The 57,671-nt window shown below is 68.8% G+C and carries 40 protein-coding genes (1 of these 40 running past the window's edge); 14 read left to right on the top strand and 26 right to left on the bottom strand.

The genetic code is table 11. The annotated features are described in order from the left end of the window. Positions 1-586, top strand: partial view of a LysR family transcriptional regulator gene (locus BM013_RS30415; RefSeq protein WP_093132071.1) — the 3' portion only. The gene continues 341 nt to the left of window position 1, outside the view; 586 of the gene's 927 nt are visible here — the last part of the coding sequence; its start codon lies off the left edge, out of view; it ends in the stop codon at positions 584-586. Positions 587-1,028: 442 nt separating this feature from the next. Here the strand turns inward: BM013_RS30415 and BM013_RS30410 are convergent, their stop codons facing one another. Then, positions 1,029-1,619 (bottom strand): NADPH-dependent FMN reductase, encoded by a 591-nt coding sequence (locus BM013_RS30410; RefSeq protein WP_093132070.1) that lies wholly within the window; start codon positions 1,617-1,619, stop codon positions 1,029-1,031. A gap of 22 nt (positions 1,620-1,641) precedes the next feature. Continuing rightward, positions 1,642-2,547 carry a glutathione-dependent disulfide-bond oxidoreductase gene (gene yghU, locus BM013_RS30405; RefSeq protein ID WP_093132068.1) on the bottom strand — a complete coding sequence of 302 codons (906 nt, stop codon included), beginning with the start codon at positions 2,545-2,547 and terminating at the stop codon, positions 1,642-1,644. Between the two features lie 28 nt (positions 2,548-2,575). Between yghU and BM013_RS30400 the strand changes: the two genes are divergently transcribed. Beyond that, positions 2,576-3,208, top strand: a complete 633-nt coding sequence (locus BM013_RS30400) for a glutathione S-transferase family protein (RefSeq protein ID WP_093132066.1) — start codon at positions 2,576-2,578, stop codon at positions 3,206-3,208. A gap of 34 nt (positions 3,209-3,242) precedes the next feature. Here BM013_RS30400 and BM013_RS30395 read toward each other — a convergent pair whose 3' ends face one another. Continuing rightward, positions 3,243-4,421: an acetyl-CoA C-acetyltransferase gene (locus tag BM013_RS30395; protein ID WP_093132064.1), complete on the bottom strand. Its 1,179-nt coding sequence runs from the start codon at positions 4,419-4,421 to the stop codon at positions 3,243-3,245. 52 nt (positions 4,422-4,473) lie between these two features. Beyond that, positions 4,474-6,261, bottom strand: coding sequence for a class I poly(R)-hydroxyalkanoic acid synthase (phaC, locus tag BM013_RS30390; RefSeq protein ID WP_093132062.1), 1,788 nt, complete (start codon positions 6,259-6,261; stop codon positions 4,474-4,476). A gap of 124 nt (positions 6,262-6,385) precedes the next feature. Here phaC and BM013_RS30385 point away from each other — a divergent pair, with 124 nt between their 5' ends. Next, positions 6,386-6,724 carry a hypothetical protein gene (locus tag BM013_RS30385; protein WP_093132265.1) on the top strand — a complete coding sequence of 113 codons (339 nt, stop codon included), beginning with the start codon at positions 6,386-6,388 and terminating at the stop codon, positions 6,722-6,724. On the opposite strand, the gene pgeF is transcribed toward BM013_RS30385, so the two are convergent. From pgeF to BM013_RS30370, 3 genes are read right to left on the bottom strand one after another with little or no spacing between them, the layout of a single operon-like run. Further along, positions 6,656-7,429 carry a peptidoglycan editing factor PgeF gene (gene pgeF / locus BM013_RS30380; protein WP_093132060.1) on the bottom strand — a complete coding sequence of 258 codons (774 nt, stop codon included), beginning with the start codon at positions 7,427-7,429 and terminating at the stop codon, positions 6,656-6,658. The genes BM013_RS30385 and pgeF overlap by 69 nt on opposite strands. Before the next feature lie 14 nt (positions 7,430-7,443). After that, positions 7,444-8,082 (bottom strand): maleylacetoacetate isomerase, encoded by a 639-nt coding sequence (gene maiA, locus BM013_RS30375; protein WP_093132058.1) that lies wholly within the window; start codon positions 8,080-8,082, stop codon positions 7,444-7,446. Positions 8,083-8,116: 34 nt separating this feature from the next. Continuing rightward, the gene (locus BM013_RS30370) at positions 8,117-9,034 is read right to left on the bottom strand and encodes a hypothetical protein (RefSeq protein ID WP_093132056.1); all 918 of its coding nucleotides are present in this window, start codon (positions 9,032-9,034) and stop codon (positions 8,117-8,119) included. A gap of 101 nt (positions 9,035-9,135) precedes the next feature. Here BM013_RS30370 and BM013_RS30365 point away from each other — a divergent pair, with 101 nt between their 5' ends. From BM013_RS30365 to BM013_RS30350, 4 genes are all read left to right on the top strand, one after another. Next, entirely contained in the window at positions 9,136-9,837 is a 702-nt protein-coding gene (locus tag BM013_RS30365) for a fumarylacetoacetate hydrolase family protein (protein WP_093132054.1), read from the top strand. Between the two features lie 17 nt (positions 9,838-9,854). After that, complete coding sequence (locus tag BM013_RS30360) at positions 9,855-10,406, top strand: NUDIX hydrolase (protein WP_093052657.1); 552 nt, start codon at positions 9,855-9,857, stop codon at positions 10,404-10,406. A gap of 14 nt (positions 10,407-10,420) precedes the next feature. Beyond that, positions 10,421-10,915 (top strand): CreA family protein, encoded by a 495-nt coding sequence (locus BM013_RS30355; RefSeq protein WP_093132263.1) that lies wholly within the window; start codon positions 10,421-10,423, stop codon positions 10,913-10,915. Positions 10,916-11,094: 179 nt separating this feature from the next. After that, a complete protein-coding gene (locus BM013_RS30350; RefSeq protein WP_093132052.1) occupies positions 11,095-11,598 on the top strand; it encodes a murein hydrolase activator EnvC family protein in 504 nt (167 codons plus the stop codon). A 74-nt stretch (positions 11,599-11,672) separates the two neighbouring features. On the opposite strand, the gene BM013_RS30345 is transcribed toward BM013_RS30350, so the two are convergent. The 11 genes from BM013_RS30345 to BM013_RS41420 all read right to left on the bottom strand — a co-directional run bounded on the left by BM013_RS30345 (position 11,673) and on the right by BM013_RS41420 (position 34,205). Beyond that, positions 11,673-13,586 (bottom strand): hypothetical protein, encoded by a 1,914-nt coding sequence (locus BM013_RS30345; RefSeq protein ID WP_143098415.1) that lies wholly within the window; start codon positions 13,584-13,586, stop codon positions 11,673-11,675. A 148-nt stretch (positions 13,587-13,734) separates the two neighbouring features. Further along, positions 13,735-15,375: a phospholipase D family protein gene (locus BM013_RS30340; protein ID WP_093132261.1), complete on the bottom strand. Its 1,641-nt coding sequence runs from the start codon at positions 15,373-15,375 to the stop codon at positions 13,735-13,737. A gap of 115 nt (positions 15,376-15,490) precedes the next feature. After that, on the bottom strand, positions 15,491-15,721 hold the full coding sequence (locus BM013_RS30335) for a hypothetical protein (RefSeq protein WP_093132048.1): 231 nt from the start codon (positions 15,719-15,721) through the stop codon (positions 15,491-15,493). A 71-nt stretch (positions 15,722-15,792) separates the two neighbouring features. Beyond that, complete coding sequence (locus BM013_RS30330; protein ID WP_093132047.1) at positions 15,793-16,419, bottom strand: RNA polymerase sigma factor; 627 nt, start codon at positions 16,417-16,419, stop codon at positions 15,793-15,795. Positions 16,420-16,431: 12 nt separating this feature from the next. Further along, positions 16,432-28,932, bottom strand: coding sequence for a filamentous haemagglutinin family protein (locus tag BM013_RS30325; RefSeq protein ID WP_093132045.1), 12,501 nt, complete (start codon positions 28,930-28,932; stop codon positions 16,432-16,434). Positions 28,933-29,074: 142 nt separating this feature from the next. After that, positions 29,075-30,160: a FecR family protein gene (locus BM013_RS30320; RefSeq protein ID WP_093132043.1), complete on the bottom strand. Its 1,086-nt coding sequence runs from the start codon at positions 30,158-30,160 to the stop codon at positions 29,075-29,077. A 30-nt stretch (positions 30,161-30,190) separates the two neighbouring features. Next, positions 30,191-30,727 (bottom strand): RNA polymerase sigma factor, encoded by a 537-nt coding sequence (locus BM013_RS30315; protein WP_093132041.1) that lies wholly within the window; start codon positions 30,725-30,727, stop codon positions 30,191-30,193. Positions 30,728-30,730: 3 nt separating this feature from the next. Next, positions 30,731-31,390, bottom strand: a complete 660-nt coding sequence (locus tag BM013_RS30310; RefSeq protein ID WP_093132039.1) for a secretin and TonB N-terminal domain-containing protein — start codon at positions 31,388-31,390, stop codon at positions 30,731-30,733. A 167-nt stretch (positions 31,391-31,557) separates the two neighbouring features. Beyond that, positions 31,558-32,964: a trypsin-like peptidase domain-containing protein gene (locus BM013_RS30305; protein WP_093132037.1), complete on the bottom strand. Its 1,407-nt coding sequence runs from the start codon at positions 32,962-32,964 to the stop codon at positions 31,558-31,560. A 3-nt stretch (positions 32,965-32,967) separates the two neighbouring features. Further along, positions 32,968-33,432, bottom strand: a complete 465-nt coding sequence (locus BM013_RS30300) for an energy transducer TonB (RefSeq protein WP_093132035.1) — start codon at positions 33,430-33,432, stop codon at positions 32,968-32,970. A gap of 20 nt (positions 33,433-33,452) precedes the next feature. Next, positions 33,453-34,205, bottom strand: a complete 753-nt coding sequence (locus BM013_RS41420) for a S1 family peptidase (RefSeq protein ID WP_177225619.1) — start codon at positions 34,203-34,205, stop codon at positions 33,453-33,455. Positions 34,206-34,349: 144 nt separating this feature from the next. Here BM013_RS41420 and alkB point away from each other — a divergent pair, with 144 nt between their 5' ends. Next, positions 34,350-34,997, top strand: a complete 648-nt coding sequence (gene alkB, locus BM013_RS30290) for a DNA oxidative demethylase AlkB (protein WP_093132031.1) — start codon at positions 34,350-34,352, stop codon at positions 34,995-34,997. Positions 34,998-35,002: 5 nt separating this feature from the next. After that, entirely contained in the window at positions 35,003-36,853 is a 1,851-nt protein-coding gene (locus BM013_RS30285; protein ID WP_093132029.1) for an ABC transporter ATP-binding protein, read from the top strand. Positions 36,854-36,905: 52 nt separating this feature from the next. Here the strand turns inward: BM013_RS30285 and BM013_RS30280 are convergent, their stop codons facing one another. Further along, a complete protein-coding gene (locus tag BM013_RS30280; RefSeq protein WP_256221778.1) occupies positions 36,906-38,021 on the bottom strand; it encodes a LacI family DNA-binding transcriptional regulator in 1,116 nt (371 codons plus the stop codon). Positions 38,022-38,156: 135 nt separating this feature from the next. On the opposite strand from BM013_RS30280, the gene BM013_RS30275 reads away from it, so the two are divergent. From BM013_RS30275 to BM013_RS30255, 5 genes are read left to right on the top strand one after another with little or no spacing between them, the layout of a single operon-like run. Beyond that, positions 38,157-39,176 carry a TRAP transporter substrate-binding protein gene (locus BM013_RS30275; RefSeq protein WP_093132025.1) on the top strand — a complete coding sequence of 340 codons (1,020 nt, stop codon included), beginning with the start codon at positions 38,157-38,159 and terminating at the stop codon, positions 39,174-39,176. A gap of 6 nt (positions 39,177-39,182) precedes the next feature. Beyond that, complete coding sequence (locus BM013_RS30270; protein WP_093132023.1) at positions 39,183-41,078, top strand: TRAP transporter large permease; 1,896 nt, start codon at positions 39,183-39,185, stop codon at positions 41,076-41,078. A gap of 37 nt (positions 41,079-41,115) precedes the next feature. After that, positions 41,116-41,655: a VOC family protein gene (locus BM013_RS30265; protein ID WP_093132021.1), complete on the top strand. Its 540-nt coding sequence runs from the start codon at positions 41,116-41,118 to the stop codon at positions 41,653-41,655. A 5-nt stretch (positions 41,656-41,660) separates the two neighbouring features. Further along, the gene (locus BM013_RS30260; protein ID WP_093132259.1) at positions 41,661-42,929 is read left to right on the top strand and encodes a ribulose-bisphosphate carboxylase large subunit family protein; all 1,269 of its coding nucleotides are present in this window, start codon (positions 41,661-41,663) and stop codon (positions 42,927-42,929) included. Beyond that, positions 42,926-44,257 (top strand): four-carbon acid sugar kinase family protein, encoded by a 1,332-nt coding sequence (locus tag BM013_RS30255; RefSeq protein ID WP_093132019.1) that lies wholly within the window; start codon positions 42,926-42,928, stop codon positions 44,255-44,257. Before BM013_RS30260 ends, BM013_RS30255 begins: the two co-directional genes overlap by 4 nt. Positions 44,258-44,278: 21 nt before the next feature. Here the strand turns inward: BM013_RS30255 and BM013_RS30250 are convergent, their stop codons facing one another. The 7 genes from BM013_RS30250 to BM013_RS30225 form a co-directional block, all read right to left on the bottom strand. After that, positions 44,279-44,710: a hypothetical protein gene (locus tag BM013_RS30250; protein WP_093132017.1), complete on the bottom strand. Its 432-nt coding sequence runs from the start codon at positions 44,708-44,710 to the stop codon at positions 44,279-44,281. Between the two features lie 172 nt (positions 44,711-44,882). Then, the gene (locus BM013_RS30245) at positions 44,883-45,608 is read right to left on the bottom strand and encodes a CC0125/CC1285 family lipoprotein (RefSeq protein WP_143098414.1); all 726 of its coding nucleotides are present in this window, start codon (positions 45,606-45,608) and stop codon (positions 44,883-44,885) included. A 25-nt stretch (positions 45,609-45,633) separates the two neighbouring features. Then, positions 45,634-47,349 carry a ShlB/FhaC/HecB family hemolysin secretion/activation protein gene (locus BM013_RS30240; RefSeq protein ID WP_093132013.1) on the bottom strand — a complete coding sequence of 572 codons (1,716 nt, stop codon included), beginning with the start codon at positions 47,347-47,349 and terminating at the stop codon, positions 45,634-45,636. A 111-nt stretch (positions 47,350-47,460) separates the two neighbouring features. Beyond that, entirely contained in the window at positions 47,461-47,925 is a 465-nt protein-coding gene (locus tag BM013_RS30235; protein WP_143072461.1) for a hypothetical protein, read from the bottom strand. 221 nt (positions 47,926-48,146) lie between these two features. Further along, the gene (locus tag BM013_RS40850; protein ID WP_143072460.1) at positions 48,147-48,506 is read right to left on the bottom strand and encodes a hypothetical protein; all 360 of its coding nucleotides are present in this window, start codon (positions 48,504-48,506) and stop codon (positions 48,147-48,149) included. A 6-nt stretch (positions 48,507-48,512) separates the two neighbouring features. Then, on the bottom strand, positions 48,513-52,379 hold the full coding sequence (locus BM013_RS30230) for a hemagglutinin repeat-containing protein (RefSeq protein WP_093132009.1): 3,867 nt from the start codon (positions 52,377-52,379) through the stop codon (positions 48,513-48,515). A gap of 3 nt (positions 52,380-52,382) precedes the next feature. Next, on the bottom strand, positions 52,383-57,656 hold the full coding sequence (locus BM013_RS30225; RefSeq protein ID WP_093132007.1) for a two-partner secretion domain-containing protein: 5,274 nt from the start codon (positions 57,654-57,656) through the stop codon (positions 52,383-52,385). Positions 57,657-57,671: the final 15 nt, after the last annotated feature.

The raw sequence follows: 57,671 nt of genomic DNA, 5'->3' as shown, positions 1-57,671 counted from the left end.
CTTCCTGGCGCACAACCCGCGCATCAACGTCGACCTTCAGGAAAAACCGAATGCTCAGATTCCGCGCGGCGTGCTCGACGGGCGCGCCGACATCGGCATCGTCGCGGGCCGGGTCGACACGCTGGGGCTGGAGTCGATCCACTTCAGCACCGACCGGCTGGTGCTGGTCACGGCGCGCGGGCACCGCTTCGCGAAGCGCCGCAAGATCTCGTTCGCCGAGACGCTCGACGAAGACGCCATCGGCATGCAGCAAGGCAGCACGCTGCAGGCCTTCCTGGCGCAGATCACCGACAACCTGGGCAAGCGGCAGAAGCTGCGCATCCAGCTCGGCAGCTTCGACGCCATGTGCCGGATGATCGGTAGCGGCGTGGGCATCGGGGTGGTGCCGGAGTCGGCGGCGCGGCGCAACCAGGAGAGCATGCAGCTCGCGCTGATCGAGCTCGGCGACGCGTGGTGCGTGCGCGAGCGCTACCTGCTGGTGCGCAACCGGGCGGCGCTGCCGGTCTATGCGCAGGCGCTGGTCGACACCTTGTGCCGGCACTACGCCGGGCAGCAGGCCCAAGAGCAGGCCGAACAGCCCAAGTAGGCGGTATCACCCGAAAACAGGCACTTGCGGCCGTTTGGTGAACAACTCCCTGTCCATCCCCATTTTCCGTGGACAACTTTGGGGGTAACTCATAAGGAGCCTTGTAAAACACATATAAGTTGTTGTTCCATAAGGGTATTCCTTAGTTTGCTCAATTTTTGAGCGGTGAACAACCTTGGCAGCCTAAACGGTGCCGTCAAGCCCGAAAGCGCGTACGAGGAGTACTTTTTCACGATATACGGCCGCCAAAAAGCGCGGTCGGCTCAGCCACTTGGACTTGAATCGTGGAAAACCCCATGTCGTCCCCATTTTCAGTGCACAACTTTGGGGATAACTCATGAGGAGCCTTGTAAAAGCAACGCAAGTCGTTGTTTTATAAAGGTATTAATCACATTGCCCAAAAATTGGGCGGTGAACAACGCGCCGACGCTGGTACTTTCGGTCAATAAGGCGGCGCCTTGCGCGCGCGCTGCGCCCGCGCCGCCTCGGTCCACCAGGCCAGGTCGTCCGCGAAGCGCCCGAACGAGCGCTCCAGCGATTCGCCGGCCGCACCCGTGGGCTTGCCGGCCGCGTCCAGCGTCTGCGAGATCGGGCCGACCGCCAGCGTGCTCGACACCACGACCATGCCCATCTCCGACAGGATCGAATGCCACACCGTGCCCGATCGCACGCCCGAGAAGCGCCCCGTCGAATAGCTCGCCACCGCCGCGGGCCGCCAGAACCACTCTTCGAGGAAGTGGTCGGTGAGGTTCTTCAGGCCCGGCTGCGGGCCCCAGTTGTATTCGCCGGTGACGAAGACGAAGGCGTCGGCGCTGCGGATCTTCTCGGCCAGCGCTTCCATGGCCGCGGGCGCGGTGCCCTTGGGGTATTCCTTGTACATGCGGTCGAGCATGGGCAGGTCGACCTCCTTCGCGTCCACCAGCTGCGCGTTGTCGCCGCGCGCGCGCGACGCGCTGACGATGTAGTCCGCCAGGCGCACGCCCATGCGGTCGGAGCGGTAGGAGCCGTAGAAGACCAGGATGTTGTCGCTCATGGGTGGGCTCCTTGTGGATGGCTCAGCTCGGCGTGCCGAGCTTGTCCTGCGTGCGCGTGTCGAAGTCGCCGGCGTCGTGCCGCTCGTGCAGCTGGCTGTCGGGCTGGCCCCACGCGCGGTTGACCATGCGGCCGCGCTGCACGGCGGGGCGCTGCGCGATCTCGTCGGTCCAGCGCAGCACGTTCTTGTACTCGCCCACCTGCAGGAACTCGCCCGCCTCGTACAGCTGGCCCTTGGCGAGCGTGCCGTACCAGGGCCACACGGCCATGTCGGCGATGGTGTATTCGTTGCCCGCCAGGTAGCGGCTCTGCGCCAGCCGGCGGTCGAGCACGTCGAGCTGGCGCTTCACTTCCATGGCAAAGCGGTCGATGGCGTATTCGATCTTCGTGGGCGCGTAGGCATAGAAATGCCCGAAGCCGCCGCCCAGATACGGGGCACTGCCCATCTGCCAGAACAGCCACGACAGGCATTCGGCGCGCGCCGCGCGCTCGGCCGGCAGGAAGGCGCCGCCGAACTTCTCGGCCAGGTACTGCAGGATCGCGCCCGACTCGAACACGCGCACCGGCGTGGCCTCGCCGCGGTCCAGGAGCGCGGGGATCTTGGAGTTCGGGTTGACCGCCACGAAGCCGCTGCCGAACTGGTCGCCCTCGTTGATGCGGATCAGCCAGGCGTCGTACTCGGCGCCGGTGTGGCCCAGCGCGAGCAATTCCTCGAGCATGACCGTCACTTTCACGCCGTTGGGCGTGGCGAGCGAATAGAGTTGCAGCGGGTGCTTCCCTACCGGCAGGTCTTTCTCCTGGGTGGCACCCGCGATCGGGCGATTGATGTTCGCGAAGCGGCCGCCGCTTTCCTTGTTCCAGGACCAGACGGTGGGCGGCGTGTAAGCGGCTACGGCGGCCGTGCTGGCCGTGGAGGTCGTGCCATTCATGCAATGTGTTCCAGGAGTTGAACAGACGATGACGATTCTCTACGACTGCGCCACCGCACCGAGTCCGCGGCGCGCGCGCATCCTGCTTGCCGAAAAGGGCATTGCCCACGACACCGTGCAGGTCGACCTCGCCCGTGGTGAGCAATTGGGCGCCGCCTACCGCGAGATCAATCCGCAGTGCACGGTGCCCGCGCTGCGCACCGGGGAAGGCGCGCTGCTCACCGACAACGCCGCCATCGCGGCCTACCTGGAGGCCCGCTACCCGGAGCCGGCGCTGATGGGCCGCACGCCGCAGGACAAGGCGGAGATCGCCAGCTGGAACTGGCGCATCGAATTCGAGGGCTTGCTGGCCATTGCGGAGACGCTGCGCAACGGCTCGCCGGCCATGGCCGGCCGGGCGTTGCCGGGCCCTGTGAATTACGCGCAGATTCCCGAGCTGGCACAGCGCGGCCAGGCGCGCGTGCAGCATTTCTTCGAGACCTTGAATGCGCGGCTGGCCGGCCGCGACTTCGTTGCCGCCGACCAGTTCAGCCTGGCCGACATCACCGCCGTGGTGGCGGTGGACTTCGCCCGCGTGGTGCGGGTCAAGCCCGGGGAACAGCACCCCGAGCTGCTGCGCTGGCGCGCCGCGATGGCGCTGCGCCCGTCGATGTCGCGCTGAGCGGCAACACCCACAGGGCGCAAGCGCCCTGTGATCAGCGTTCGATGGTCAGCGCCACGCCCATGCCGCCGCCGATGCACAGCGAGGCAATGCCCTTCTTGGCGTTCTGGCGCTGCATTTCGTGCAGCAGCGTCACCAGGATGCGGCAGCCCGACGCGCCGATGGGGTGGCCGATGGCGATGGCGCCGCCGTTCACGTTCACCTTGTTGACGTCCCAGCCCATTTCGCGGTTCACGGCGCAGGCCTGTGCTGCGAAGGCTTCGTTGATTTCCAGCAGGTCGAGGTCGGCGGCCTTCCAGCCGGCGCGCTGCAGCGCCTTGGTCGACGCGGGCACCGGGCCCATGCCCATGATGGCGGGGTCGAGGCCGGCGGTGGCATAGCTGGCGATGCGGCCCAGCGGCTTCAGGCCGAGCGCGGCGGCCTTCTTGGCGGTCATGACCATCACGGCGGCGGCGCCGTCGTTCAGGCCCGAGGCATTGCCCGCGGTCACGCCGCCGGCCTTGTCGAAGGCGGGGCGCAGGCCGGCCAGCACTTCGGCGCTGGTCTTGCGGTTGATGAACTCGTCCTGGTCGAAGACGACCGGGTCGCCCTTCTTCTGCGGAATGCTCACGCCGACGATCTCGTCCTTGAACTTGCCGGCGTCCTGCGCGGCGGCGGCCTTGGTCTGGCTGCCCAGTGCCAGCTCGTCCTGCGCGGCGCGGTCGATGCCGAACTTCTTGGCCACGTTCTCGGCGGTGATGCCCATGTGGTACTGGTTGTAGACGTCCCACAGGCCGTCCACGATCATGGTGTCGACCATCTTCCAGTCGCCCATGCGCTGGCCGTTGCGCGAGTTGGGCAGCACGTGCGGCGCCATGCTCATGTTCTCTTGCCCGCCGGCAATGACGATCTCGCTGTCGCCCGTGGCCACGGCCTGGGCCGCCAGCATCACGGCCTTCAGGCCCGAGCCGCACACGGCGTTGATGGTGAGCGCCGGCGTTTCCTTGGTACCGCCGCCCTTCAGCCATGCCTGGCGCGCGGGGTTCTGGCCGGCGCCGGCCGCGAGCACCTGGCCCATGATGGCCTCGCCGACCTGGTCGGCGCTGAGGTTGGCACGCGCAATCACTTCCTTGATGACGATGGCGCCCAGCTCGGTGGCCGCAATGCCGGCGAGCGCGCCGCCGAACTTGCCAACCGCCGTGCGTGCTGCCGAAACGATGACGATGTCTTCCATGAGGATCTCCGTTGAAGTGATTTGAAATCGAGGTGTTCTGGGTGTCCGCAGCTCAGGCTCTCGCCTTGACGTAGCGGCCCGGCGCCGGCTCGATGGCCTTGTAGGCCTTGCCGTTGCCGTAGCCCTTGGGCGCGGGGATCTGCTTGCCCGCATTGCCCTTGAGCCATTGTGCCCAGTCGGTCCACCAGCTGCCCGGATGCTCCTGCGCGCCGCCCAGCCATTCGGGCTGGGTCTTGGGGAACTTGCCGTCGTCGCGGATCCAGTGGCTGCGCTTTTTCTTGGCGGGCGGGTTGATCACGCCGGCGATGTGGCCCGACGCGCCCATCACGAAGCGCTTCTTGCCCGGCAGCAGCTGCGTGGACGCATAGGCCCCGCCGATCGGCACGATGTGGTCTTCGCGCGAGCCGTAGATGTAGGCCGGGATGTCGATGCTGCCCAGGTCGACCTTCTCGCCGCACACGGTGAGCGCGTTGGGCTTGGCCAGCTTGTTCTCGTGGTACGTGTTGCGCAGATACCAGGCGTAGAACGGGCCCGGCAGGTTGGTGGCGTCGCTGTTCCAGTACAGCAGGTCGAACGGCGGCGGGGTTTCGCCCTTGAGGTAGTTGCCCACCACGTAGTTCCACACGAGGTCGTTGGGCCGCAGGAAGCTGAAGGTCGAGGCCAGGTCGCCGCCGGGCAGCAGGCCGCCCTTGCCGAGCTGCATCTCGCGGTAGGCCACCATCGGCTCGTCCACGAAGATGTCGAGGATGCCGGTGTCGCTGAAGTCCAGGAAGGTGGTCAGCAGCGTGACCGACGCGGCCGGCTTCTCGCCGCGCGCCGCGAGCACGGCCAGCGCGGTGCTGAGGATCGTGCCGCCCACGCAGAAGCCGAGCGTGTTGATCTGCTTGCTGCCCGTGACGTCTTGCACCGTGTGGATCGCCTTGATGGCGGCGTTCTCGATGTAGTCGTCCCAGGTGGCCTGCGCCATCGACTCGTCGGGGTTGCGCCAGCTCACCACGAACACGCGGTGGCCCTGCTCGTTCGCGTAGCGGATGAGCGAGTTCTCGGGCTGCAGGTCGAGGATGTAGAACTTGTTGATGCACGGCGGCACCAGCAGGAACGGCCGCTCGTACACCCTGGCCGTGAGCGGCTTGTATTCGAGCAGCTGGAAATAGTCGTTCTCGAACACCACGGCGCCCTCGGTGGTGGCCACGTTGCGGCCCACCTCGAAAGCGCTCTCGTCGGTCATGCTGAGGTGGCCCTGCTTCACGTCGTGCAGCAGGTTCTGGATGCCCCGGGCAATGCTCTCGCCCTGCGTGTCGATGGCCTTCTTCTGCGCATCGACGTTGAACGCGAGCGAGTTGCTCGGCGAAGAAGCGGCCATCCATTGCTCGACGGCAAAGCGCAGGCGGGACCGGGTCTTCTCGTCGGCGTCGATGGACTCGGCCATGCGGAGCATGGTGCGGCCGTTCAGCAGGTACACGGCCGCGGAGAAGGCCGACACCGGGTTGCTGCCCCAGGCGTCGCCGGCAAAGCGCTTGTCGCCTTCAGGCCTGGCGTTGAAGCCCTGGCCCCAGAGTTCGGTGGCGTCGGCCAGGTACTGCTGCTGGATGGCCTGCAGCTTTTCGGGGGCGATGGAGAACTTGGGCAGCTCGGGCATCTTCATGCCGTTGGCGAGCCCGGGCATCGAGGGCATCTGAGGCATCTGCGGCATTTGCCACAGCGGCGTGCCGCCCGGGCTGAAGGCCGAAGCCCCTTGCGCGGCGGACTGCTGGAAAGATTCCAGCGCCTTGCTCCATCCCTCGGTCAGTGCCTGCTGGAAGGGCGCGAACGCATCGGCCCCCGTGGGTTGCTTCATCATGTCTCCTGGTCCTCGCCTGAATCGATCCGGATGGCTTGCGTGTTTTGAGTATCCTGCATTCACAAGGCACTCACAACGCTTGCCCCCGCGGACCCGCCCGTTCACTTACCAACTGAAACTTCTCGTGTTTATCCATCTGATCGTCATCGGTTGGCTGTATGTCGTCGTGATGATGGCCGTTGCCGAAGCCACCAACACCACGGGCACGGTGCTGGGCGCCATCTTCACATTTCTTTTGTACGGATTGGGGCCGGTGGCACTGGTGGTTTACCTGATGGGGGCACCGGGGCGCCGCCGCGCGATGAAGCAGCGCGAGGCCGAGGCACAGGAGGCGGCACGGCAGGCTGCGGCGCAGGCAGCGAAGGCGCCGCAGAAGCCGAAGACAGACGCCGCCTCAGACCTTCCAGACCAGGGAAGCGAAACGCCCGCTGACGCCGTCACGCCGGTGCGAAAAGAACCGTGAGGGGTTGGCAACGGTGCACCAGCCGTCGCTGCCGTCGTTGCCGTAGACCGCCGAGATGCCCGCCGCGCGCAAACGTTGGCGCGCCAATGCGGGCAGGTCGGCCAGCCACTTGCCCGGGGCGGGCGCGGGCTGGAAGCACGAAGCGGCTTCGGCCGCATGCGCCTCGAAGGCGGCCTTGACCTCGGGGCCGACCTCGAAGGCCCTGGGTCCGATGCACGGCCCCACCCACGCGATGACCCTGGCCGCACCGTCCGGGCCGGAGCCGAAGGCCCTGGCGGTCTGCTCGAGCACCCCGCCCGCCAGCCCGCGCCAGCCGGCATGGGCGGCGGCCACGCGGTGGCCGGCTTCGTCGGTGAAGAGCACGGGCAGGCAATCGGCCACCATGATCGTGCAGGCCAGGCCGGTGGCCGTGGCGGTGCAGGCATCTGCCGCGGTGCCGTCGCGCACCACCGGCACCGCGTCCTGTGCGGCGTCGAGCGCCACCACGCCGGTGCCGTGCACCTGCTGAAGAAAGACGGGCCGCGCGCCGATGGCCGCGCGCAGCCGCTCTCGGTTCTGTGCCACGTGCGCGGCGTCGTCGCCCACGTGGTCGCCGAGGTTCAGGCTTTCATAGCGCCCTTGCGAAACACCGCCGTCGCGCGTGGTGCACACGGCCCGCACGTTCGGCGGCGCGGGCCACTCGGGCACGAGCCAGCGCGCGTTCATGCGGCTCATGCGGCTCAGGCTTCCGCGTCGGGCGACTGCGAAGGCTGCGCGCGCTGGAAGGCGTCGAGGTCCATGCAGGCCTCGAAGGCGGCCATGCTGCGCGGCAGGCCGCTGAAGTCGCAGTCGAAGCGGCGGCCGTTGAAGATCTGCGGCACCAGGCAGCAGTCGGCCAGGGTCGGCGTGTTGCCGTAGCAGAACTTGCCCGTGGGGTGCTGCGCCAGCTGGCGCTCGAAGGCCAGCATGCCGTCGCGCACCCAGTGGCGGTACCAGGCGTTCTTGGCTTCGTCGTCGAGCTTCAGGTCCTTCACGAGGTACTTGAGCACGCGCAGGTTGTTCAGCGGGTGGATCTCGCAGGCGATCGATTGCGCCAGCGCGCGCACGTGGGCGCGGCCCACGGGGTCGCTCGGCAGCAGTGCGGGCTCGGGGTGCGTCTCGTCGAGGTACTCCATGATGGCCAGCGATTGCGAGAAGCGTTCGCCCTCGTCTTCGAGCAGCGGCACCAGCATGTCGGCCGAGATGGCGGAGTAAGGACCGGTGCGGTGTTCGCCGCGCGCGATGTGCACGGGGATGTACTCGTAGTCGAGGCCCTTCAGGTTGAGCGCGATGCGCACGCGGAACGAGGAGGACGAGCGGAAATAGTTATGCAGCTTCATGATTTTCCAAGCATAGCGTTCCTTGGCTTCAGCTTCAGGCGCGGGGTGAAGCCTGCAGCACGCAGCGGAAGTCGTGCAGCGAGGCCGCGGTTGAAACGCCGGCGCGCCATTCGTCCAGGATGCGGCGCGCGGCCGCCTCCTCGCGCGACGCGATGCCCAGGCGCCAGGGGCCCAGCGCGGCGGGTGGCTCGCCGGGGCCGTGGTTGTGCCCGCCGTCCGCATGGGGCCGGCCTTCGGAGCAGGCGCGGCAGAGCACCTCCATGCTGGCGGTCCAGTTCTCGGCCGTGGCGCCGGCGGCCTTGAAGCGCTCGACGAGCGCCTCGATTTCTTCCTGCGTGGCGTCGTCGATCGAGACCTCGTAGGTCGCGTACTCGGACGGCGCGATCAGCTCGAGCGCGTCGAACACCGGCACCTCGCGCTCGCCGCGCAGGCGGTAGCCGTTGGCCGCGCCGTCGTGCAGCACGAGGTCGCCGTAGCGGTGGCCGCAGGCCGGCGTGGGCACGTTGCGCAGGATGGCGCGCGCCGGGTCGATGCGGTCGGCCCAGACCACCTCGGTGCCGCCGTCGCCGTGCACGCGGATGGGCGTGAGGCCCACGAAGTGGTCGACCGGCCCTTCGCCGTCCGCAATGCCGATGCCGTACTGGCGCCAGGCGCGGCGCGCCGTGGCCCAGTCGCCCAGCGCGGTGGCGGCGATGCCGAGGTTCCAGATCGCCCCCTCGTTGCCGGGCTCGCATTGCACCGCGCGGGCATTGGCCTGCAGCGAGGCGGCCCATTCGCCGCGGTACTTGTGGATGAGGCCGGCGTTGTACCAGGGCGCGGCCCAGTGCGGATGCACGGCGCTGGCCTGGGCGTAGGCCTGGAGCGCGCCGTCCTGGTCGCCGTCGTCGTCGCGCTGGCGACCGAGTTCGTTGAGGACATTGGCCTTGCCGGCTTTGCCGATTCGGATGGGCATGGTGGAAACGATGAGATGCGCGGGGCGTCTATTGTGAGCCTGCCGCCTCTGGCACACTGCCGGCTTCCCGCTCAGGTTTCGCTCAAAAAGGACACGTCGCAATGGCTTCCGAGTTCGTCTTCGCCCCGCCCGCCCCCGTTTCGGTTCCCGTGGCCGGCCAGCCCGCCCGCTTCCCGGTGCACCGCATCTATTGCGTGGGCCGCAACTACGAAGAGCACGCCAAGGAAATGGGTTTCACCGGCCGCGAGCCGCCCTTCTTCTTCATGAAGCCGGCCGACGCGCTGGTGGTGGTCGATGCGGGCCAGACCGGCACCATGGCCTACCCCTCGCTCACCAAGAACCTGCACCACGAGATCGAACTGGTGGTGGCCATCGGCACCGGCGGCAAGAACATCCTGGCGGCCGACGCGCACAAGCACATCTACGGCTACGCCGTCGGCCTGGACATGACGCGCCGCGACCTGCAGAACGAAATGAAGAAGCAGGGCCGCCCCTGGGACATCGGCAAGAGCTTCGAGCAGAGCGCGCCCATCGGCCCGATCGTGCCGGTGGCGCAGGCCGGCGACGCCGAGAAGGCCGAGATCTCGGTGCAGGTGAACGGCACCGACCGCCAGCGCAGCAACGTGAGCAAGCTGATCTGGAACGTGGCCGAGACCATCGAGCACCTGTCGGCCGCCTGGGAACTGCAGCCCGGCGACCTGATCTTCACGGGCACGCCGGAAGGCGTGGCCGCGGTGGTGGCCGGCGACACGCTCGTGGGCGAAGTCGCGGGCCTGCCCCAACTGACCGTCAAGGTCGTCTGAAGACGGCGGCCGGCTTCATGCTTTTGCGCGTTCCCATCAAGCACTGCAAGAACTGCGGCACCGCGGTGGTCTACCGCGTGCCGGACGACGGCGACACCAAGCAGCGCGCCGTCTGCCCGGCCTGCCACACCATCCACTACGAGAACCCGCTGAACGTGGTGGGCACGATCCCGGTCCTGGGCGACAAGGTGTTGCTGTGCAAGCGCAACATCGAGCCGCGCTGGGGCAAGTGGACGCTGCCCGCCGGCTTCATGGAACTCGAGGAAACCACCGCCCAGGGCGCGGCCCGCGAGACCGACGAGGAGGCCGGCGCCAACTACGTGATGGAGGGGCTGTTTTCCGTCATCAGCGTGGTGCGCGTGGGCCAGGTGCACCTGTTCTACCGCGCCCGGCTGCTGGACGACAAGTTCGACCCCGGCCACGAGACCATCGAGGCGAAGCTCTTCACCGAGGAAGAAATTCCCTGGGACGAGATCGCCTTTCGCACGGTGCGCGAGACGCTCGAGCACTACTTCGAAGACCGGCGCCGCGGCAGTTTCGACCGCGTGCACACGATCGACATCGTTTGAACACGCACCTGCGCATGACACTTCGCCCCGCCCTCCACACCGCCCTTCTTCATACCGCACTCGGCCTCGGGCTCGCGATGGCCGCCTCGGCGCACGCGGAAGTCGTGGGCGACGTCGACACCGCCTTCAAGCTCATCGGCCCCGACCACAAGATCGTGGTCGAGGCCTACGACGACCCCAAGGTGACGGGCGTGACCTGCTACGTGTCGCGCGCCAAGACCGGCGGCATCAAGGGCGCGGTGGGCCTGGCCGAAGACAAGGCCGAGGCCTCCATCGCCTGCCGCCAGGTCGGCCCGGTGACGGTCACGCAGCCGCTGCCCAAGCGCGAGGAGGTCTACAGCGAGCGGCTGTCGATTCTCTTCAAGCGCCTGCGCGTGGTGCGCATGGTGGACCCCAAGCGCAACACGCTGGTCTACCTGACCTACTCCGACCTGCTGATCGACGGCTCGCCCAAGAACAGCATCACCGCGGTGGCGATCGACCGCGGCACGCCGATTCCGCTCAAGTAACCCACAAGAACAGGGGCTCACCGGGCGCACCGGCGCCGATGGCCCCTGCACAGCCGGTTGCTCTTTCGTGGGGCACCGTCGCGGCAGTTTGCTAGCATCGCCCGCGTGCTCTCCTTCGGGAGCCGAGGCGAGCCAGATCGCCGGAACCCTCCGCAACGAATCCGTTCCAACACAGCGCCATGCATCTTCAGACTCTTGTTTTCCGTACCGCCGCCTTGGCGCTGGTTGCCGCGAGCCTCGCGGCCTGTACCACCACCGACCTCACGCCGCGCCCCGCGCCCGTGGTCACGCCGCCCGTGCAGAAGCCGGCCGCGCTGTTCGTGCGCCCCGCCACCGGCGCGACGCTGGCGCGCTTCGACGGCGTGCGCAACAAGGGCATCGACATCGCCGGCAACCTGGGCGATCCGATCGTGTCCTCGGCCGACGGCCGCGTGGTGTACGTGGGCGGCGAACTGCCGGCCTACGGCAACATGATCATCGTCAAGCACAACGAGACCTACCTCACCGCCTACGCGCACCTGCAGACCATCCTCGTGAAGGAGAACCAGGTGGTTCGCCAGGGCGAGAAGATCGGCGAGATGGGCAAGAGCAACACCGACCGCGTGAAGCTGCGCTTCGAGATCCGCAAGAACGGCAACGCCGTGAACCCCGAGCCCTATCTCAACGGCCTCTTGCAACAGTGACGCGGCAATGACGCTGCAGTGACGGGCAACGCCCCGCGCCCATGAAAAAAGCCCCTCGCGGGGCTTTTCTGCTTTCAGGGCAGGACCGCGTAGGTGTCTCGCAGCACCAGGGCGCGCCAGTTGGCGTCTCGCGTGCCGACGAACATGTTCTTGAAGAGCGGCGCGTTCGGCACCGAGAGGTTGAAGGTCTTCGACGCGGCACCCGCTGCCGACGGCGCCACGTCGGACTGGTCCTTTGCGCTGACGCTCGAGCTGACGAACAGGTTCAGGAAGAACTCCGCGGAGAAACCGGGGTTCAGGCCCGTCGCGCTGACGGCGAAGTCGCCCCCGCCCGCATAGGAAGCCAGGCTGGGCGTGGTCGTGAAGCTCGGGTAGGTGGCGGCCGTCGCCTCGGCCAGCGTCATCGGCCGGGCGTGGAAGCGGTGCTTGTAGATGATGTCGAAGGTGCTGAACTTGGCCACCGTGGTGCCGTCGCTTTCGTAGGCGGTGAAGGTGTACTCGGGCGTGGCGGGAATCGCGGCAATGTCCGCATCGCTCAGGTTGGCGCTCGGCAGGCCGTTGCAGTTCGAAGCCAGGTAGTAATAGTTGTTGCCCGGCGTGGCTTCCAGCGGCCAGAAGCCGCCGGTCGAGGGACGCAGGTGGCGCAGGCCGCCGGCCGGCAGCCCCGGGCCCGTGACCACGACCGACGCCACGTTGCTGCTGTTGCCCGTGTTCAGGTCTTCGATGTTGAACTCCAGCGCGGTGCTCACGCAGCCCGACGTCTTGTCCTTGCTCGCCTGGATCTGCGGGTTCAGGTCGAACACGCGGCCGTCGCCGCGCAGGCGCCACACGCCGTCGGTGCCCTTCACGATCTGCATGCCCTGGTTGTTGCTGAACGCCACGCCGTTCTTGTCGCGGTGCGTGAACTCGACGAAGGCGCGCGGGCTCGTGTTGTTCGCGTCGATGGTGTAGTTGATGCGGTTGATCACCACGTCCGCGAAGCTCGCGCCCACCAGGTTGGTGTCCGTCACCGCTTGGTTGGCGAACTGCGCGGCGGTGAGGTCGGAAGACCTGAAGCCATAGGTCCCGGTGACGGGGTTGCCGCTGTCGGTCATCAGCGGCAGCAGCTCGCCCGCCGCCGGCAGGCCGTTCGCGAACTTGCCTACGTAGTCGCTCAGCACCTTGCGGATCAGCGTGATGTCGTCCGCCGCCGTGCCCATGCCGGTGCCGCTCATCGGCGTGCTGCCGGCGTCCTGCGCGGCCTTCACGGCCAGGTCGTCGGTGATCTGCTGCTGCGTGACGATGTTGGTGATGGTGGCCACGTTGCTCACCGGGTCCACGCTCACGCGCAGCACGTCGAGCGCCTTGTCCAGCGCGCTGGACAGCGGCGTGAACGCCGTGCGCAGCAGGTCGATGCTGGAATCCACGCCCAGCGCCAGCAGCACCGGCAGCAGCTTGGCCTTCAGCGCGTCGGACTCGGCCTTGAGCTCGTCGGGCGTGAGCGAGGCGAACTCGCCGCCGTCGAAGTACTGCGCGGCCAGGCGCCCGGCGATGTTGGCCACCACCAGGTCGGTCAGCGGCGTGATGTTGATGGTGCCGTTGGCATCCGCGGCGGTGGCGGCCGAGTGGATCACCACGTGCTGGCCGCCCACCGTGCCTTCGGCGCGAAAGACGAAGGGCGCGGTCATGCCGGTCACGTCGATCTGGTAGGCGCCGCCTTCCAGCGGCACGGTCTTGGTCGTGCCCTTGGCGTCCTTGACGGTGACGGTACCCGACAGCGGCAAACCGGAGGCCGCGGTACCCGAAAACGTAACAGCCGTGGCCGCCTGCGGCTCGCTGACCGGCGGGTTGCTGCTGCCCGTGGCCGGGAACCCGGCGAACCCGCCACCACCGCCGCCCCCGCCCCCACCGCACGCGGCGAGCGAGACCAGCAGCGCCACGGCGCACGCTGACCGTGTCGTCTTGAAGAACGGGCCGGAGGTTGCCGGAGTCGCGAAGTCTGTTTTCATGGATGGCTCTGGAAGTTCTGGGGTATTGAGGGAGAAAACAAAAGAATCAACTCGTAACACGAGCGATGCGATTCTTCTGTGGGCTCCGTCCCCTCGCCATCCCCTGTTTTGAGGATGCGGGCCGCCGGCGCTTGCGGCTGCGCCTTTGCTAGAGCAGGCTCTCGGGCACCAGCGGTGCCAGCAGGTCGAGCCGCCAGCGGGCCCAGAAATCCGTCTCGGGCTCCTGGTGCAGGATGGTGTCGGCCGCGTCGCCCGAGGCCGGGCTGACCCATTCGATGGCCCCGGTGGGCCCCAGCTGCAGCTGGTAGGCCCCGTCCAGCCGGATGAAGCCGATCAGGCTGGTGAGCTGCTGCGCGATCTGCGGGCTGAAGATGAAGATGCCGATCTCGGTGTTGTGCAGCATCGAGCGCGGGTCGAAGTTCATCGAGCCGATGAACACCGTCTTGCGGTCGATCACCGCCGACTTGCCGTGCAGCCGCCCGCTGGCCGAGCCGTACATGCCGAAGCGCTTGGTCTGCTCCACCCGCTTGGGGCTCAGCTCGTACAGCTCCACGCCCAGGCGCAGCATCTCGGCGCGGTAGCGGCGGTAGCCGATGTGCACCAGCGACTCGTCGGTGGCCGCCAGCGAGTTGGTGACGATGCTGTAGGCCACGCCGTTGCCGCGCACGAGCTTGATGGTCTCCATGCCGCCGCGCCCCGGAATCAGGTAGGGCGTGGTCTGCATGATCTCGTTCTCGGCGCCGCGCAGGTAGCGGCGCACGTTGTAGAGCACGCTGTCGCGCGACTCGTCGGCGGGCAGGCCGCGCGCCTCCTCGCTGGGCGCCAGCGCCTTGGCCGGCGCGTCGGCATAGGCCTCGGCGCGCGCCCACACCAGCTTCAGCGCGCCGGCGTCCAGGTCCTTGGCCAGCGGGTTGTTGCCCAGCAGGTCGGTGGAGTCGGGCTCCTCCGGGTGCAGCTCCTCGGGGCCGGTGGTCAGCCGGTCGAAGCGCTCGCGCAGTTGCTGCGGCGTCTCGCCGGTGGCGGGCACCAGCGAGTCGATGGGGTACACGTACGGGCTGTTCCAGTACATGTCGAACAGCGAGGACAGCCGCGGCACCACCGCGCCGGCCACCAGCGTGTCGATGTCGATGAAGTTCGAGCCCCCGTCGCGCAGGAAGTACTCGTTGGCCATGTTGCGCCCGCCCATCACGCCGATGCTGTCGTCCACCACGTAGAGCTTGTTGTGCATGCGGCGGTGCACGCGGTCGAAGTCCAGGATCGACCAGGCCCAGCGCGTGCCGAAGCGGTCGCGCCCGGCAGGGAACGGATTGAACAGGCGCACCTCCACGTTCGGGTGCGAGGCGAAGCTGGTGAACAGCGGATCGGCGCCGGCCGTGTACAGGTCGTCCACCAGCAGCCGCACGCGCACGCCCCGGTCGGCCGCGTCGCGCAGCGCGCGCAACAGGTAGCGGCCGGTCTCGTCGTTCTGCACGAGGTAGTACTGCACGTCGATGGAGCGCTGCGCGCGCCGCGCGAGCTCGATGCGCGCGTGCAGCGAGAACTGCGGCATGGGCAGCAGGCGGAACCCGCTGAGCGGCTGGGCGCCCGCCTCGACGGGCGGGGCCGCCGCCTTCACGAGGCGCCCGAGCGTGGTGTCGGCGCCGTCCGCAATGACCGTGGACGGCGTGCGCTGCACGTTGCCGGGCAAGCCGGCGCACCCCGCCAGGAACAGGGCGGCCAGGCCGAGCAGCAGCCAGGCCAGGCAGCGGGCGAGCGGTCGGTCGGCAGCCCGGCTGCGGGAGTTCGGCATGGAGCGGAGGGTGGAGTGGCGCGGGAGCACACGTGGTCGTGCGTTCATGCGCGGATCTGAAAGCTCGCGGTTTCTACCACGAGCCCGCTGCGGCTGCTGCACCGCCGCAAGAGACTCAGTGCGTGCGCTCCGGCCCCCATTGCCGCACGAAATGGTCGGCCCGGCGCGTGGCCCGTTCCACCGCGGCGTCCCACGACAGCTGCTGGGTGATCACGAGGGCGCAACGCGGAATGCCGCGCAGGCTCAGCTCGCAGATGCCGGCATAGGTGCCGCTGGGCGTGCGCATGAGCTCGATCCAACCCGTCCAGCCTTCTGGAACGCTGAGAACGAGTCGGGTGCTGTCCATGATGGATACACCATACCCCTTTTGTTACGCGGTTCCAAGAATCTAAACCCTAAGCACTACTTATGGCCGGGTCAGGCGGTGACGCAACGGCCGGCCGACAGCGGCGGCAAGGACGAAAGAGGCGAAAGAGGCGAACGAGACGACAGGCGCGGCCGATGCGGCAGGTGCAGCAGCGCCTGGCGCAGCGTGGTGTCGACCCGCCGCAGCGACAGCCCGTGGCGCACCGCCACCTCGTGGCGGGACAGCTCGTGCACCCGCAGCGCCACGAAGATGTCCTGGTGCCGGTGCGGCAGCCCCTGCATGGCGCGCTCCACCGCCTTCAGGTCGGAGCGCGCCTCGGCGATCAGCTCGGGCCCGGGCGACTGGTCCGCCAGGTGCTCCAGCGTTTCCTGCGCGTCGCCCGCGTACTGCCAGGGCCGCTCGGCGCGCATCCGGTCCAGGGCCGCGTTGCAGGCCACGCGGTAGATGTAGGCCACCGGGCTGTGCACCGCGTCGGCGAGGCCGGTGCCGGCCAGCCGCAGCCAGGCATCGTGCAGGCTCTCGGTGGCCGCGTCGGCGCAGCCCAGGTGCCGCGCGAGCCGGCGGTGCAGCAGCACGTAGTTGGCCGCCAGCAGCGCCTGGAAATCCGGCGGCGGCGCGCGGTCGGTCCCTGCCTCCGCCTCGGTCTGCGAGCGGGGCACGCACATGAGCGTGGTCATGGCGCTGGCGGCCTAGCGTCCGCGCGGCAGGCCGCGGCGCTCGCTCTCGTTGAGCCGCGCGATCTGCGCGTCGGTCAGCGCGCCGTGGCCCACCACCTGGATGAAGCCCGACGGGTCGTAGCTGGCCTGCTCCGCCGGCTTGCGCCGCACCTCGCCGCCTTCCGTGGCACCGCTCGCGGGCTCGTTGCCGAAGCCCAGCACGCGCACGCTGAACACCGACGGCAGCGCCTGGCGCTGCGCCGAGCGCTCGCGCTGCAGCACGTCCTGGGCGGCGGTCGCGGCCTGCGCCGCGGCGGCGCTGGCGTTGGCCAGCGCACCCACGTTCACCGCCGCCACCACCGGCAGCCCGGTGCTCTTGCCCTGCACCGCGATGTTGTCGGCGTTCACCACCTGCAGCGCCGCCAGGTTCACGTTGCCCGACACCCGGATGCCCGCCTCGCCCGCGTCGATGGTGCCCAAGGGCGCGATCAGGTCGATGTCGCCGGCCGGCACTTCGGCAATCGGCGCCAGCGTCGCAATGCCCGCGCCCGTGCTCGGCACGTTCGACGACAAGGTCACGTTGCCCCACTGGTCGTACTCGCGCTTGGGCGGCGTGTAGACCACGGTGGTCTTGGAGCCCCGGCCGGCGTTGATGTCGCCCTCGGCCGACCAGCCCAGGATGCCGCCGCCGAAGGTGGTCATGATGCGGCTTTGCCCCAGCAGGATGCTGCCCAGCGCGTACATCGCGATGTCGCCCTTGCCCTGCGTGATGACCCCCGGCGTGATGCCGCCCTTGGCCACCGGCGCGTCGCCCTCGATGCCGAACACCTGCGCACCGCCCGGCGTCAGCATCTGGATGCCGCCACCGAACAGCGTGTTGACGCCGGCCGGGCCGTACATGGTGATGCCGCCGCGGTAGCTGAGCTTGCCGCCCGCGGCATCGGCCTCGGGGAACAACGCCGCGATGGCATTGCGCCCGCGCAGGTAGCTGCCGAAGCGCACGCCGTCGGCGTCGGTGTACTCGCGCCCGCCGGCCTTCAGCTCGGCGAAATACACCTGGCGCGCGAACACGCGCTGCTGCGCGGCCGGCAGCGCGTCGAAGAAGGCCTGCGCCTCGTCCGCCGTGCCGCCGAAGCCCAGGCCGTTGTCCTTGTCGGAAAGCCATGCGAGCAGCTCGGCCTCGTAGGTCTTCACCACCTTGCCGGGCTGGCCCGCCAGCGGCGTGCCGGTTTCCGCGCGGTTGGCCGCGCCGAGGTAGCGCGCCAGGAAGCCGGCGTAGTCCGCGCCCTGCGCACCGGCGCCCGCCGTCATCGCGATGCTCGCGCCGGGGCGCTTGTCGCCCGGCGTCACCGGCCCCAGGCTGGCGATGGCGGCACGGTCTTCCATCACGATGTTGCGGCCCGCGTTCACCTCCAGCGTGCCGGGGCCCGCCACGTAGAAGCTGCTGTAGAGAATGTCGCGCCCGGCCACCACGCGCGACACGTCCTGCGCATGCCCATGGACCGCCAGGTTGCCGCTGGAGGTGGCCGCGACGTCCTGGCTCACCGACATGGGCTGCCCGAGCACGGTGCCCGCGCTCACGATGTCGCGCCCGGCCATCACCCAGCTCGGCGCCGCTGCCTCGTACCAGGTGCGGCCGTCTTCGCGCGCCAGGATCTCGCCGCTGCGCAGGCCCACGACGTCGCCGGTCATTGCATAGAAACGCGACGGCGTGCGTGGCGCGTCGCCGGCCGTGCCCGCGTAGGTTTCGGGCGCGAACACGAACAGGCGCATCGGATCGGTGCGCGCCGTCATGCCCAGCCCTTCGGTGCCGAAGTTGCTGGTCACGCGCGTGTTGCCGTTGTCGCCGCCGAAGCCGGCAAAGGCCGGGTGCAGCGGGCCGGGCATGGCCGCCGGGTCCGCGCCCGACTGGTTGATGGCGTAGCTGCCCATGTAGAGCGAATCGCCCGCCAGCAGCTCCAGCTGGCCGCTGCGCGACGGCGCCAGCAGCAGCGACGTGCGCGACGCGGCGTCGTTGACACCGTTGCTCGCCGAGTTGGCCGCCGCGCCGCTGTAGATGCTGCCGCCCGCGGCCACCGCGCGCAGGATCGCCGGATAGACGAAGCGGTAGTCGGTGGCCGCCGCGTTGACGCTGGCGGTCAGCGACTGCTCGGTCGATTCGCTCATCTGCGTGCTCGGCGTCAGGCTGCCGCCGGCCGAGAACAGGTCGATGGCGGTGCGGTCGGTCCACAGCGAGAACCAGCTCAGGCCGCCACCGCCGTAGGAGGCGGAGGCCGTGCTGAAGGGCGAGCTGTTCTGCAGCTTCACGCGGCCCGGGTCGGCCGCCGCGCCCACCACCAGGTCGCCCAGCGTGTCGATGCGCATCGCCGAGTCGCCCGGAATCAGCACCAGCCCGCCGGTCGATTCGGCCCGGTTCGCGCTGAAGGGGTCGAAGGCGCGCGGGTCCTTCAGGTCGCGCCCGCCCAGGATCATGCCGCCGACCGACGCCGCGCTCAGCTGCGTGGCGCCGCGCAGGTTGACCAGCGCGCCCTGCAGGTCGTGGTTGGGCACGACGCTGCTGTTGGCGTTGCCGCGCGCCAGCTGCGAGCTGTTGACGCCGCCGCCGATGCGCATGTCGATGTCGCCGCCGCCGGTGAGCACGAGGCTGCCGTCGTCGGCCACGCGGCCGGTGCTGCCGACCGCCACCACCAGGCCCTGGCTGCGCGCCGTGCCCTTGCGCTCGAGCATGCCGGCATTGCCGCCGGCCTGCACCTGCACATTGCCGCCGCCGAGCGTGCCGAAGCCGGTGAAGCCCACCAGCGACGGCTTCACGTCCGTGCCGAAGATGCCTGCCGGGTCCCGCGCGTAGCTGCCGAAGTTGATCCACCACGCCGTGGGCATGGCCGCGCTGCCGTCGCCCTGGCGCCAGAGCCAGTTGCCCACGCCCACGCTGGCCTTCTGCACCTCGTCCTGCGAGGGCGCGGTCAGCATGTCGCTCGTGAGGTTGCCGCCCGCGCGCACCGTGAGGTTGCCGCCGGCCTCGGGGAACCAGGCCTGGTAGACGCGGCCACCCGCGGCATCACCGGCCACCAGCGATTCGTAGGCCGCGCCGCCCACGCCCAGCACGCTGTTCGCGCCCGTGGCGTTGCCGCGCGCCTGGTTGAAGCGGGCGTCGACGCCCGCGGACTGCGTGCCGGCGGTGTAGATGCCGTACAGCGAACGCACGTCGATGTCGCCCGAGGCGATCAGGTCGAGGTCGCCGGTGCCGGTGCGCACCACGCTCAGGCCCTGGCCGTGCACGGCGAGCACATCCTTGGCCGGACCGGTCGACACGCAAAGGCCTTCGAAGAGCTCGCACAGCGACAGGTACTCGTCGGGAACCGGTGTTCCCGGGGGCTCGCCGAAGATGTTGTCCGGTCCCCAGACCACCGCGGCGCCCTTGGCGACCACGGCGCCGTAGTGGGTGTCGGCCACGCGCAGGCTGCCGGTGCGGGGCATCGCGATGCGGGTGTCGGCGGCGTCCGTGTCGGCGCCGGCCACCAGCCGCATCGACCACGACTCGCTGCCCGCGGCCAGCATCGGTGCCAGCGCCCAGTTGCGCCCGCGCGTGCCGTCGCCGGCCGGGCGCAGTTCGATGAAGCCGACGCCCTCGTCCAGCACCACCTTGGTGGTCGACGGAATCAGCGCGCCGCGCCGCAGGTCCAGCGGGCCGCGCAGCAGCACGGTGTTGCGAACGAAGTCGTTCTCGTAGGCCACCGGCAGCGGCACGCCCTTGGGCCACAGCATGGCGCGCAGCGCGGTGCCCGCGGGCAGCGGCGTGCCGGCGCCCAGTTGCGTACCCGCGTCCAGCGTGACGGCCTCTTTCAGCAAGGTGCCGCGCGCATGCAGCAGGGTGCCCGACGCGTCGCGCACGTCGGCGGCCAGCACGGTGCCCGCGGCCAGGGTGAGCGGCTGCGCCAGTGTCGCGGCGCCCGGCAGGCGCACGGCCGCGCCCAGCGTGAGTTCCTGGATCGGCAGGTCGTAGTTCAGCGTGCTGCCCGACGGGAACGCCGTGCCCTCGGCCAGGTGAACGCCGCCGATCGGCAGCACCAGGTCGCCGTTGTAGGGCTGCACGCCCGGCACCAGCGCCCAGCCGTTTTCGTCGGGCGTGACCGGCGGCGGCGCAAAGCCGTCGTTGATGCTGCCGTAGATCTCCATGTTGCCGGCGGCGCGCAGCACCAGGCTGCCCGCTTCGCCGGAGCCGTACACGCCGGTCTTCTGCGTGCGCGGGTTCAGGCTGGCATAGCGGTAGCCCGACAGGTCGAGGTCGCCCTGCACCACCAGGTCCTTGCCGGTCACGATTTCCACGCCGGGGCGCAGGTGCAGCGCGTCGGCATAGGTGGCGTTGTTCAGGCCGGCGAGCTTGCCGTGCAGCAGCGCGCCGTTGGCGAGCGCGGCGTCCATGAACAGCGTGCTCTGCGCGTGCTTGTGGTCCAGGTAGTTCTGCGTGACCTCGCGGTACGGGCGGCCGCTCACCGAGTCCAGCCCGTCCTTGATGACGGCCAGCGGGTCGCTGTCGTCGTAGCGCCAGACGGCGTTGAGCGCGATGGAGCGTGCGCCTTCGATGTTCAGGCTGCCGCTGGCGTCCACCTTGATGTCGCCGCTGGTCTCGCCGGTGCGCGCCGCGTTCAGTTCGAGCGTGCCGCGCTGCTGGCCGTCGTGCTGGCCGGGCTGCGTGCCTACCGCGGCGTCGGTGCCGTGGCGCAGGTCGATGCGCGCGCCGCTGGCCAGCGTCAGCATGCCGTCGCCGCCGCTGAGCTCGACGATGGCGCGGTTGGGCGCGTCGATGATCTGGCCGCGGCTGTCCACGCGCAGCACCGTGCCGTGCGCGTCGAGCACCGCGCCGCCACCGAGGGTCAGGCCGTTCCTGCCCGCGAGGCGGATGCTGCCCACGCGCTCGCCGCTGGCGTCGACGGTGCCCAGCACCGTGAGGCTGCCGTTGTCGAGCGACACGTTCACCTCGCCCGCCTTCAGGCCGTTGCCGATGGCAAGGTCGCCCTGCTTGAGCTGGAAGCTGCGGTTGCCGAACACCGCGCCGTCGTTCAGGCGCTGGTTGAGGCCCGCGAACTGGTCGCTCAGCGTGCCGCTGTCGCCCAGGCGCTGCGCGCGGATGTCCACGCTGCCCGCCTTGAACGGCACCAGCGTGCCGCCGGCGTCGTAGTGGCCGCTGCTGGCGCCGAGGATGCGGCCCTGCAGATCGACGACCCCAGCGGATGCACCCAGCGCCACGGCCTTGAGCGTGCCGGCCCGGTTCTCCTGCGCCGAGAGGTCGATGGTCGCGCCGGCCGCCTGGCGGATGCTGCCGGCCTGGCTTTCAAGGCTGACGTCGCCGCCCCAGCTGAACTTGTCGACGTCGTTGAAGGCCAGCTTGCGGCCGCTGACGTCGATGAGCGCGCCGTCGGCCAGCGTGATGTCGTCCTGCGCCGTCAGCGTGAGCTTGCCGCTGGGCAGCACGACCGCAGTGGCCAGCACGATGTTGCCGGCGTTGAACGCGAGTTCCGCGCCCAGCGCCTGGATGCCCTTGCCCACCGCGTCGCCGTACCGGTTGCCCTCGGGCGCGCCGATGCGCAGCGTGCCGCCGGCGGTGATGCGGTTGACCGCGCCGGCCTCGCCGGTGATCAGCGGTGTCGAGATTTCCAGGTTGCCGCCGCTGTAGGCGTAGCCCTTGCCGTCTTCGTAGGCGCCCTGGTTCTGGTAGACCGACAGGCTGCCCTTGCGGCTGCTGGTGAGGCGCTCGCTGGCGCCCAGCTTCACGGTGGAAAAGCCCAGCGCCAGGCGCGCGTCGTCGTCCTGCCCGTTGCTCACGGTGTGCGGCATGTCGCCGAGCTCGATGCGCTCGGCCTCGATGTTCAGCATGCCGCTGCCGGTGCCCGCACCACCGCCGGTGCCCTCGCCACCGCTCGCCACCGCGCCGGGCGCCTGCATGGCGCCGCTCCAGACCAGGTTGCGCGTGCGAATGGTCGCCACGTCGCCGGCGCCGCCCGCGCCGTAGATGGCCGGCGTGCCGAGCACCAGCGTGTCCAGCCGCGACTTGCCCGTGGCCGGGTCGATGGTGTCGAGCGTGACGCTGCCGTAGAAGTTGATGGCGTCGCGCGCCGTGAGCGTGAGCGACTCGAGCGCCGGCGCACCGGTGCTGGTGTCGCCGTTCAGCAGGCGCTGCAGCACGTCCTGGTTCAGCGTGAGGCCGCTGGCGAGCACGCCGCGCGACTGGGCATCGGCCAGCGACTGCGCCGAGCCGGCGTTCACCGCGCCCACCGCCAGCGCGAGATGGCGCGTGCCGTAGCGCGCCGCTTCGTTCAACTCGAACGCACCGTTGGTGGCTGCCGTGATGGTGCCTTCCGAATAGAAGGTGCTGTTCGCGCCGCACGACGCGCTGTTGCACACGCCCAGCCGGATGGAGCCCTTGCCCGCCGCGGCGGGTGCCAGCACGTCGAGCCGGCCGTTCGACACGGCCAGCACGTTCGACGTGTCGGGCTGGTAGACGAAGCCCGTGGACGCGTCGTAGACCGTCGCGCCCTGCCCCAGCGTGGAAATGCCGGCGCCGGCCTCGACCACCAGGTCGCGGCGGCCCGCCAGAAAGACCTCGGGGGCCTTCAGCAAGGCGCCCGAACGCAGCGTCACGTCGCTCACCACCTCGCTGAAGCCGACGTAGCGTCCCTGCTGGCCGTAGATCACGACGGGCCGCGCGCCGACCACCAGCCGGTCGGCGTGCAGGTCATCGAGCGTGTCCGCGCGCACCGAAGCGCCGTTGAAGCCCTCGGTGCGCGATTGCCCCGCGCCCAGCACTTCGATGAAGCTGCCCAGCACCACGGCCGTGCCGCCGCGCCCACCCTGGGCGGCCTGGAAGCGCGCGAGGCCGTCGAAATTCAACGACACCTCGCCGTGCCCGTTGCCCAGCACGAAGGCCAGCGTGCCGGCATCGGCCGCCAGCACCCCGCGCGGCACGCCCAGGCGCGCGGCGTCGGCGCGCACGAAGTCGGCATAGCCGGTCTCGTTGTACTGCGCGTAGGTGCGCAGCGTGTCGGCCGAGGTCACGATCACCTGCGTGGGCAGGCTGTCGCGCAGGCCGGTGCCGGCCACCGACAGTTGCCCGGTGCTGGCCCAGGAGCCGTTGCGCATCGCCAGCGCCTGCCCCGCGGGGCCCACGCTCTTGGCCACGCCGTTGAGTTCCACGCGGAAGGCGCCCGGCAGCAACGCGTAGGTCGACGGCATCAGCGTGTAGGTGCCCGCGGGCAGGCCGGGCACACCGGCGCCGATGGTGATCTGGCGGCCCACGCCCGCCTGCGAAGCCCCCGCCGGACCGCCGGCCGGCGCGGCCAGCGGCTGCACGCCGGGCACGATGGCGTACACCGGGTTGGTGGACAGCGAGGGCAGCGACGACAGCGAGAAACGGCCGTCCGCGCCGATCTGCATCAGCGGATGGAAGCGCGCGTCGGTCGAGCCGCCGCGGCCCGCGACGAAGCCCGCGCCGGTGAGCTCGCCGCCGCCCGACAGGTCGAGCAGCGCGCCGGCCTGCACGTCCACGTGGTCGGCGCCCAGGCGGATGCCCGCGCCGCCGCCGTCGCCCACGGGCCGCAGGGAGCGCCCGTCGTACCGGTAGTCGATGCCATCGGTCGTGCCGCCGTAGGGCATGACCAGCCCGGCGCCGCTGACCGAGGTGATGCTGCCCGGCAGCAGCGCCACGCGCAGCGCGCCCTGCTCGACATCGGTGCCCAGGCGGATGTTGCCCAGCGGCGCGCGCAGCACGCCGCCCTGCTCGATCACGGCGGCGCTGAATTCGAGCGTGCCGAAGGCCGAGGACGGAACGGCCGCCGGCGCGTCGCCGCGGCGCTCGATGCGCAGCGGGCTGTCGGGGTCGAACACGGTGCGCAGCGCCACCGGGTCCATGCGGTAGCCCGCGTACACCATCGCGCTGGCGCCGGTCTCGGGGTAGAGCTGCGCCGCGGCCAACGTGAGGCCGCCGTGCGTCCACAGCCGCGAGCGCGTGTCGTTGTCGTTGGCCAGCAGGAAGCGGATGTCGCCCTCGCTCGCCAGCTCGACCTTCTCGAAGCCGCGCCGCTCCACGTGCACCGGCGTGAATTCGCTCTGCATCGCATAGCGGCCCTCGGTGCCGAAGGACAGGCTGTTGCCCAGGTCGAGCAACTGGCCGGCCTGCACCGAGAACACGGCCTGCGAGTCCAGCGGGGTCATGCCGTGCATCATGCGCGGGCGCAGGATGCCGGTGGTCGCGTAGTACGCCCCCGTGCCCGACAGCTTGACGTAGGGCGCGGCGAGCTGCACACGCGCTGTTGCGCTCGACGACTCCGCCAGCGACAGCGAGCTGGAGAACAGCGTGAGGCTCTGGCCCATGCGCAGCGACACGTCGCCGTCGAACGAGAGCTGGCCGTTGGCCAGCAGCGTGAGGTTGTCGAAGCCGCCGGCACTCAGCCGGTCGGCCGAGAGCGTGGCCTTGCCGTAGCGCAGCGCCGCATCGGCCTGGCCGGGGGCGACGCCGTCGCTCAGCGCCGATGCCTGCGATGTCGACTGCGACACCACCAGCTCGCGCGGCACGATGGCCTCCTGCTGCGCGCGGCCGAGGCCGGCGGCGCGGTACAGCGGCGATTCGAGCGCGATGTCCAGCGAGCCCCCTGCCGCGCCGCCGCCGCCGGCCGCCGCGCGCAGCGAACCGTCGATGTGCAGGCCGAGGTACGAGCTCAGCGAAATGCGCCCGCCGTCGGTGGCGATGTTCGTGCGGCCCAGGCCCGGCACGTCCAGCGCCGCCTGCGCGCCCGAGGCGTCGATCTTCGCGCCGGGGCGCACGACCAGGAAGGCGTCGGCCGAAGTGGCCGTGGCCCCGTCGTGGTCGATCGCGCCGCCCAGCACGATGCGGCCGCCCGCGTCCACGAGGCCGTAGGTGCGCCCGTGCACGTCGGTGGCCGTGTGCGCGCGGCCCGACACGTCGAGCACGGCGTTGTCGCCGATCCAGATCGAGCGCGTGTGCACCTTGCCGTCGGCGTCGGGGGTGACCTCGGCCACGTCGACGAAGCCGTACTGCTGCTGGCGCACGTCGATGCTGCCGCCGTGCGCGTTGAGCGTGCCGTCGACGGTGATCTGGCCGGCCCCGCGCAGCGCGATGGCCTGCCCCGGATCGACCTCGATGCGCGCCCCGCGCCCGATGACCAGCGTGCTGGCTGCCGGGTCGATCTCGGTGAGCAGGCTGCGCCAGGCCTGCAGGCTCAGGCTCGCGCCCTTGCGCTGCTGCAGCACGGCGTTCACCGGGTCTTCCTGGTAGAGCGGCGGGGTCCACAGCTCGAGCGCCCGCGCCGGGGCGCTGCCGCTGGCCACGCGGCGCGCGTCGTCCCTGAAGCGGTACACCGGCATGGTCACGTCGACCTGCGTGCCCTCGGCCACGGCGAGGCCTTCGCTGCCGGTGATCTCGTAGGCGGAGAAGCCCTTGTCGAAGAAGTTGCCGCCCAGCACCAGCGTGCCGGCCGCAGCCGCGTCAGCGGCTTCGGCGCCCGCCGGCTGGTCGGAGACCAGCACCTTGCCGGCCTGCACCGCCAGCGTGCCGCCGCCCGCGACGCCGTGGCCGCGCAGCTGCGCGCCGGGGTCGAGCCGAATGACGCCCGCGGGCGTGGTGGCTGCCAGCGTCACGCTGCCGCCCTTGCCGCCTTGCGTCTTGCCGCCCATGCGCATGACCGCGCCCGACGACACATCGACGGCGCTGCCGCTGTGCAGCGCCACCTCGCCGGTGACGCGGATCGACACGCTGCCGCCGTTGGCATACGCCAGGCCCGGCGCGGCCGGGTCGAGCTCCAGGTTGCTCCACAGGCCGCTCGCGTCCAGCGTCGCGCCTTCGGCCAGCGTCACATGGCCCACGGGCTTTTCGGAATTCACGAAGGTGTCGAGCCACCCGCCGGGGCCCGGCTGCGCGAGCACGTTGCCCAGCGCGATGCTGCCGCCGTGGGCGCTCAGGTTGGCCTTCACCGCGACGTCGTTGCCGTACAGCGTGACGTTGCCGCCCGCGGCCACCTGCAGGTCGGCGTTGAGTTCGATCCGCCCGGTGGCGGCGATGCGCACGGCGCCCAGCGCCAGGCTGTTGAGCTGCGCCGTGTCGAGCACCAGCCGGTCCTTGCGCTCGGCGGGCAGCGCGGTGTCGAGGTCGAGTCCCGCCGCGATGCGCTCGCCGGCCTCGGTGATCTCCTTGAGTTCCACCTGGTCGACCGTGGCGCTCAGCAGGTGGTCGAGCCCGCCCGTGCGCCGGTCGAACATCGGCACGTGCGCGCCGACGATGAGCTGGCCGCGTTGCGACGCCGCGTTGTGCGACTGGTCGTAGCCGTCCAGCCCCGCCTGGTGCGCCTGCGTCTGCCGCGTGCCCTGGAAGGCTTCGGCCGTGATGCCGCCTTCGAGCACCGCGGTGTGCGTGGCGATGACCAGCTCGCCCGCGTCGCGCCCGACGGTGTAGCCGTCTTCCAGCCGCTTCTGCGGGCCGATGAGCGGGTTGTAGAAGTACCCCGTGGACTTGTCGCCCCAGCGCTTGTGCGCGTCCTCGAAGCCGCGGTAGAGCCCGTCGTAGCGCTGGTCGCCCGGTGCCTTGGAAACCTCGTACAGCCGCCCGTCCGCGCCCTTGAGCCAGGTCTGGCGGATGAAGCCGGTCTGCACGTTCAGCGTGCCGCCCGACAGGTTGATGTTCGAGCCCGCCTGCGTGACCACGTCCTGCCCGCCGAAGCTCACGGTGCCGCCCTGCGCCATCCATTCGCCGGCGGTGTGGCCCTCGGTACCCAGGTAGCCGCCCACCTCCAGCAGGCCGCCGGCCGTGTACCAGCGGTCGCTGGCATAGCCGTTGGTGCCCTTGGGCACGAAGACCAGGCTGCGCCGGTCGATCCACACGTCGTTGTTGTTCAGGGCCTTGCCGTCGCGGTTGAGCGGCGCGTCGCGCTGCTCGTTGCCCTGGACGTTGACCTTGACGTTGTTGCTCTCCATGGCCAGGTTCACGCCCACGGCCCCCGAGACGTCGATCTGCGCGCGGTCGCGCACCAGCGTGCGCCGGGCCGCGGTGACCGCGATCTGCCCGCCCGTGGCCAGCGTCAGCGAGTCGCCCTGGAAGTCGACCGTGCCGCCGCTCGCGATCTCGATGCGCGACTGGTCGCGGCGGTCGGCCACCGCCACGACGTCCTGGTTGCCGGCGGCCAGCGCGGGCCCGCGCAGGCCGTCGCGCTGGCTGTCCAGCGCGGTGGTCTTGCCGTCGTCCTCGATCGCCACCGCGGTGGTCGCGCCCTGGCCGAGCGTGACCTTGCCCTGCGCCCCGAGGGCGCCCAGATGCACAGTGCCGCGGTTGTTGACCGTGGAGGTGGCGAGCACCACGCCGGCTTGCTGCACGTCGCGCCCGGCCATCGTCACGTCGCCTTCGCGCGCGACGATCAGCCCGGTGTTCACGGCCTTGCCCGCCAGGCTGTCGGTGTTGAACTGCGGCGTGACCTCGTTGCCGCGCGTGGTGGAGGCCTGGTTGCCGCCGGTGCCGGCTCCCTTCTTGATGACGAAGCTGTCGCCCGCCGCGAGCGCCGCCTGGCCCCGGGGCGTGGCGATGTCGCCGGCGTTGTGCACTTCCTGGCCGACCAGCAGCACATAGCCGCCGCCGTCGGTGGAGACTGCCGGCGCGCGCGTGGCGATCCGCGCGCCCGCCTGCACCTCGACCTTGCCCTGCGCATCGGTGAAGCTGGGCGCGGTGCCCGCGCTGTAGATGCCGCTGGCGTTGAACTGCGCGTCGGAGATGTGCGCCGCGGCGGCCACCAGGTTGCGCGTGTCGACCTGGCTGGTGCCGCTGAACACCACGCCGTTGCGGTTGGCCACGAGCACCGTGCCGTCGGCCTTGATCTGCCCGCGGATCTGCGAAGGCCGCGCCTGGGGGTCGTTCACGCGGTTGAGCACGGCCCAGTCCGCCTGCTGCCTGAAATCGACCGTCGTGTTCTTGCCGACGTTGAAGCTCTCCCAGTTCAGGATGGCCTTGTCGCCCGTCTGCTGCACGGTGACGACGGTGCGGCCGTCGACGTTCTTCTGCGAATCGCGGTCGAGCGGGCGCGCATTGAGCCAACCCGCGGTGAGCGAGTTGCTGTCGACCTTCAGGCCGCCTTCGGCGAGGCCGTCGGGCACCGAGGAGGGATCGTTCTGTGCCGCCGCGCGCGCCGCGGCCTGCGCCGCCTGCTGCGCCGCAATACCGCGCGCCGCCAGGTTCAGGTTGCCGATCGACTGCTGCAGCTGCTCGTTGGCGCGCTGCTGCTGGCCCGCCGTGCTCGTGAGGCTGGACGCGGGCATGCCGTTGGGCAGCAGGCCGGTGGCCGTGGCGGTGGCCTGCGCCGCGCCCTTGGCGTTGAACCACGCGGGGCTGAAGGCGCGCTGCGCGTGGGCCGGCGTGGCCAGCGTCGCGGCGGTGCCGGCGGCCAGCGCCAGGGCCACGGCCTGCGCCAGCGGCGAAATATGGAAGCTCCTCGCTTGCACCGCGGCCTGCTTGCGGCTGCGGTGTCCCTCGTGTGTGTTCATCTGGCGCCCGGTAAAGAGTGGAATGCACCGGCACGGAACGAATTCGTGCCTCTTACTGGACAGACCGGGCCACGCAAACAAAACCGCTAACTTTTTCAGGAATCCTGACCGGGCACGGGGGCCAATCAAGCTGTCACAAACATCAGCTAAGCACCAGCACGCCGCCCGGCAGCGCGCGCGCATCGAGGTCGTACGAACGCTGGATCTGCACCAGCACCGTATCGAGCGCGGCAATGGCAAAGCGCCCGCTCACCGCGCGGTCGGCCAGCCCGCGCGCCAGCAGCACCACGCGGCCCGGCCGGTAGCGGTTGATTTCCGCGACCACGCGCGACAGCGGCGTCTGGCGGAACACCAGCACGCCGGTGCGCCAGGCCGAGGCATCGGCCGGCGCCACGTCGGCCGCGCCGCCGATCGATGCCGCGTCGTACACCACCTGCTGGTGGGCCTGCAGCACGCGCGACCCCATGGCATGCGCGACGCTCAGCTTGCCTTCGATGCAGGTGACGCAGGCGCTGCCGTCGAGGTAGCGCACTTCGAAGCGGCCGGCCTGCGCGTCGATGCGGCCGGCGCCCGCCACCACGTGGAAAGGCGCGCCCGCCGGACCTGGCGTGACACCTGACGTGGTGCCCGGCGTGGTACCCGGCGCGCCACCGGCCACGGCGGAAAGGTCCACCGCCGCCTCGCCCGCGATCAGGTCAATGCCCACCGTGCGGCCGTCGCGCGTCTGGCGCTGCACGCTGGTCTGCGTGTTGAGCACCAGGTCGACGCCGTCGGCCAGCACCACGGCGCGCTGCTCGCCGGTGGCGGTGCGGAAGTCGGCGTTCCATTCGCTCACCGACGGCCACAGCCCCAGCGGCGGATAGACCGCCGCGGCCACCCCCGCCACGCCGGCCGCGCTCATGGCCGCGCCCAGGAAGGCGCGGCGCGGCAGCACGGGCCGGGGTGCCGCCGGCCGGTGCGCGGCCCGCAACTGCGGCTGCTGCGCCAGCATCTGGCCGATGGCCGGGTCCAGCGCCTTCCAGAGCCGCCGGGCTTCGGTGAACGCCTGCGCGTTCGCGTCGCTCGCCTGCTGCCAGCGGCGAAAGCCTTCGAGGTCGCGCTGCGTGGCCGCGCCGGAGGTGAGCCGGCGCAGCCAGGCCTGCGCTTCGCGCTGGTGCTGGGTCTGCGGCCCAGTCTGGCCTTGGCCTTGGCCTGCCGGGTCTGGCTCGACGTGGAGGTTCATATCCATCAGACGGTTCTGGGCGCGGCGAACCGCATCTTATTTTTCATGCGGCCCCGGCGACGCAAGCGGCCGGCCCATGCGGGCCGCGCAGAAATCATGGGCGTCCTTGAGCTCCTTTTCAACCGTGCGCAGCGAAATGCCCAGCCGCGCCGCCACCTCGCGCTGCGGCAGGTGCTCCCAGCGCACCATCACCAGCACCTGCCGGCGGCGCGGCGGCATGCGCGCGATGAGCGCGGCCAGCGCGGCCATCTCGGAGCGGTCTTCCGCGATCTGCGCGGGGCCCGGCGCGGGGTCGGGCGCCTCCTCGAGCAGCGCGTCGATCTCCTCGCTGGTGGCCAGCCGGCCGTGCCGGCCGAGCTGGTCGTAGGCCAGGTTGACCGCCACGCGCAGCAGGTAGGAAGCCGGGTCGCGCACGCCGTCGATGTCGTCGCGGCTTTCCAGGCGCAGCCAGGTGTCCTGCAGCGCGTCGCCGGCCTGCTCGGCGTTGCCGAGCCGCCGCGCGAGCCGCTGCTTGAGCTCGTCGTAGCGCGAGACCAGGAAGTTGCGCAGCGCCGGCAGCGCGTTCTCGGGCATCGGTCAGCGGCGCCCGGGGCATTCGAGCCCCGGCGTCTGCGAGCGCGGCAGGATCAGCATCGTCAGCGGCTGCGCCATGTCGGGCGGCGGCGGGCCGTCGATGCGCACCTGGCGCAGCGTGTCGAGGATGGCGCCGTCGCGCGCACGGTCGCCGCTGGTGCCCAGGAGAAAGGCGTGGGCGATGCGCCCGGTGCCGTCGACCACGAAGCGCATCGCGGCGCGGTAACCGCCGGGCGCGGTGCGCGGGTTGCCGCAGAAGGCCTCCCAGATGCGGGTCTGCACCAGGCCGTCATAACCGCCATGGCCGCCTTGGCCGCGGGAAGCGGATGTGGATGCGGCGTCGGCTTGCGCTTCAGCCGCGAGCGGCCCCGCACCGGCGGACGCGGACGGCGCCGCCTTCAGCACGAAGGCCGCGGTGGCGCCGGTGCCCGCGTAGTCGGCAACCAGGCCCGTGCCCTGCAGCAAGGTGTTCAGCGCCGCGGCCGGCGTGGCCGTGGCCTGCACGGCCGTCGACTCGCGCCCCGCCACCAGCCCCGCGTCGAAGAACACCGGCAGGCCGGTGCGCAGGCCGTACTGCTCCAGCGCGGCGGTCAGCGGCTGGCGCGCGATGTCGAAGCGAGTGGCCTCGGCCTGCGCGCGCACGGTGGCGCCGGCCAGCGTCATGCACGCGGCGAGCGCGAGGCTTGCAGGAAGAGAGAAAAAAGAGGGTTCATGCCGCATGAGATCGATACGCCCGGCGAAGGCCGCCGCCCGGGGGGCATGTCGAGCCGCATGCTAGGGACGCTTCGTGACGCTCGAATGACGCGGCACGGTGGCGCGGCCGCGCCGGGTCAGCACCGCGGCATGCCCGGGCGCGCGCAGATCGGCACGAAGATGCGCGTGGTGCCGCGCTGCACCAGCAGCGCGGCCGCACCGTCGGCCACGTCCAGCCCCTGCACCAGCGCCTCCGCGGTGTCGATGGGTTGGCCGTTGAGCGCCAGGATCAGGTCGCCCGGCTGCACGCCCGCGCGCGAGGCCGCCGCGTTCACGCGCTGCACCAGCAGCCCGCCGTCCACGCGCAGGAACTGCCGCTCGGCCGGTGCCAGCGGCCTCACGGCGAAGCCCAGGCGCGAAGGTGGCGAAGCCGCTGGCGCCGTGCCGGCGGCCGCGGGCAGGCGCGGTGTGTCGAAGCCCTCCACGCGCACCTCGAGCAGTTGCTCGGTGCGCTCGCGCCACACCCGCAGGCGAATCGCATCGCCCGGCTTCTGCTCGGCGATGAAGCCCAGTGCATCGGCCGCCTGCACCACGTCGCGGCCCTGCACCGACAGGATCACGTCGCCCGGCTTCAGCCCGCCGTTGTCGGCCGCGCCGCGCGGCTCCACGTAGTTGACCAGCGCGCCGGCCGGGCGCGGCAGGCGGAAGGTGTCGGCCAGCGCCTGCCCCACCTCCTGCACCGACACGCCGATGCGCCCGCGCGTGACGGTGCCGGTGGCCAGCAGCTGGTCCTTGATGCGCATGGCCGCGTCGATGGGAATGGCGAACGACAGCCCCTGGTAGCCGCCGCTGCGGCTGTAGATGCGCGAGTTGATGCCGATCACCTCGCCGCGCAGGTTGAACAGCGGGCCGCCCGAGTTGCCGGGGTTGATGGGCACGTCGGTCTGCAGGAACTGCATGTACTCCGCGCCCGGCAGCAGCCGCCCCTTGGCGCTCACGATGCCGGCCGTGACCGAGTTGCCGAAGCCGTAGGGCGAGCCGATGGCCACCACCCCGTCGCCGGGCTCCACGCCCGACGGCTCGCCGATGCGCACCGTGGGCAGGCCGCCCGCGTCGATCTTGAGCAACGCCACGTCGGCCACCGCGTCGAGCCCCACCAGCCGCGCCTTGAACTCGCGCCGGTCGGGCAGCTTGACGTTGATCTGCGTGCCGCGCGCCACCACGTGCGCGTTGGTCAGGATGAGCCCGTCCGCGCTCACGATGAAGCCCGTGCCCAGGCTGCTTTCGTCGGCCGGCGCGGGCTGGGGCTGCACGCCCGCGCCCGGCGCCAGGAAGAGCCAGCGGTCGCTGAAGCGCCGCGCCGGCGCCGACGGCCGCTCCACGCCGATGTGCACCACGGCGGGCCCGTAGTCCTTCACCAGTTGCGACAGGCCCGAAGCCGGCCAGGGCATGGCCGCGTGCAGCGGCGAGCCGGTTGCGAGGCAGGCCAGCGCGAGCGCGAGCGCACCCCTGGCCGCCGCCCTGCGGGCGCGCGAGACTCTCATCGCTCAGCTGTTGGTGACGAAGCTCAGCGTGAGCTGCAGCACCATCGGCTGGCGCATGTCGCGCGGCGGCGGCTCGGCCAGCGGCTGCGCGGTGAGCAGCGCGCGCAGGTCGGTGTCGGCCTGTGCGTCGCCCAGCGAGTCGAAGGCCACGCGATCGATCTTGCCGTTGGGCGCCACCCACACGCGCACCACCACCGGCGCGGGCGGAATGGGCTGCCCCTCTTTCAGCATGCGCGCCTGCATCCACGCATGCAGGCGCACCACCGTGTCGCTGGCCGGGTCGCTGAGCGACGACTGCAGCTGGTTGCCCGCGAGGTTGGCGTAGCTGACCCAGTGCTGCGGCACCTGCTGCTGCGTCTGCGCCATGGTGGCCATGGGGACGGCGGCGCCGGCAAGGCCCAGGCCGAGCCAGCCCAGCGCCAGGCGCAGGCGGCCCCAGCGGGGCGCGGTTTTCGAGGAAGCGTTCATGGGTCTTTCTGGAATGAAGCTCAGCCGCACAGCACACCGACCGACAGGGTCGATGCCCGCGCGGCCGGCGATTGCGTGGGGCTCAGCTGGGGACTGGCACTCTCGGTGAAGGCGATGTCGTGCGCGCGAAGAAACTGCCGCAGCTGCGAAGCCGGCACCGCGCGCACCTGCGTGGCGCCCGTCACCGCGGCGCTGGAAGACGCGCGGCTGAGCACCATGCCGCCCGCGTGCGGCGCGGCGGGCACGCGCTCCACCACCACGCCGAGCAGCAGGCCGTCGGCGCCCAGCACGGCGCTGCCGCTGGCGCCGGGCTTCACGCCCGAGAGCAGTTGCAGGCCGTCCACGCCCGGCACGGTCATCGCGTTGCTCAGCAGCGCGGCGCGGTCGGGCAGGCGCTGCAGCACGGCGTAGGCCTCGGCGAACACGCCCACGCTGTGGCCGGACGCCGCGTCGCTGAGCGCGAGCGTGGCGCTCAGGTACGGCGTGAGCGTGGTGCGCAGCACCGCCAGGTCGAGCTCCGGGCTGGCGGCAATCACCGCGGCCTGCGCCACCTGCGCGCCCTTGACGGCGAACAGCGTGCGGCAGCCGGTCACCGCGTGCCGCGCGGTCAGCACGTCGCCCGCGGCGTTCAGGAAGACGCCGCTGGCGTTGGTGTCGGGCAAGGCGGTGTCGGCCCGGGCGACGGTGAAAGCGGCACTGAAAGCGGTAGCCAGGGCGGCAACCAGGGCCAGGCACAGCCCGGCCAACGCCGGCCGGCGGAGGCGAGAGAACAAGGTGGCGGGGGGCATGGAGGCGGACGGTCGCGTGGGGTCTCCTGACAAGACGGAAGCCGGCACGCCGGACTGCGCTTTGTCACGAAAACTTCATAAAAAACCGCGCACGGGCCCGGGTACGGGAGGCTGGTGACAATGTCCCGCATGACGCTTGCCCTGTTCGACGACCCGCCCCGCGAGGCGCGCGAGCCGCTCGGTCCCGGTGCCTTCGTGCTGCCGGGCTTCGCCCTGCCCTTCGTCGATGCGCTGCTGCCGGCCATCGACGCGCTGACGGCGCGCGCGCCGTTTCGCCACCTCGTCACGCCCGGGGGCTTCACCATGTCCGTGGCGCTCACCAACTGCGGCGCGCTGGGCTGGACCAGCGACCGGCGCGGCTACCGCTACAGCGCCACCGACCCCGACAGCGGCCTGCCCTGGCCGCCCATGCCCGGGACTTTCGCGCGGCTGGCGCGTGAGGCCGCCGCCGCGGCCGGCTTCGACGGCTTCGTGCCCGACGCCTGCCTGGTCAACCGCTACGCGCCCGGCGCGCGGCTGTCGCTGCACCAGGACAAGGACGAGCACGACTACGGCGCGCCCATCGTCTCGGTGTCGCTCGGCATGCCGGCGCTGTTCCTGTTCGGCGGGCTGGCGCGCACCGACAAGGCCGTGCGCGTGCCGCTCGCGCACGGCGATGTGGTGGTGTGGGGCGGCGAAGACCGGCTGCGCTACCACGGCGTGCTGCCGCTGAAAGAAGAGCCGCACCCGCTGCTGGGCGCGCTTCGCATCAACCTCACATTCCGGAAAGCGGCCTGACACGCATGCAGACCCCCGACAAGCAACTCGACCCCGGCAACGCCATCCGCCAGCTCTACGTGGCGCTCTGGCACTTCGCCGAAGGCGCGCGCGGCCAGCTGCTGGGCGCCACCGCGCTGCTGGCCTCGTCGCAGCTCATCCGCCTCACGCTGCCCTACCTTGCCGGGCAGGCCATCAACTCGCTGCAGCGCGGCAACCTGGGTGGCGCCGGCCGCTGGATCGCGACGCTGGCCGGCGTGTGCGTGGGCGCGTGGGTGCTGCACGGCCCCGGCCGCATCCTGGAGCGCAACGTCGGCATGAAGGTGCGCGAGCGGCTGGCCGACGAGCTCTACGCGCGCATCGCCTGCGCGCCGCTGGCCTGGCACGACGGCCACCACTCGGGCGAGCTGCAGCACCGCGTGCACCAGGCCAGTCGGGCGCTGTCGGACTTCGCGCAGAACCAGTTCATCTGGCTCACCAACGCCGTCAACTTCGTCGGGCCGCTGGTGGCGCTGGCGCTGCTGTCGCGCACCAGCGGCGTGACGGCGCTGGCGGGCTACGTGCTGATCGGGCTGGTGATCGTGCGCATCGACCGCGCGCTGATGAAGCTGGCGCGCGCCGAGAACGACGCCGACCGCCGCTACGTGGCCGCGCTGCTCGACTTCCTGGGCAACGCCTCGACCGTGATCGGCCTGCGCCTGCAGGGCGCGTCGCGGCTGCTGCTGCGCCGGCGCATGGCGGCCATCTCGCTGCCGCTGAAGCGCACCGTGGTGCTGAACGAAGGCAAGTGGTTCGCGGTCGACGTGATGGGGCTGGCGCTGACCTGGGGCCTGGTGGTGGTCTACGTGTGGCAGGCGCGCGCGCCGGGCCAGGTGGTGATGCTGGGCGCGGTGTTCATGATCTACCAGTACGCGCAGCAGGCCGCGGGCGTGCTCACCTCGGTGGCCGCCAACTTCAGCTTCTTCGCGCGCATGCACACCGACTACAGCAGCGCCGAGCCGATCTGGCAGGCGCCGTCGTGCGACGTGCTCGCCGCGCCGCCCGAGCAGGTGCCGGAGCGCGAACGCATCCTTGCCGACGCGCCGTGGCGGCAGCTCGACATCCAGGCGCTGCAGTGGCGCTACGCCGCGCGCGGTGCGTGGCCCGAGGCGGCCGACATCCCGACCGATGCCCAAGCCGACACCGGCACCGAACCCGCGCGCAGCGGCCTGCACGACGTGGCGCTCACGCTGCGCCGCGGCCAGCGCGTGGCGCTGGTCGGCCCGAGCGGCGGCGGCAAGAGCACGCTGCTGCGCGTGCTGGCCGGGCTGTATCCGCCGCACAGCGGCACGCTGCTGTTCGACGGCCAGCCCATGGACTGGGCCCGGCTGCGCCGCGTGGCCACGCTGATCCCGCAGGAAACCGAGCTCTTCGAGGCCAGCGTCCGCGAGAACCTCGCCTTCGGCCAGCCGCGCGACGACGCGCTGCTGCTCGCGGCCCTGCGCACCAGCACCTTCGACGAGGTGCTGAAGGCCACCAGCGGCAACCTCGACACCGCCGTGTCGGAGCGCGGCTTCAACCTGTCGGGCGGGCAGCGCCAGCGGCTGTGCCTGGCGCGCGGCGTGCTCGCGGCGCAGGGCAGCTCGCTGCTGCTGCTGGACGAGCCCACCAGCGCGCTCGACGCCAGCACCGAGGCCCGCGTGCTCGCACGCATCGCCGAGGCCTTTCCCGACGCCTGCGTGATCGCATCGATCCACCGGCTGAGCCTGCTGGAGCGCTTCGACACCGTGGTGCTGATGGAGGCCGGGCGCGTGCTCGACCACGGCCCGCGCGACGCGGTGCTGGCGCGCCAGCCGCTGCTGCAGCGCATGACCGCGCCGGCCGGCGCGCACGCCTGAAGAAAGCACTGCCGGAAAGCGCTGGCGGAAAGCGCGTCGGAAAGCGCGTCGGCTAGGGCAGGTTCTCCCTGAAGATCACCTGGCTGCGCGTGGTCTCCACGCCGCTCAGCGCCTCGCGCTTGTCGCGCAGGTTGGTGAAGATGCGCACGCAGCTCATCAGCGTGGTGTGCGGGCTCTGCGTGATCACCGCGTCCATGCTGCCGTCGATCAGCAGCGCGCGCGTGTCGGGCGTGAGCCCGTGGCCGATGAAGACCACCTTCTGCTCGCGCCCCGCTTCCTTCAGCGCGCGCGCCACGCCGTCCGACGCGCCGCCGATGTTGTAGATGCCGCCCATGTCGGGGTGCTGCTCCAGCAGCGCGCGCGTCTGGCGGTAGTTCTTGCCCGCGTCGTCCTGCCCTTCGCGCAGGCCCACCACCTCGAGCCGCGGGAACATCTCGTCGATGACGTGCAGGAAGCCGGCCTCGCGTTCCTCGTGCGCCTTGTAGCTCAGGCTGCCCGCGATGAGCGCGACCTTGGCCGTGCGCGCGCCGATGAAGCGCCCGATGAGGTAGCCCGCCGTGCGCCCGGCCGCGCGGTTGTCCAGCCCCACGAAGGCCGCGCGCTCGGAGTTCGACAGGTCCGAAATGAGCGTGACCACCGGCAGCCCGCGCGCCGCCAGCGCGGCCACCGCCTCGCGCACCGCGGGGTGCTCCAGCGCCATCATCGCGATGCCGTCGCAGCGCTGGCCGTGCCGGCGCAGGGCGTCGGCCAGCTCGTGCGGGTTGAAGCTCTCGATGAACACCGTGCGGCACTGCACGTTGAACGGCGCCCAGTGCTCCTGCGAGTAGCCCACCATGTCGCCCAGCATGCGGATGAAGCGGTTGGTGCCGGCCGGCAGCAGGAACACCAGCCGCAGCGGCGGCGGCGTGAGCGCCGCGTACAGCTCGGGGCCCGGCAGGTAGTCGAGCTCGCCCGCGGCCTTGAGCACGCGCTGCACCGTGGCGTCGCGCACGCCGGGGCGGCGGTTGAGCACGCGGTCGACCGTGGCGGTCGAGACCTGCGCGGCGCGGGCGATGTCGACCACGCGGGCGCGGCGCGCGTCAGGCAAAGCCGCCGTGTCCGCTGCCGGCGCAGGTGCCGATACGGGTGCCGAAGCCGGCGCAGAAATGATTGAAGGGTTTTCCCGCATACATCAAAAACCATCAGCCAAAAGTTTGACCCGGATCATGCAGGCTTTTATCTTCGCTGTGACTCGAATTGAATGGTGCATCAGATTGCATCATTCACACCGCCAGCTCAGAAGACTCACGGAGACAAGACACACATGACCTCGCTGACCCGCCGCAGTGCCCTGCGCACGCTTTCCGCCCTCCCTGCCGCCGGCATCGTGTCGGCCGTGCCGCGCATCGCGCGCGCCGCCGAGTTCTCGTACAAGTACGGCAACAACCTGCCGCTGAGCCATCCGCTGAATGTGCGGGCGCAGGAGGCGGCCGACCGCATCGCCAAGGAAACCAAGGGCCGCGTGGAGATCAAGATCTTCCCGAACAACCAGCTCGGCGGCGACACCGACATGCTGGCCCAGGTGCGCTCGGGCGGCATCGAGTTCTTCACGCCCTCGGCCCTGGTCATTGCCACGCTGGTGCCGGTGGCCGCCATCAACGCGGTGGGCTTCGCCTTCAGCGACTACAACCAGGTGTGGGCCGCCATGGACGGCAAGCTCGGCGCGCACGTGCGTGGCGCCATCGCCAAGTCGCGCCTGTATGCCTTCGAGAAGATGTGGGACAACGGCTTTCGCCAGACCACCAGCAGCAAGGCTGCCGTGGCGAATGCCAAGGACATGGACGGCCTGAAGATCCGCGTGCCCGTGAGCCCGCTGTCGATCTCGATGTTCAAGGGCCTGGGCGCCGCGCCCGCCAGCCTGCAGTTCAGCGAGGTGTACTCGGCCCTGCAGACCAGGATCGTCGACGCGCAGGAAAACCCGCTGCCCATCATCCAGGTGGCCAAGCTGTTCGAGGTGCAGAAGTTCTGCTCGCTGACCAACCACATCTGGGACGGCTACTGGTTCATTGCCAACGGCCGCGCCTGGGACGCGCTGCCCGACGACCTGAAGACCATCGTGGCGCGCGCCATCAACGAAGCCGGCATGCAGCAGCGCGAAGACATCAGGAAGCTCAACGAGTCGGTGGTGGGCGACCTCCAGGCCAAGGGCCTGGCCATCAACCGCCCCACCGCCGACAGCTTTCGCGCCAAGCTGCGCGAGTCGGGCTTCTACGGCGAATGGAAGGGCCGCTTCGGCCCCGAGGCCTGGGCGCTGCTCGAAGGCGCGGTCGGCAAGCTGGCCTGATCACCCATGGCGCATGAATCGACTTTCGAAGCGGCCACCTTCGCGGGCGCGGGCCCTTCGGCCAACCCGCTGAGCGCGCTGGCCGCGCGCGCCGACCGGACGATCGGCGGCGCCGTGGAGGCCATGGCCGCGCTGCTGGTGCTGGCCGAGATCTGCGTGCTGTTCGCCGGCGTGGTGTCGCGCTACGTGTTCCATGCGCCGCTGGTGTGGTCGGACGAGCTCGCCTCCATCCTCTTCCTGTGGCTGTCGATGCTGGGCGCCGTGGTGGCGCTGCGCCGCGGCGAGCACATGCGCATGACCGCGCTGGTGCAGAAGGTGCAGCCGCAGACCCGCGCCATGCTCGACGCCTTCGCCATTGCCGCGTCGGTCGCGTTCTTGGTGCTCATCATCTGGCCGTCGATCGACTACGCGCACGAAGAGTCGTTCATCGTCACGCCCGCGCTCGAGATCAGCAACGCATGGCGCGCGGCGGCCATTCCGGCGGGCATCGGCATCATGCTGGTGATGGCGCTGCTGCGCCTGTTGCGCGTGTGCACCGGCCGGCAGATTGCCGTCGCCCTGCTCGGCATGGCCGCGCTGGTCGGCGCCTTCTGGCTCGCGGCGCCGCTGTTCGCCACGCTCGGCAAGTTCAACCTGGTGATCTTCTTCGTGGTGGTGGTGGCGGCCACGGTGCTGTCGGGCGTGCCCATTGCGTTCTCGTTCGCGCTGGCCACCTTCGGCTACCTGGCGCTCACCACGCGCACGCCCATGCTGGTGATGGTCGGGCGGCTCGACGAAGGCATGTCGCACCTGATCCTGCTGGCGGTGCCGCTGTTCATCTTCCTGGGCGCGCTCATCGAAATGACCGGCATGGCGCGCGCCATGATCCAGTTCCTGGCCAGCCTGCTGGGCCATGTGCGCGGTGGCCTCTCCTACGTGCTCATCGGTGCCATGTACCTGGTGTCGGGCATCTCGGGCTCCAAGATCGCCGACATGGCGGCCATTGCGCCCGTGCTGTTCCCCGAGATGGTCAAGCGCGGCGCCAAGCCCGGCGACCTGGTCGCCCTGCTGTCGGCCACCGGCGCGCAGACCGAGACCATTCCGCCGTCGATCGTGCTGATCACCATCGGCTCGGTCACCGGCATCTCGATTGCCGCGCTGTTCACGGGCGGCCTGCTGCCGGCCGTGGTGCTGGGCGCGGCGCTGTGCGCGGTCGTGTGGTGGCGCTACCGCCGCGAAGACCTGAGCGGCGTGCAGCGCTACAGCAAGCGCGAGATCGGCAAGCTGCTGATGGTCGCGCTGCCCGCGGTGCTGCTGCCCTTCGTGATCCGTGCGGCCGTGGTCGAGGGCGTGGCCACCGCCACCGAGGTGTCGACCATCGGCATCGTGTACTCGGCGCTGGTCGGGCTCTTCGTGTACCGGCAGTTCGACTGGAAGCGGCTCAAGCCGATGCTGGTCGACACCGCGTCGCTGTCGGGCGCCATCATCTTCATCGTGGGCTGCGCCACCGCCATGGCCTGGGGCCTCACGCAGTCGGGTTTCTCGCAGGACCTGGCGCGGGTGATGGGCACGCTGCCCGGCGGGGCCTACGGGTTCCTGGCGGTGTCGATCGTCGCCTTCATCGTGCTGGGCAGCGTGCTCGAAGGCATTCCGGCCATCGTGCTGTTCGGCCCACTGCTGTTTCCCATTGCCAAGGCCGCGGGCGTGCACGAGGTGCACTACGCCATGGTCGTCATCTTCTCGATGGGCATCGGCCTGTTCGCGCCGCCCTTCGGCGTGGGCTACTACGGCGCGTGCGCCGTGAGCAAGGTCAACCCCGACGAAGGCATCAAGCACATCTGGGGCTACATCGGCGCGATGCTGGTCGGCCTGGTGATCGTGGCCGCGTTTCCGTGGTTCTCGACCGGCTTCCTGAAATTCTGAACACAACAACACACTCACATCCACGGAGCCAACTGAAATGAGTCGATTCCTCGGCGAGATCCGCCAACTGGGCTATGTCGTGCACGACATCGAAGCCGCCATGGACTACTGGAGCACCAAGCTGGGCGTGGGCCCGTGGTTCTACAACCCCAAGGTGCCCATCAAGAACTACCGCTACAACGGCGAGGCGCACGAGCCGCACAACTCGGTGGCGCTGGCCAACTCGGGCTACGTGCAGGTCGAGCTGATCCAGACGCGCAACGACGTGCCCTCGATGTACCGCGACTTCCTGCAGGCCGGGCGCACCGGGCTGCAGCACGTGGCTTACTGGACCGCCGACTACGACACCGACCTGGCACGCCTCACCGCGCAAGGCTTCAAGCCCGTGATGAGCGGCGAAGTGGGCGAGCGCGGGCGCTTCATCTACTTCGACACCGAGTACCACCCGGGCACCGTCATCGAGCTGTCGGAAGTGGCAGGGCCGAAGGGCAAGATGTTCGACCTGATCCGCAGCGCCTCCGAAGGCTGGGACGGCAGCGAACCGGTGCGGCCCTTTCCCGACCTGAGCAAGCTGTGAGCACGATGGCGCCCGAACGCATCCGCGCGCGCTACCTCATCGAGACGCCGCACGACCTGGCCGCCGTGGCGGAAGTGATGGCCGGCGAGCAGTCGTGCGGCACCTTCACCCGCGTCGAAGGCGAGACCGATGCGCTGCGCGAACGGGCGCGCGCGACGGTCGAGGCCATCACCGAGCTGGATTCGGCCAGCGTGCCTTCGCTGCCCAACGCGCTGCTCGAACGCAAAGGGGCGAAGGGACCGTGGCGTCGCGCGCATGTCGACATCGCGTTTCCGGTAGCCAACATCGGCGCGAACCTGCCGACGCTGGCCGCGACCGTATCGGGCAACCTGTACGACCTGGGCGAAGTGACCGGGCTGCGGCTCGAATCGCTGCAAGTGCCTGCCGCCTACCGCGCGCAGTTCGACATGCCGCGCGTGGGCATTGCAGGCACGCGCCGCGCGACCGGCGTGGCGAGCGGTGCGCTGGTCGGCACCATCATCAAACCGAACGTGGGCCTCTGCGCCGCGGAGACCGCCGAACTGGTCGGCCGGCTCTGCGCCGCGGGCGTCGACTTCATCAAGGACGACGAGGTGTGCGCCGACCCCGCGCACGCCCCGCTGGCCGAGCGCGTGCCGGCCGTGATGGCCGTGGTGCGCGACCACCAGCAGCGCACCGGCAAGCACGTGATGGTGGCGTTCAACATCACCGACGAGACCGACGCGATGAAGCGCCACGCCGACCTCGTCGAGCGCGAAGGCGGCTCCTGCGTGATGGCCAGCCTGAACTGGTGCGGCCACTCCGGCATGCAGACGCTGCGGCGGCACACCGCTCTGGCGTTGCACGGGCACCGCAACGGCTATGGCGCGCTGTCGCGGCACCCGCTGCTGGGCATCTCGTTCCAGGCCTACCAGACGCTGTGGCGGCTGGCGGGCGTGGACCACATGCATGTGCACGGACTGCAGGGCAAGTTCTCGCAACCCGACAGCGAAGTCATCGAATCTGCGCAGGACTGCTACACGCCGCTGACCGATGCGGCGGACGACCGCGTGATGCCAGCGTTTTCTTCCGGCCAGTGGGCCGGCACCGTGCCCGCGACTTGGCAGGCCATCGGCAGCGACGACCTGCTCTTCATGGCGGGCGGCGGCATCCTCGCGCACCCCGACGGCGCGGCGGCCGGCGTGACCAGCATCCGGCAGGCCTGGTCGGCCGCGCGCGCGGGCGTGCCGCTGGCGGAGGCCGCCAAGGACCAGCCCGAGCTGGCGCACGCCCTCGCCTTCTTCGGCAAGCCATGAGGCCGCGTCCGGCGGTCGTCTATTACGGCGACGATTTCACCGGCGCCACCGACACGCTGGGCACCGCCGCGCGCGCCGGGCTGCGCGCGTTGCTGTTCCTGAAGACGCCGGACGCGGCGCGGCTCGAACGCGCGGGTGCCCTCGACGTGCTCGGCATCGCGGGCGCCGCGCGCGCCATGACACCCGACGAGATGCAGGCCGAGCTGCGGCCCGTGGCCGCCCTCTTCCGCTCGCTGGGTGCGCGCGTGCTGCACTACAAGACCTGCTCGACCTTCGACAGCGCACCGCACATCGGCTCCATCGGCGCGGCCGTGCGCGTGCTGCGCGCGGCCGTGCAGCAGCCATGGACCGCGATCGTCGGCGGGCAGCCCAACCTGGGCCGCTACTGCCTGTTCGGCAACCTGTTCGCGGCGGCGGGCAGCGGCGGCGAGGTGTTCCGCATCGACCGCCATCCGACGATGAGCCGGCACCCGGTGACGCCCATGGACGAGGCGGACCTGCGCGTGCACCTGTCGAAGCAGGGTCTCCCGGACGTGTGCTCCGTGCCCTTCACGGCGGCGTCGCGCGGCAGCGACGCGCTGGACACTGCGCTGCGCCAGGCATTGAAGTCGCCGCCCGCGGACGCCGTGCTGTTCGACGTGGCGGATGCATCGCAACTCGCGGCCATCGGCGACGTGCTGTGGGCGCGCGCGCGGAACTCGACGATGCTGGCGGTGGGGCCCAGCAGCGTGGTCGACGCGCTGGCGACGGCCATGCCCGCATCGCGCGAGGGGCGCGGTGGTGCAACGGCCGAGCGAGCGCGCGTCACGCCCGCGCGGGGCCCCGTGCTCGTGCTGGCCGGCAGCCTGTCGCCGGTGACCGCGCGCCAGGTGGCCGCATCGTCGTCGTTCGACATCGTGTGGCTCGATGCGCAGAAGCTAGCGCAACGCGACCCGTCGGCCCTGGCCGGTCATGCGGAGGCGATCGCGTACAGCCTGGGACGCGGGCACAACGTGCTGGCATGCACCCGCACACCCAACGCAGCGCCCTCAGGTGCCGCGCTCGATGCGCAAGCCCTTGCACGCGCTGGCGGCGACCTGCTGGCGAAGGTGCTGGCGACAACCCCGCTGAAACGCGTCGGCATCGCCGGCGGGGATACCTCGAGCCACGGCGTGCAGGCGCTCGATGCGTGGGGGTTGTCCTATGCGGCCGACATGGGCGCCGGCGCGTCACTGTGCAGGGTGCACAGCGACGATGCGACGCTCGATGGCATGGAGATCATGCTGAAGGGGGGGCAGATGGGGACGGTGGATGTGTTTGAGAGGTTGGTGCATGGGGACGTTGCCTGAACCCACTCGCAGTTCGGTTCGTCAGAGCTTCCCCGTGTCCTTCGGGTTGTGCACGATCTGGATCAGCACATCGGGCGTGTAGGACTTCGTGCGCGAGATCTCCGCGATCTCGCCGCCCTCCGCCCCCGCGAAGACCAGCACGCCTTGCCCCTTGTAGGCAAGGTAGTGGCGCCAGCGGTCGGTGCCCTTGTAGGTCGGCACCCAGGCCTTGCCCGTGTTTCGCACCGTCTCCGCATTCGGCTTGCCTGCGATCTTGATGGCCTCCGCGTAGGTCATGCTGGGGCGAAGCTGCGCGAAAGCAGTGCCGGGTGTGGGTTGGCCGATGACGGGGCGCTCTTCGTCTTCATCGGCTGCGACCAATGCGCGGCGGGTGGGCTCGTACAGCGGCGCGGACTGGCAAGCGGAGAGTGCGACGCATGCGAGCGTGATGGTGCAGAGGGTGCGGTAGTTCATTTGTTGGGTTCCTCCTGTTGTTGCTGTTGTGTTGCTTGCTAGCGGGAAGCCAGAGGTCGGGTTGAACCTCAGCGTGAGCTTCGCGTTGCGTTGGCGACCCTGTCGGCGCTGATCCACAGCCGAGCGCCGAGCGCCAGGGACCACGCCGTGGCGCCCGGCAAGGACGATCGCCTCAAGAGGCAGAGGAAGGCGCCGGCACGTCTTTCGTTTCCGTTGCTTGCCCAGCGCGCTTGATTCGCGGCCCCAGGCGTCCCAGCACGTCATCGGTGACAAACGTCTGCTCGCCCAGGTTGTTGAGGTCGGATCGAAGTTCAACGAGTATCGAACGCCCTTGCGGCGCATACCCCGCGCCACTGGAAGGCATGTAGATGAACAAAGGCGGCTGGCTGCTGACTCGTGGCGCAGGAGGCGGCGCTCGAAAGACAGGCATCGCGCCTGCGGTTTGCCGCATGTACGGGTCATGGAGACCGACCACGCGGTCGCTGTCGCTGTCGCTGTCGCTGTCGCTGTCGGGCTGCGTACCCTGGGTCGCCTGGCTCGCCTTGCTCACTTCCACATCGGCATGCGAGCGCCCTTGCCCAAAAATGTCCTCGCCCGTGAGCACGGTGGTGTCGATGGTTCCTTCAACGATCTTGAACGCCGGTGCTGCGGCCTCTTTTGCGACTTGTGCGCTGCGGTAGAGCATGAAGGCGTCGGCCCAGCGCACCGGCGTGCGCGTCGAACCGGTGAAGCGAACGCGGTAGAGCTGATCAGACAGTTTGCTGCTTGCGTAGCCGAAGTTGTTGCCTTCGGCACCGGCCGCGCGATACGGTGTCGGCCCGACGCAAGCAGTCAGCATGGCTGCCGACATCAGCGTGGCGAGCACGGCCGCCGTTCTGGAAATTTCTTGTTTTCTCATTGTTGTACCTCCCTGTGGTTGATATCTAGAAACTGGCGTTGAGGTTGAAGCCCAACGTGACCTTCGCGGTGCGGTAGCCCTCAGGCTTGCTGATCGGCGCGCCGACGAAGAAGTCATAGCTCAGCTTGGTCCACTGGCCCCGCACACCGATGACCGCGCCAGCCAAGCTGCGGCCCAGAAGGCCGACTGTGGAGCGCCCGCCGACATGGCCGTAGTCCATGCCTGCATAGAGCTCAGCCCCGCTCTGGCCGGCCGCCCAGCCGATGTCGTTGCGCAAGAGCCAGCCGCGCTCGCCGAGCAAGCTGGTTTCGCCGTCAAAGCCACGCACCGTGTAGCGCCCGCCGATGGAGAAGCGGTCTTGCGGCGTCAGCGGCGTGCGGTTCCACTGCGCCCGAATCAGGCCGGAGTAGCGCAGCTTCTGCTCTGCGACCTTGAACGGCGCGTTGAGCGTGATGTCGGCCGTGTACAGCTTCAGGCGCGAGGTGCCTTCGCCAAACTCTTCTTCGGGCGCGGTGCGCGAGCCGAAGCCGCCCGTGCCGCGCTTGTACGCCAGCGTGCCTTCGAGCGTCGCCTCGCCGATGAACTCCTTGTGGTTCAGGCTGAACTCCACGCCGCCGACCACGCGGTGCTGAACATCGACCTCGGTGTCGTCCACGAAGTTGCGCGACTCGCGCCGCCAGCCCTTCACTGCCACGGTCGTCTTGCGGTGCTGGTCACGGTAGACCAGGCGCGAGAGCTTGACCTCGGCGTTGTTGCTCTTGCCGGCGTAGACGTAGTCCTGGTTCAGGCCGGCCACGCTCTGGTGGTACTGGCTGTTGGAGGCGGTGAAGCCGAGCAGCCAGTAGCCGTAGGGCAAGGAGTAGTGAACGGTCTGGCCTTCGGTGCCCTTGGCGGGGTCGCTGAAGAGGTGGTTGTTGATGCTGTGGTTGACGCTGACGTAGAACAGGTCGTTCAGGCCGAAGGGGTTGTCCAGGGACAGGGTCGAGCCTGATTGGTAGCGGCCTGTGGCTTCGGTGCCGCTATCGTCCAGGCTGAGGGTGACACGCCACTTCTTGGATTGGACGTACTTGACGACGAGGTCGCTGTCGCCGGGGCGCGCGTTGGGGGCGGTCGAGGGTTCGATCTGGATGTCGGCCTCTGCTGTCGGAGCGCGCTTGAGGTTCTCCAGGCCTTGCTCTATGTTGCGCAGGTTCAGCAGATCGCCGGGACGTGCGGGGATGGCTGTGGCCAGCAAGGCAGAGCTGCCGAGCAGGGTCTGTGAAGAGTCGGAGGTCGTGCGGATGGCTGCGATGCGGCCGGGGACGAGTGAGAGCGTCAACGTGCCGGTGGACAGGTCTTGCGGCGCGGCCAGCACGCGGGTGGTGACGAAACCGCGTGCGATGACGGCCTGCTGGGCACGCGCGAGGACCACATTGACGGCCGCCGTGCCGAGGCAGCGTCCGGTAGGTGAGTCGTTGCCCTCAGGGCCGGACAGATCAGAGACCGCCCACTGGAAGGCCTCGGCCTGCTCGCCGACCAGCAGCACGCGGTCGATGCGAAAGCACGGCGACTCGGACTCAGGGATGCGTTGCACCGGCACTGGCGGCGCAGCCTGCGGGCGCTGGTCGACGGCGCGCTCATTCTGCTCACGTAACGCACGTTCACGCTCTTGCTGGCGCTGCTGTTCTACGAAGGGTTGGGGGGTGCTGGCGAGTTGAGCGTGAGCCCAGAGAGGTCCACCCAGCAACACACAAGCCAACACGGCACGCGGAGTCGTTTTCAATTTCTCTCCCTCGATATCTTTCTTGTCTGCATCGCCGGCGCTGACGCTCTGCGGCTTCAGCTACGGGCGTGAAATACGCGGCGCGTGCCGTCAGAACCGGCCGGTGTCCTTGGGGTTGTGCACGATCTGGATCAGCACGTCGGGGGTGTAGGACTTGGTGCGAGCGATTTCGGCGATCTCTCCGCCTGCTGCGCCGGCAAAGACCAGTACACCTTGCCCCTTGTATGCAAGGTAGTGCCGCCATCGATCCGTCCCGTTGTACGTGGGGATCCACGCCTTGCCAGTGTTGTTCACCCTTTCGGCGCTGGGCTTGCCCATGATCTTGAGGGCTTCTGCGTAGGTCATACCGGTGCCAAGCTGAGCAATCGAAGTGCCAGACACGGGCTGTCCAACGATGGTGCGCTCTTCGTCCTCCTCCGCTGTCACCAATGCGCGGCGGGTGGGCTCATACAAGGGCGCGGTTCGGCAGGCGGCCAATGCGGCGCAGACCAATGCAATAGCGAAAATTGCTCGGCACTTCATTTTTTCAACCTCTCGTCCGTCGCGGTACAGCAATCAAGTTCAACGCTAGACATCATTTTTCTTTGAAGAATCTGATTGCCGGATTTTTTTGGATCTCACGAATTTCCCGTTTCTGTCTCGTGTTTTTTCTTCACCTTTGTAAAATCCCAGACCTTCGCCAACTCCAAAATCATTCCGAAGAAAAAGACCGAAATAGCACTATCGGCACCATCCAAAGCGAAATAGAGCCAAGAAAAAATGGAACCAAACTATATTCAGTTGTTTTCAAGGTCTATTTTCTCAGCAGACGTGATCTCGTACTTTTCTTTAGCCTTCGTAAAATCCCAGAGCACGGCAAGTCCGAATAGCGGGGCAAAAATTGAACTCGCGATCGCCCAGAAGACAAAAAATGCAAACGCCCACTCTTTGGTGAATTCATGAAGCAATCCAATGAGCAAATAACCCAAAAAAATAACCCACGCACCCCCTATGGCACAGGATAGGGCGTAAAGGCAAACAATTTTTGTTTTTCGAAATTTAATTAAAGCATTGAAATCCAATAATTCAGGCTCAACCCAATGCGGTATTGCATCAAAATTAAACGGATATCCAGGAGTATTGCTATCGGGTTTCATTAGACGTCAGCACGATTTTCCAGAAGATGGATTGCAGCCAAAAATTGGAGTGCTCCACCAAGAATTATTGCCATTCACATTCAAACCTGACTGACCCATTTCTCGAACGGGTGTTGCCGCAAACTGCGAACTCAGGTACCAAGTACCCCAATTCCCCAACGTCGTTGGTATCCATTGATTCGCCAAGCCAAAATAAGCATTCAGCCAGAGTTTGGCCGGACCTCCCGCCATTCCCCCCAAAGCAGCCATTCCTAAACTGGCTGGCGTGGCGGTGCTGAAATGGGTTGCGCCTTCGATGACACCCCCCATAAACCCGCCAGCGGCGACGGAACCCACCCACTTCGTGCCGACGACACTTGTAATTCCTCCGACTACAGGAACAGTCTGAGCAGTCACGCCGGCGCCCACCAACAACGGCACGCCATAAGCCACCGCCAGCGGTGCGCCTACGACCAGTCCGATCGCACCAACCGCGTTGCGTCCTTGCTCAGCCTGCGCCTGGTTAATCGGATTGTTGGGGTTCCAGTTCGCACCGTAGACCAAGCAAGTCGTGCTGGCGCACGGGAAATACTGGGGATTGTCAGCGGTGTTGGATGGCCCATAAGTCATCCCCCTGGTGTCGAAAACGTAGGGTGACCTCGCTCCGCCAGTGCCTTGGACGATGAAGTTCATCAGTTCTCGGTTGGGGGCTCCGGGCGGAGTTTCTTGGAGGGCATACCCATTTGCTACAACCCTCAGGCCAGGGTCATAGGTCATGTCACCAGCCACAGTCCGAGTGGGTGACTGCGAGCCGTAGGCCTGCCCGGTCGCTGAATCATAGGACTGCCAACTGCCCGAGGGATTGAGGACGTTGCCGGTTGCGTCACGCACACCGGACCATCGCAGGGCTTCCGCGATTTGCTCCAGGGTGTACTTGCCGCCGGATTGTGCTGCGAGCAAATACGCATTCACCGTATCGCTCGGATGCAGGACTCGATTGTTTGAGTCGGTGTTGTAGCCGCCGGCCCCCCCCGCGCTGCCTCCGGCCAGGGCGCCAACCACGGAAGCGAACCCGGCGCCCAGCGTGCTTGCGGCCACCCGCGCTGCAGACGGGCTCAAGCCAGCTCCGATCAACCCATCCATCATGCTGTTTTGCAGGTCGTTCAACGTGCGCCCCCCGGCTGCGGCCGCGCCTGCGCCCGCCGCACCACCGGCTCCCCCTGCCAGCCCGCCGATGACGATATGGGCGGCGACGCGGTAGGCCCCGCTCTCACCCCACTTCGTCGCCTCAGCGATCAACGCATCGCGCTGCGTCGAAGGCTCCATGGCATTGGCTTGTCGCATCAGCGCTCGGTATTGCTCGTCGGCATAGTCCCCAACGGCGCGCGCAGCCTGCGAGCCGAACTGGGATGTGATCAAGACCTGCGCTTGAATATCCCTCATGGCACGCTGACGATTGGTCATCTGCAATGCGTTGGTCCCGTCCACGCCCGTGCGGATCGCCGTATTGCCTGCGATGCCCGAAATCCCGCTGCGGGTGGTGCTGGACCGGTCAATATCGCTGTCACCGATGCCTGCCCCGCCGCCACCCGAAGTGCTGATGTTGAAGCCGTAGCCACTGCCCTTGAAGGTGTCCCGGTTCACGAGATCGGTCATCGTCAGGCTGCCCGTGCTGAAACTGTTTCTCCCGCCATCTACAGCGGCGTCCTTGCTGCTGATCGCGGCGCCAACGAGGGTCGTGTTGCCCCGGACGCTGACACCAAAACCCCCGTCGCCCGCAAAGAAACCGCTTTGCTGGGTCGCGCTGGCAAAGTCGCCGTCGCCGTGCATGTTGTTCGCACTCACGCTGACGCTGCCGCCGTAGCACGCATAGATGCAGAAGCTCCCACTGAAACCGCTCCCGCTGTTCTGGCTGTGATACGTGCTGGTGTCCTGCAAGGTCTCGATGCGCAAATTGCCGCCTACGTCCGCTTCGACGCGTTTGCCTGAAACGATGGCCCCTCGAACAGTAGTGTCCCCACCGCTCTTGATGCTGACTTGTTGCCCGGCCTTCACCGTGGTGTTCGTCCACGCGCCGTCGGTCCCGTTGTCACGCCCACTATGACTGCCTGCTGCGACTTCCAGCGTGATGCCGTTGGTCTCACCGAAGGTCATGCCCACACCGATGCTCGCATTGCTGCTGCGACTGGTGGAGCTCTCCTTCTTGGTATTGGCAGCCGCTTCCAGCGTGACGTTGTTGTCCGCCGCAAGACTGACATTCTTCCCGGCGTCGATCTGGCTGCCGCGCACAAGAATGTTGGAGTCTCGCCCGCCACCGGTGGCTGTGATGGTGACGTTGCCACCCGCCTGCACGCGCGAGCCGGCCGATGTGTCGCTGCTCTCTTTGCGTGTGGATTCACTCGAACTGCTACCGATAGTCAGCGTCGCGCCCATGCTGACTGCTCCAGTGCCGCCGTCGCTTTGGGCCGCAGCCTGTTGGGCAATGTCCTGGTACGCCGAATAGCCGCTGAGCGCCATGCTCGCCGCGCCCAACGCCTTCATGCGGCCGTCCTTCGTGTCCCTCATGGCCTGGCTGGTGTCTTCCATTCCACGCAGCACATCGATCAACGGCGCCTTGATACCCAGCGTGATGCCACTCTGCGAGAAACTTTGCGTGCTCTCGCTGCGCCTGGTCTCGCGTGCTTCGACGATCTGCACGTCGCGCGCCTGGATGTCGATGTCGCCGCCGGGTGCAACTACATCGCTGCCCACTTGCCGATAATGATTGCCGGCCGTGATGATCACGTTGCCAGAAATGGCACCCACGGTGCTGCCGACGGCGGTGGTCTCGTCGGTGTTCCTCGTACTCCTCGTATCTTGTCGGCCCCAGGTCCAGCCAGACCCTGCGTCGAACATGCCGCTCCTCGACGCTTCACGAACGTACTGGCTGTCCTTGGTCTGCGTCGCCGCCTCTATCGTGATGTTGTTGCCAGCCCAAAGCTCCGTCCCCTTGTCGCTCACCACGTTGGAACCGCGAATGCGGATGTCGTTGCCCGCGTCCAGAACAACGGCCTTGCCCCCGAGGCTGCTGCCAATGACACCCGTCGCGTTGAAGCTTCCCTGCTCGGTGCGCTTGGAGCCGCCTCCCGATGTGCGGAGCCCCTCGTTGAGCGCGCTTGCCGATTGGCCCGCATCGATGTTGATGTCGCGCTTTGCAGCAATATTGAGTTCGCCGTCGGTGCTGTTGATGGTGGCAGCCCGTGCATTCACGTCCCGCCTGGCCATCAAGCTGATGTCACCGCTCGTCTCGATACGCGTTCCCACTTCCTGCGTGCTGGCTTCCGCGCGATAGTTGCCCGCGCTGCGAATGCTGGCTTCCTGTCTGGCGGTAGTGACCGTACCAAGGTTGATATCTCGGCCCGCGCCGATCTCGGTCGTGCCGTCCTTGCCGCTGTTGGCAATCAGCGCACCCATCAGGTTGACATCCCGCCCTGCCGAAGCAACCAACTCGCCCTTCGGATTGCTCACATACAGCCCCGCCACCCGGTCCACGATGGTCCCGCCTCGCATGCCCAAGGCCCCGGGCGTGAAGTCCAGCGTCATTCCGCTGCTCGTGGTGGTGCGCACGTTGATGTCGCGCCCAGCCTCTAGCTTCAGCTTGCTGGCGGCATCGATGGTGCCGCCGATGTTGTTCAGGTCGGTCCTCGCAGTGAGATCGACGCTGTCACCGGAGATCCGGCCATTCAGGTTCTGGATGTTCTCTGCGGTGATGCTGACGGTTTTGCGCCCGGCGACGGTGCCGCTGCTGACCAGATCGCCACTGAGCTTGATGCTCACCTCCTTGCCCGCAAGCAAGGCACCGGAGCCGTCGATGTCGCCATCCTTCACACGCACATAGACCTGGGGCACCAGCACACGCTAAGTGCTTCCGTCCGCAAGTGTCACGGTCTGCTCGACCAGCCACACGATGTCGCTGGTCAACTGCGCCATCTGGGCATCGCTCAGCGCAATGCCGGGCCGCAGGCCGTACTGCCGCGCAAAGGTGACCCCGGCGTCCATCAGCGCGCTGTACTGGGCCTCGTCGCTGTCATAGCCGTTCAGGTAGCGATGGCCAGTCAGCTGCGCCACCTGCTCACGGATCAGGCGCTGTTCGTAGTAGCCGTCCCCAAGTCGCTTGAGCGTGTTGTTGGGGTCTTGCCCGAAGTTGCTCAGCAGGTAGTCGCTGCTGAGCCAGTTGCGGTAGTTGGCGAAGCGCGGATCGGTCTCGACCAGGTAGTGGCTCGACGCCCCCGCGAGAGTTCGAAACAGGCTGGCTGTGGGCAGGGTCAAGCTCGGCAGCGTCGTTCGCGCGATCTGCTGCACGTCCGAATTGGCGGCCAGCTTGACTTCGATGATCGGGGCAACGACCGGCCCGTTGGGGCCTGTGGCAAGGCCGTTGCCGTTGACGCCACTGGCGCTGGCTATGCCCTGGTTGGTGTGGCCGGGAGCAAGGGTGCCGGTAGGCGTGCCGCTGCCGACCACCGTGACGTTGCCCTCTTGCCGTGCGGCAGCCAGCGTGACGGTGATCGGAATGCTCGAGTTGTACGGCGTGGGCATCGGCATGTCGCCGCTGCCGTTGTTGTAGTACTGCGATCCGGTTCGGGTTTGCGCGCCTGAAACTTCGAGATTCTTGTTGGTGATCGTGCCGCCGGTCACGTTCAGCGCACCGCCAGCCAGGATCTGGCTCATGTCGTTGGTGCCGTTGCCAACGGCGATGTCCATCTTGCCGCCGGCAATGATGCGAGCAGGCGCGGACGTCTGCAGAACCGGGATGGTGCTCGAATCCGAATACGTCCATGAGTAGTACGCACGGGCGTAGTTTTGATAGACGTCGTTGATGAAAGCGGCGGTCGCTGTATCGAGCTGCTTGTGTGCGTTCAGATAGGCCTGTGTCTGGGCATCACCCGATGGCGTATCCGTGCTTGGCGGCATCACGCCGAACGTGAGCCAGATGGGATCGTTGCGCGGGTACCAGACACCGGGTTCCGTGAAGGTCTCGGTGAAATCAGTTCCTACCGGTCGGCTGCCGGTGAGATCGCTGCTGTTGCGCGGCGGGTTCGTGTAGTAGGCCTTGAACCGAGAAAGCGGATAGCTTTCGGAAGGAACCAATATGCCGGAGAACTGACCGATGTTGGGCCCGCCGGCCTGGCTGACAAAGCTGGGCCAGAGCACGCCCATCAAGTGCTCAAAGTCGACCGATGGCCCCTGAACGGTCACGAAGACCAATTGGTCTGCCGAATAGCGCGTCGTGCTTGCAGGCAGTGCGTACTCCGTGCGCGAGTCGCTCGGCTTGCCGTTCTGCATCGTCCAAGTGACGCCACCGTTGCTGTTGTTCAGAACGGAGGTCTTGATGTCGATGTTTCGAGTCGCCTCGATGGTTGCGGCATGGTTGTTCACGGTACCGGCCGAGCCGCTGGCCGAGCCGGCCACGAGCGTGCCGCCGACGGCGATGTTGCCGTCGCTGAAGATCAGCGCGCCGTTGCGGTTGTTCAGGGTCGTGACGCCCAGGTCCAGGCGCTGGCGCGCGGCGATGGTGCCCGCGGAAGCCACACCGTTGACCGTCTCGGCGTCGTTGTTGAGCGTGCCCACGCCTATCGAGATCTGGTCGCCGTAAATGCGGCCGGTGCCCAGGTTGTCCAGCTTGCCGGCATTGATGCGGGTGGTCTGGCCGTCGATCACGCCGCGGTTGGTCACCGTACCCGAGGCGTTCAGCGTCGTGGTCTTGCCCTGGATGTCGCCAGTGGCGGTGTTGTTGATGTCCTTCGCCGACAGCGTCAGTTCGTTGCCGGCTGCCAACTTGCCGCTGTTGGTGATGTCGCCGGTGGTCGAGAGCGTGAGGTTGTTGTTGGCAACGGTCTCGCTGCCGGCCGCAAAAGTAATGTCCTGATTGACGGCCAGGCTCATGTCGCCAAGCGACAGCAGCTTGCCGTCCCAAGTAACCGAGCCCGCGTCGAGCACGACGTTCTTGCCGCCGACCAGGGTGCCACTAGTGTTGAGCACCGACAAGGCCCTGGGCGTTGCAGAGTCCTTGATGACGAGCGTGTCGCCCGCGGATATCAGGCCCAGGGCGTTGTCGATCTGCCCGCTGCTGGTGAAGGTGGCGTTCACGTCGGCGCGGATCGCGCCTTGATTGGCAACGAACGCCGCCGTGATGCTGACGTTCTTGCCTTCGATACCCTGTTCCGCGCCTCGGCTGCCGGTGTTGGTGATGCTGCCGGCATTCAGGGTGGTCGTGGCCGTCGAGCGGATCAAGCCACCGACATTCGCGATGCTGCCGGCGTCCACACGCAGGTCACCCACTGCGAGTGTCTGACCGCCGCTGGTGTTGTAGCCAGCACCCTGGGTGTCGATAGCGACCGTAGACTGGCCTAGCACGATGCCGCCCTTGGTGTTGGTGAAAGCCAGCGTGCGAGCGTCCAGCGCATTCTGCGCACCGATGAAGCCGGCCGCGTTGTTCACGGCGCCCGCGCTCAGCTTCAGCGTATTCGCGCTGGTGATGCCGCCTTGCTTCGTGCTGTGACCGGCTGCGTTGGTGTTGATCAGCGCAAGACCATTCGTGTCGATGGCCATTGCACCGCCAGACTGGATCAGCCCTGCGTCGTTCACAAGCTGGCCTGTGTTCAGAGCCAGCGTGGTGGCCGCTGTCAGGGTGCCGCGCGTGTTGTCGAGCGAGCCACCGTGCGCGCCGACAGACAGACTGTTGCCGCTGACTTTGCCGTCGGTATTGCCGAGGCCGCTGTTGACGAGGACGACGGCCCCGGCAGCCAGCATGCGCCCGGCATTGTTGGTTGTGGCACCACTGGTCGTGACGCGCAGGTCACCGGTCACCGACGCGAGGGTGCCCGCCGAATTCTCCAGACTTTCGGCGTCGACGGTGGTTGCACCGTCGGCGGCCAGCGTGCCTTCGATGTTGAACACAGCTCCCGATGCCGTCACGCGCAAGGCGCCCGGCGTAACGATCTTCGCGTGGTTCGTTGTCACGTTGCCTTGCGTAGCCGCGACCGCAATGTTGGCCGCACTGGTCTGGCCCGATGACAGGTCCACGCTCGCGCCTTGCAGCATGGCGTTGCCTGCGGCGAGGTTGGTGCCATTCGCGACCAGCGCGCCGGAAGCCGTGACGCTCAGATTGCCGACGGTTGCGAGCTTGCCGTCGTTCTGCACGCCCGCTCCGAGCACGCCGCTCGCACCCGATGCCAGGCTGCCCGCAGTGACCGTGGTGTTGCGCCCCGCGGAAATGCTGCCGTCGTTGGTCAGTGCACCGGACACCGTGAGCGCCGTGTCGTGGGTGCCGCGGATGGAACCGCTGTTGCTCAGCGAACCGGCCTGCACCGAGGCATCCGTGCCCGCACCGATGGTCCCACCGGTGTTGATCAGTCGATTGGCGACAGTGAGCTGCGTGCCGGCATTGACCGACTGGATGCTGCCCTTGGTGTTGTCCAGGCTGCCTGCAGACAGGCTGACACCCTGATTGGCGATGAGCGTGCCGCCCGTGTTGTTCGCTGCACCGGCCACGTTGGCGCTGAGCGCATTCGTTGCCGAGACAGCGCCGCGAGTGTTTATCAACTGCCCGCCGACCGCGAGCGTCGCATCCGTATCGCTGCTCAGCTTGCCGTCGGTATTGTTCAGGTCGCCGGTGGTGGCGATGTTCACGCTCCCCGCGCGCAGCGTGCCCCCGCTGTTGTCCAACGGCCCCACGTTGGCGCTGAAGCTGTTGCTGACGTTGAGCGTGCCGCCCGCGTTGCTGAAGCTCGGCCCCGTGACCGCCATGTTGGCCACCGACAGCGAGCCGCCTGCGTTGTTGATCTGCGGTGTGTTCAACGTGACGGGGCCGCCCGCGTAGATGCGGCCGCCATCGTTGAGGATGCTTCCGCCTGCGGCAATCGCGCCTGGTGCAGGCGGTGTGTACACCGCCGGTGCCGACGTGCCGCCGCTGCTGCTGTTCGCCGTTCCCGTGCCTGTGGTGCCTGGGGTCGCCGAACCGCCGCTCGCTGCGCCACCGCTGCCCGTGCCCGTGGTCGCACCCGCACCCGCACTCGCACTCGCACTCACGGGCTCCATGCCGATCACGCCACCGTTCGTGTTGCTCAGCACCGGCGACGTCAGGGTCAGGCCCGCAGCGCTCGTCTGGCGAATCGTGCCGCCCTTGTTGTCGATGTCTCCCGGCGTGCGCAACTCGATGCTCTGCCCTTCCAACGTCCCAACGTTCTCCAACCGCCCCGCTGCAGTCACCACCAAGCCCCCCGCGCCCGCACCGATATTCCCCGCGTTGCGCACCCCCAGCCCCGCCTCCGTGCCGATCAGCGCAATCTTGTTCGCATACATGCCACCCAACGCGGCCACATCCAGCGCATACGTCGGCGCGGCGCCGCTGCCTGCCACCGGCGTCACCCGCCCCGCATCGGCCGACACCTCGTTCGCCCCCGCCACCACCTTCAGCTCGCTCGCCCAGATGCCCGCGTTCACCTGCACGGCACGGGCCAGGATCGCCGCGTAATCGGTCTTGCTCGCGTCCAGCCCCGCGCCGTCGATGGTGATGGTGCCGCCGCGCACCAGGAAGCTGTCGAGCCCGCCCATCGCGTTGAACTGCGGCGTGCCCGTGGTCAGCGTGGCGCGGCTCGCGTTGATGAAGCCGCCGCCGTCCACGCTGATGCCGGCCGGGTTGGCGATGATCACTTCGGCGCGCTGGCCGCCGACTTCGATATAGCCGCGCAACTGGCTCGGCGAGCCGCCGTTCACCTCATTGAGGATGATTCGCGCCGCACCACCCGCCATGAACGGATTGCCCTGCACAAAGCCACCCAACTGCGTCTGCACGTTGGCGCGGCTGTTGTTCAAGATGGCGCCGTTCGCGCCTACGTTGAACTGGTTGTAGACGTTGCGCGAGACGCCAGCCGCCGATGGCGTCTGGATGTTGACCATCGGCACGCCGTTGGGCGCCATCAGCACGGTCGGGCGAAGGTTGCCCGGCACGTTGGGCGCGCCGACGATCTGCGCATGCGCCGATGCCGCCATCAGCATCCCGGCGAAGGCCACCGCACCCGCTGCGGCAGTGGCCCTGCTCGCGCCCTTGCCAGCGCTCGTCGCGGTCTCCTGGACCACCATGCGCATGCCTCTGGCCGCGTTGAAGACGACGCGGTGCAAATGCCGATTCATATTTTTCCAGCTCCC

This window comes from Variovorax sp. OK605, from assembly GCF_900115445.1.
Classification (GTDB): Bacteria; Pseudomonadota; Gammaproteobacteria; order Burkholderiales; family Burkholderiaceae_C; genus Variovorax.
This window is presented reverse-complemented; position numbering and strand designations above follow the sequence as displayed.

Bases quoted from the DNA above. Each gene is read 5' to 3' on its own strand.
- BM013_RS30330 (WP_093132047.1), bottom strand. From the start codon at position 16,419: ATGACCACGCTCATGTGCGTGCCCCGCTCGCAGACCGAGGCGGAGGCA.
- BM013_RS30305 (WP_093132037.1), bottom strand. From the start codon at position 32,964: ATGAGAGTCTCGCGCGCCCGCAGGGCGGCGGCCAGGGGTGCGCTCGCG.
- BM013_RS30245 (WP_143098414.1), bottom strand. From the start codon at position 45,608: ATGAGAAAACAAGAAATTTCCAGAACGGCGGCCGTGCTCGCCACGCTG.
- BM013_RS30365 (WP_093132054.1), top strand. From the start codon at position 9,136: ATGGCTTCCGAGTTCGTCTTCGCCCCGCCCGCCCCCGTTTCGGTTCCC.
- BM013_RS30280 (WP_256221778.1), bottom strand. From the start codon at position 38,021: ATGCGGGAAAACCCTTCAATCATTTCTGCGCCGGCTTCGGCACCCGTA.
- BM013_RS30315 (WP_093132041.1), bottom strand. From the start codon at position 30,727: ATGCCCGAGAACGCGCTGCCGGCGCTGCGCAACTTCCTGGTCTCGCGC.
- BM013_RS30310 (WP_093132039.1), bottom strand. From the start codon at position 31,390: ATGACGCTGGCCGGCGCCACCGTGCGCGCGCAGGCCGAGGCCACTCGC.
- BM013_RS30265 (WP_093132021.1), top strand. From the start codon at position 41,116: ATGAGTCGATTCCTCGGCGAGATCCGCCAACTGGGCTATGTCGTGCAC.
- phaC (WP_093132062.1), bottom strand. From the start codon at position 6,261: ATGATGAAGCAACCCACGGGGGCCGATGCGTTCGCGCCCTTCCAGCAG.
- BM013_RS30340 (WP_093132261.1), bottom strand. From the start codon at position 15,375: ATGCCGAACTCCCGCAGCCGGGCTGCCGACCGACCGCTCGCCCGCTGC.
- maiA (WP_093132058.1), bottom strand. From the start codon at position 8,082: ATGAAGCTGCATAACTATTTCCGCTCGTCCTCCTCGTTCCGCGTGCGC.
- BM013_RS30250 (WP_093132017.1), bottom strand. From the start codon at position 44,710: ATGAACTACCGCACCCTCTGCACCATCACGCTCGCATGCGTCGCACTC.
- BM013_RS30345 (WP_143098415.1), bottom strand. From the start codon at position 13,586: ATGAAAACAGACTTCGCGACTCCGGCAACCTCCGGCCCGTTCTTCAAG.
- BM013_RS30320 (WP_093132043.1), bottom strand. From the start codon at position 30,160: ATGGATATGAACCTCCACGTCGAGCCAGACCCGGCAGGCCAAGGCCAA.
- BM013_RS30400 (WP_093132066.1), top strand. From the start codon at position 2,576: ATGACGATTCTCTACGACTGCGCCACCGCACCGAGTCCGCGGCGCGCG.
- BM013_RS40850 (WP_143072460.1), bottom strand. From the start codon at position 48,506: ATGAAACCCGATAGCAATACTCCTGGATATCCGTTTAATTTTGATGCA.
- BM013_RS30370 (WP_093132056.1), bottom strand. From the start codon at position 9,034: ATGCCCATCCGAATCGGCAAAGCCGGCAAGGCCAATGTCCTCAACGAA.
- BM013_RS30285 (WP_093132029.1), top strand. From the start codon at position 35,003: ATGCAGACCCCCGACAAGCAACTCGACCCCGGCAACGCCATCCGCCAG.
- BM013_RS30335 (WP_093132048.1), bottom strand. From the start codon at position 15,721: ATGGACAGCACCCGACTCGTTCTCAGCGTTCCAGAAGGCTGGACGGGT.
- BM013_RS30325 (WP_093132045.1), bottom strand. From the start codon at position 28,932: ATGAACACACACGAGGGACACCGCAGCCGCAAGCAGGCCGCGGTGCAA.
- BM013_RS30350 (WP_093132052.1), top strand. From the start codon at position 11,095: ATGCATCTTCAGACTCTTGTTTTCCGTACCGCCGCCTTGGCGCTGGTT.
- BM013_RS30225 (WP_093132007.1), bottom strand. From the start codon at position 57,656: ATGAATCGGCATTTGCACCGCGTCGTCTTCAACGCGGCCAGAGGCATG.
- BM013_RS30360 (WP_093052657.1), top strand. From the start codon at position 9,855: ATGCTTTTGCGCGTTCCCATCAAGCACTGCAAGAACTGCGGCACCGCG.
- pgeF (WP_093132060.1), bottom strand. From the start codon at position 7,429: ATGAACGCGCGCTGGCTCGTGCCCGAGTGGCCCGCGCCGCCGAACGTG.
- BM013_RS30270 (WP_093132023.1), top strand. From the start codon at position 39,183: ATGGCGCATGAATCGACTTTCGAAGCGGCCACCTTCGCGGGCGCGGGC.
- BM013_RS30260 (WP_093132259.1), top strand. From the start codon at position 41,661: ATGGCGCCCGAACGCATCCGCGCGCGCTACCTCATCGAGACGCCGCAC.
- BM013_RS30300 (WP_093132035.1), bottom strand. From the start codon at position 33,432: ATGAACGCTTCCTCGAAAACCGCGCCCCGCTGGGGCCGCCTGCGCCTG.
- BM013_RS30395 (WP_093132064.1), bottom strand. From the start codon at position 4,421: ATGGAAGACATCGTCATCGTTTCGGCAGCACGCACGGCGGTTGGCAAG.
- BM013_RS30255 (WP_093132019.1), top strand. From the start codon at position 42,926: ATGAGGCCGCGTCCGGCGGTCGTCTATTACGGCGACGATTTCACCGGC.
- BM013_RS30355 (WP_093132263.1), top strand. From the start codon at position 10,421: ATGACACTTCGCCCCGCCCTCCACACCGCCCTTCTTCATACCGCACTC.
- BM013_RS30410 (WP_093132070.1), bottom strand. From the start codon at position 1,619: ATGAGCGACAACATCCTGGTCTTCTACGGCTCCTACCGCTCCGACCGC.
- alkB (WP_093132031.1), top strand. From the start codon at position 34,350: ATGACGCTTGCCCTGTTCGACGACCCGCCCCGCGAGGCGCGCGAGCCG.
- yghU (WP_093132068.1), bottom strand. From the start codon at position 2,547: ATGAATGGCACGACCTCCACGGCCAGCACGGCCGCCGTAGCCGCTTAC.
- BM013_RS30275 (WP_093132025.1), top strand. From the start codon at position 38,157: ATGACCTCGCTGACCCGCCGCAGTGCCCTGCGCACGCTTTCCGCCCTC.